The sequence below is a fragment of the Priestia taiwanensis genome, from assembly GCF_014638355.1.
GTDB classification, from domain to species: domain Bacteria; phylum Bacillota; class Bacilli; order Bacillales; family Bacillaceae_G; genus Priestia_D; species Priestia_D taiwanensis.
In genome coordinates this window covers 378,503-436,173 of record NZ_BMFK01000001.1, presented here as the reverse complement: position 1 = coordinate 436,173, position 57,671 = coordinate 378,503, and the positions used below count along the sequence as shown (strand labels likewise).

53 protein-coding genes and 1 pseudogene (2 of these 54 running past the window's edge) are annotated in these 57,671 nt (G+C 36.2%); 17 read left to right on the top strand and 37 right to left on the bottom strand.

What is annotated here, in order from left to right:
* The 3 genes in view from IEV41_RS02230 to IEV41_RS02220 are tightly spaced (at most 14 nt apart) and all read left to right on the top strand, a layout consistent with a single transcriptional unit that may run on beyond the window.
* A protein-coding gene (locus tag IEV41_RS02230; RefSeq protein ID WP_188386819.1) for a DUF1048 domain-containing protein crosses the window boundary here: on the top strand, positions 1 to 69 show its end. 246 nt of this gene lie to the left of the window's left edge; only the last 69 of its 315 coding nucleotides appear in the window; the start codon falls outside the window, past its left edge; its stop codon occupies positions 67 to 69.
* Between the two features lie 14 nt (positions 70 to 83).
* The gene (locus IEV41_RS02225; protein ID WP_188386818.1) at positions 84 to 1,004 is read left to right on the top strand and encodes an ABC transporter ATP-binding protein; all 921 of its coding nucleotides are present in this window, start codon (positions 84 to 86) and stop codon (positions 1,002 to 1,004) included.
* Positions 1,005 to 1,006: 2 nt separating this feature from the next.
* Positions 1,007 to 1,774 (top strand): ABC transporter permease, encoded by a 768-nt coding sequence (locus tag IEV41_RS02220; protein WP_188386817.1) that lies wholly within the window; start codon positions 1,007 to 1,009, stop codon positions 1,772 to 1,774.
* A gap of 96 nt (positions 1,775 to 1,870) precedes the next feature.
* On the opposite strand, the gene IEV41_RS02215 is transcribed toward IEV41_RS02220, so the two are convergent.
* Both IEV41_RS02215 and IEV41_RS02210 read right to left on the bottom strand, forming a co-directional pair.
* On the bottom strand, positions 1,871 to 2,962 hold the full coding sequence (locus IEV41_RS02215) for a helix-turn-helix transcriptional regulator (RefSeq protein ID WP_188386816.1): 1,092 nt from the start codon (positions 2,960 to 2,962) through the stop codon (positions 1,871 to 1,873).
* A 112-nt stretch (positions 2,963 to 3,074) separates the two neighbouring features.
* Positions 3,075 to 3,782: an SDR family oxidoreductase gene (locus tag IEV41_RS02210; protein ID WP_188386815.1), complete on the bottom strand. Its 708-nt coding sequence runs from the start codon at positions 3,780 to 3,782 to the stop codon at positions 3,075 to 3,077.
* Positions 3,783 to 3,891: 109 nt separating this feature from the next.
* Here IEV41_RS02210 and IEV41_RS02205 point away from each other — a divergent pair, with 109 nt between their 5' ends.
* Positions 3,892 to 4,455, top strand: coding sequence for a nucleotidyltransferase family protein (locus IEV41_RS02205; protein ID WP_188386814.1), 564 nt, complete (start codon positions 3,892 to 3,894; stop codon positions 4,453 to 4,455).
* A 27-nt stretch (positions 4,456 to 4,482) separates the two neighbouring features.
* Here the strand turns inward: IEV41_RS02205 and IEV41_RS02200 are convergent, their stop codons facing one another.
* From IEV41_RS02200 to rbsR, 7 genes are all read right to left on the bottom strand, one after another.
* A complete protein-coding gene (locus IEV41_RS02200; RefSeq protein ID WP_188386813.1) occupies positions 4,483 to 4,905 on the bottom strand; it encodes a VOC family protein in 423 nt (140 codons plus the stop codon).
* A 205-nt stretch (positions 4,906 to 5,110) separates the two neighbouring features.
* Positions 5,111 to 8,281 carry an ATP-binding cassette domain-containing protein gene (locus IEV41_RS02195; RefSeq protein WP_188386812.1) on the bottom strand — a complete coding sequence of 1,057 codons (3,171 nt, stop codon included), beginning with the start codon at positions 8,279 to 8,281 and terminating at the stop codon, positions 5,111 to 5,113.
* Between the two features lie 322 nt (positions 8,282 to 8,603).
* Positions 8,604 to 9,950 carry a PTS transporter subunit EIIC gene (locus IEV41_RS02190; RefSeq protein WP_188386811.1) on the bottom strand — a complete coding sequence of 449 codons (1,347 nt, stop codon included), beginning with the start codon at positions 9,948 to 9,950 and terminating at the stop codon, positions 8,604 to 8,606.
* Positions 9,951 to 9,977: 27 nt separating this feature from the next.
* Entirely contained in the window at positions 9,978 to 10,373 is a 396-nt protein-coding gene (gene rbsD, locus IEV41_RS02185) for a D-ribose pyranase (protein WP_188386810.1), read from the bottom strand.
* 17 nt (positions 10,374 to 10,390) lie between these two features.
* Positions 10,391 to 11,317 (bottom strand): ribokinase, encoded by a 927-nt coding sequence (gene rbsK, locus IEV41_RS02180; protein WP_188386809.1) that lies wholly within the window; start codon positions 11,315 to 11,317, stop codon positions 10,391 to 10,393.
* 369 nt (positions 11,318 to 11,686) lie between these two features.
* Positions 11,687 to 12,148 (bottom strand): DUF4306 domain-containing protein, encoded by a 462-nt coding sequence (locus IEV41_RS02175; RefSeq protein WP_188386808.1) that lies wholly within the window; start codon positions 12,146 to 12,148, stop codon positions 11,687 to 11,689.
* A 75-nt stretch (positions 12,149 to 12,223) separates the two neighbouring features.
* Positions 12,224 to 13,225 carry a ribose utilization transcriptional repressor RbsR gene (gene rbsR / locus IEV41_RS02170; RefSeq protein ID WP_188386807.1) on the bottom strand — a complete coding sequence of 334 codons (1,002 nt, stop codon included), beginning with the start codon at positions 13,223 to 13,225 and terminating at the stop codon, positions 12,224 to 12,226.
* Between the two features lie 170 nt (positions 13,226 to 13,395).
* Between rbsR and IEV41_RS02165 the strand changes: the two are divergent.
* Positions 13,396 to 13,524 (top strand): annotated as a pseudogene (locus IEV41_RS02165) (FMN-dependent NADH-azoreductase); the annotation flags it as partial.
* A 651-nt stretch (positions 13,525 to 14,175) separates the two neighbouring features.
* Entirely contained in the window at positions 14,176 to 14,517 is a 342-nt protein-coding gene (locus IEV41_RS20310) for an IS3 family transposase (RefSeq protein ID WP_188388648.1), read from the top strand.
* Between the two features lie 69 nt (positions 14,518 to 14,586).
* Here IEV41_RS20310 and IEV41_RS02150 read toward each other — a convergent pair whose 3' ends face one another.
* Genes IEV41_RS02150 through IEV41_RS02140 form a run of 3 tightly spaced genes read right to left on the bottom strand, consistent with a single transcriptional unit; the run spans position 14,587 to position 19,805 of the window.
* Positions 14,587 to 16,482 (bottom strand): hypothetical protein, encoded by a 1,896-nt coding sequence (locus IEV41_RS02150; RefSeq protein WP_188386806.1) that lies wholly within the window; start codon positions 16,480 to 16,482, stop codon positions 14,587 to 14,589.
* The gene (locus tag IEV41_RS02145; RefSeq protein WP_188386805.1) at positions 16,466 to 18,523 is read right to left on the bottom strand and encodes an McrB family protein; all 2,058 of its coding nucleotides are present in this window, start codon (positions 18,521 to 18,523) and stop codon (positions 16,466 to 16,468) included. Before IEV41_RS02145 ends, IEV41_RS02150 begins: the two co-directional genes overlap by 17 nt.
* Positions 18,507 to 19,805, bottom strand: coding sequence for a hypothetical protein (locus IEV41_RS02140; RefSeq protein WP_188386804.1), 1,299 nt, complete (start codon positions 19,803 to 19,805; stop codon positions 18,507 to 18,509). The genes IEV41_RS02145 and IEV41_RS02140 overlap by 17 nt, the downstream gene beginning before the upstream one ends.
* Before the next feature lie 662 nt (positions 19,806 to 20,467).
* Here IEV41_RS02140 and IEV41_RS20305 point away from each other — a divergent pair.
* Positions 20,468 to 20,770 carry an IS3 family transposase gene (locus IEV41_RS20305; protein ID WP_188386803.1) on the top strand — a complete coding sequence of 101 codons (303 nt, stop codon included), beginning with the start codon at positions 20,468 to 20,470 and terminating at the stop codon, positions 20,768 to 20,770.
* Positions 20,771 to 21,045: 275 nt separating this feature from the next.
* Here IEV41_RS20305 and IEV41_RS02130 read toward each other — a convergent pair whose 3' ends face one another.
* Positions 21,046 to 23,208 (bottom strand): DNA topoisomerase III, encoded by a 2,163-nt coding sequence (locus IEV41_RS02130; RefSeq protein ID WP_188386802.1) that lies wholly within the window; start codon positions 23,206 to 23,208, stop codon positions 21,046 to 21,048.
* A gap of 152 nt (positions 23,209 to 23,360) precedes the next feature.
* Here IEV41_RS02130 and IEV41_RS02125 point away from each other — a divergent pair, with 152 nt between their 5' ends.
* The gene (locus IEV41_RS02125; protein ID WP_188386801.1) at positions 23,361 to 24,329 is read left to right on the top strand and encodes a F510_1955 family glycosylhydrolase; all 969 of its coding nucleotides are present in this window, start codon (positions 23,361 to 23,363) and stop codon (positions 24,327 to 24,329) included.
* Positions 24,330 to 24,371: 42 nt separating this feature from the next.
* On the opposite strand, the gene IEV41_RS02120 is transcribed toward IEV41_RS02125, so the two are convergent.
* From IEV41_RS02120 to IEV41_RS02110, 3 genes are all read right to left on the bottom strand, one after another.
* Entirely contained in the window at positions 24,372 to 25,976 is a 1,605-nt protein-coding gene (locus IEV41_RS02120) for a multicopper oxidase family protein (protein WP_188388647.1), read from the bottom strand.
* A gap of 126 nt (positions 25,977 to 26,102) precedes the next feature.
* On the bottom strand, positions 26,103 to 27,311 hold the full coding sequence (locus tag IEV41_RS02115) for an aminotransferase class V-fold PLP-dependent enzyme (protein ID WP_188386800.1): 1,209 nt from the start codon (positions 27,309 to 27,311) through the stop codon (positions 26,103 to 26,105).
* Positions 27,312 to 27,396: 85 nt separating this feature from the next.
* On the bottom strand, positions 27,397 to 28,221 hold the full coding sequence (locus IEV41_RS02110; protein WP_188386799.1) for a GNAT family N-acetyltransferase: 825 nt from the start codon (positions 28,219 to 28,221) through the stop codon (positions 27,397 to 27,399).
* Positions 28,222 to 28,320: 99 nt separating this feature from the next.
* Between IEV41_RS02110 and IEV41_RS02105 the strand changes: the two genes are divergently transcribed.
* Positions 28,321 to 28,860 carry a hypothetical protein gene (locus IEV41_RS02105; RefSeq protein ID WP_373284139.1) on the top strand — a complete coding sequence of 180 codons (540 nt, stop codon included), beginning with the start codon at positions 28,321 to 28,323 and terminating at the stop codon, positions 28,858 to 28,860.
* Positions 28,861 to 28,893: 33 nt separating this feature from the next.
* Here the strand turns inward: IEV41_RS02105 and IEV41_RS02100 are convergent, their stop codons facing one another.
* The 4 genes from IEV41_RS02100 to IEV41_RS02085 form a co-directional block, all read right to left on the bottom strand.
* Positions 28,894 to 29,676, bottom strand: coding sequence for a class I SAM-dependent methyltransferase (locus IEV41_RS02100; RefSeq protein WP_188386797.1), 783 nt, complete (start codon positions 29,674 to 29,676; stop codon positions 28,894 to 28,896).
* A 97-nt stretch (positions 29,677 to 29,773) separates the two neighbouring features.
* A complete protein-coding gene (locus IEV41_RS02095; RefSeq protein WP_188386796.1) occupies positions 29,774 to 30,379 on the bottom strand; it encodes a nitroreductase family protein in 606 nt (201 codons plus the stop codon).
* Between the two features lie 187 nt (positions 30,380 to 30,566).
* Complete coding sequence (locus tag IEV41_RS02090; protein WP_229722114.1) at positions 30,567 to 31,412, bottom strand: permease prefix domain 1-containing protein; 846 nt, start codon at positions 31,410 to 31,412, stop codon at positions 30,567 to 30,569.
* Positions 31,396 to 31,746 carry a PadR family transcriptional regulator gene (locus tag IEV41_RS02085; RefSeq protein ID WP_188386795.1) on the bottom strand — a complete coding sequence of 117 codons (351 nt, stop codon included), beginning with the start codon at positions 31,744 to 31,746 and terminating at the stop codon, positions 31,396 to 31,398. Before IEV41_RS02085 ends, IEV41_RS02090 begins: the two co-directional genes overlap by 17 nt.
* Positions 31,747 to 31,909: 163 nt before the next feature.
* Here IEV41_RS02085 and IEV41_RS02080 point away from each other — a divergent pair, with 163 nt between their 5' ends.
* Entirely contained in the window at positions 31,910 to 32,533 is a 624-nt protein-coding gene (locus IEV41_RS02080) for a DUF1361 domain-containing protein (RefSeq protein ID WP_188386794.1), read from the top strand.
* Entirely contained in the window at positions 32,526 to 32,861 is a 336-nt protein-coding gene (locus tag IEV41_RS02075; protein WP_188386793.1) for a hypothetical protein, read from the top strand. The genes IEV41_RS02080 and IEV41_RS02075 overlap by 8 nt, the downstream gene beginning before the upstream one ends.
* Positions 32,862 to 32,897: 36 nt before the next feature.
* On the opposite strand, the gene IEV41_RS02070 is transcribed toward IEV41_RS02075, so the two are convergent.
* The 7 genes from IEV41_RS02070 to hflX all read right to left on the bottom strand — a co-directional run bounded on the left by IEV41_RS02070 (position 32,898) and on the right by hflX (position 40,331).
* Positions 32,898 to 33,458: a DEAD/DEAH box helicase family protein gene (locus tag IEV41_RS02070; protein ID WP_188386792.1), complete on the bottom strand. Its 561-nt coding sequence runs from the start codon at positions 33,456 to 33,458 to the stop codon at positions 32,898 to 32,900.
* Entirely contained in the window at positions 33,458 to 34,453 is a 996-nt protein-coding gene (locus IEV41_RS02065) for an ABC transporter ATP-binding protein (RefSeq protein WP_188386791.1), read from the bottom strand. The genes IEV41_RS02070 and IEV41_RS02065 overlap by 1 nt, the downstream gene beginning before the upstream one ends.
* 164 nt (positions 34,454 to 34,617) lie before the next feature.
* Positions 34,618 to 35,733 (bottom strand): RNA-guided endonuclease InsQ/TnpB family protein, encoded by a 1,116-nt coding sequence (locus IEV41_RS02060; protein WP_188386790.1) that lies wholly within the window; start codon positions 35,731 to 35,733, stop codon positions 34,618 to 34,620.
* A gap of 209 nt (positions 35,734 to 35,942) precedes the next feature.
* On the bottom strand, positions 35,943 to 36,743 hold the full coding sequence (locus IEV41_RS02055; RefSeq protein WP_188386789.1) for an ABC transporter permease: 801 nt from the start codon (positions 36,741 to 36,743) through the stop codon (positions 35,943 to 35,945).
* 4 nt (positions 36,744 to 36,747) lie between these two features.
* Entirely contained in the window at positions 36,748 to 37,542 is a 795-nt protein-coding gene (locus IEV41_RS02050) for an ABC transporter permease (RefSeq protein ID WP_188386788.1), read from the bottom strand.
* Positions 37,543 to 37,729: 187 nt separating this feature from the next.
* Entirely contained in the window at positions 37,730 to 38,878 is a 1,149-nt protein-coding gene (locus tag IEV41_RS02045) for a DUF418 domain-containing protein (RefSeq protein WP_188386787.1), read from the bottom strand.
* Between the two features lie 190 nt (positions 38,879 to 39,068).
* Positions 39,069 to 40,331: a GTPase HflX gene (hflX, locus tag IEV41_RS02040; protein WP_188386786.1), complete on the bottom strand. Its 1,263-nt coding sequence runs from the start codon at positions 40,329 to 40,331 to the stop codon at positions 39,069 to 39,071.
* 157 nt (positions 40,332 to 40,488) lie between these two features.
* Between hflX and IEV41_RS02035 the strand changes: the two genes are divergently transcribed.
* The 4 genes from IEV41_RS02035 to IEV41_RS02020 all read left to right on the top strand — a co-directional run bounded on the left by IEV41_RS02035 (position 40,489) and on the right by IEV41_RS02020 (position 44,652).
* Entirely contained in the window at positions 40,489 to 41,733 is a 1,245-nt protein-coding gene (locus IEV41_RS02035; protein ID WP_188386785.1) for a cell wall-binding repeat-containing protein, read from the top strand.
* A 96-nt stretch (positions 41,734 to 41,829) separates the two neighbouring features.
* Positions 41,830 to 42,561, top strand: a complete 732-nt coding sequence (locus tag IEV41_RS02030; protein ID WP_188386784.1) for an urease accessory protein UreH domain-containing protein — start codon at positions 41,830 to 41,832, stop codon at positions 42,559 to 42,561.
* Between the two features lie 37 nt (positions 42,562 to 42,598).
* On the top strand, positions 42,599 to 43,285 hold the full coding sequence (locus tag IEV41_RS02025; RefSeq protein ID WP_268235123.1) for a response regulator transcription factor: 687 nt from the start codon (positions 42,599 to 42,601) through the stop codon (positions 43,283 to 43,285).
* Positions 43,282 to 44,652 (top strand): sensor histidine kinase, encoded by a 1,371-nt coding sequence (locus IEV41_RS02020; protein WP_188386783.1) that lies wholly within the window; start codon positions 43,282 to 43,284, stop codon positions 44,650 to 44,652. The genes IEV41_RS02025 and IEV41_RS02020 overlap by 4 nt, the downstream gene beginning before the upstream one ends.
* A 59-nt stretch (positions 44,653 to 44,711) precedes the next feature.
* On the opposite strand, the gene IEV41_RS02015 is transcribed toward IEV41_RS02020, so the two are convergent.
* On the bottom strand, positions 44,712 to 45,410 hold the full coding sequence (locus IEV41_RS02015; RefSeq protein WP_188386782.1) for a metallophosphoesterase family protein: 699 nt from the start codon (positions 45,408 to 45,410) through the stop codon (positions 44,712 to 44,714).
* Positions 45,411 to 45,547: 137 nt separating this feature from the next.
* Positions 45,548 to 45,955 carry a hypothetical protein gene (locus IEV41_RS02010; protein WP_188386781.1) on the bottom strand — a complete coding sequence of 136 codons (408 nt, stop codon included), beginning with the start codon at positions 45,953 to 45,955 and terminating at the stop codon, positions 45,548 to 45,550.
* Positions 45,956 to 46,388: 433 nt separating this feature from the next.
* Between IEV41_RS02010 and IEV41_RS02005 the strand changes: the two genes are divergently transcribed.
* Positions 46,389 to 47,576: a NupC/NupG family nucleoside CNT transporter gene (locus tag IEV41_RS02005; protein ID WP_188386780.1), complete on the top strand. Its 1,188-nt coding sequence runs from the start codon at positions 46,389 to 46,391 to the stop codon at positions 47,574 to 47,576.
* 45 nt (positions 47,577 to 47,621) lie between these two features.
* On the opposite strand, the gene IEV41_RS02000 is transcribed toward IEV41_RS02005, so the two are convergent.
* Together IEV41_RS02000 and IEV41_RS01995 are read right to left on the bottom strand one after the other, a co-directional pair.
* Complete coding sequence (locus tag IEV41_RS02000) at positions 47,622 to 48,191, bottom strand: GNAT family N-acetyltransferase (protein WP_373284194.1); 570 nt, start codon at positions 48,189 to 48,191, stop codon at positions 47,622 to 47,624.
* Positions 48,192 to 48,335: 144 nt separating this feature from the next.
* Positions 48,336 to 48,839 (bottom strand): acyl-CoA thioesterase, encoded by a 504-nt coding sequence (locus tag IEV41_RS01995; RefSeq protein WP_188386779.1) that lies wholly within the window; start codon positions 48,837 to 48,839, stop codon positions 48,336 to 48,338.
* A 332-nt stretch (positions 48,840 to 49,171) separates the two neighbouring features.
* Between IEV41_RS01995 and IEV41_RS01990 the strand changes: the two genes are divergently transcribed.
* Positions 49,172 to 50,362: an MFS transporter gene (locus tag IEV41_RS01990; RefSeq protein ID WP_188386778.1), complete on the top strand. Its 1,191-nt coding sequence runs from the start codon at positions 49,172 to 49,174 to the stop codon at positions 50,360 to 50,362.
* A gap of 93 nt (positions 50,363 to 50,455) precedes the next feature.
* Here the strand turns inward: IEV41_RS01990 and opp4A are convergent, their stop codons facing one another.
* From opp4A to IEV41_RS01960, 6 genes are all read right to left on the bottom strand, one after another.
* The gene (gene opp4A, locus IEV41_RS01985; protein WP_188386777.1) at positions 50,456 to 52,243 is read right to left on the bottom strand and encodes an oligopeptide ABC transporter substrate-binding protein; all 1,788 of its coding nucleotides are present in this window, start codon (positions 52,241 to 52,243) and stop codon (positions 50,456 to 50,458) included.
* Positions 52,244 to 52,260: 17 nt separating this feature from the next.
* Positions 52,261 to 53,166 (bottom strand): ABC transporter permease, encoded by a 906-nt coding sequence (locus tag IEV41_RS01980; RefSeq protein ID WP_275583690.1) that lies wholly within the window; start codon positions 53,164 to 53,166, stop codon positions 52,261 to 52,263.
* Between the two features lie 15 nt (positions 53,167 to 53,181).
* Positions 53,182 to 54,150, bottom strand: coding sequence for an oligopeptide ABC transporter permease (opp4B, locus tag IEV41_RS01975; protein WP_188386776.1), 969 nt, complete (start codon positions 54,148 to 54,150; stop codon positions 53,182 to 53,184).
* 14 nt (positions 54,151 to 54,164) lie between these two features.
* The gene (locus IEV41_RS01970) at positions 54,165 to 55,091 is read right to left on the bottom strand and encodes an ABC transporter ATP-binding protein (protein WP_188386775.1); all 927 of its coding nucleotides are present in this window, start codon (positions 55,089 to 55,091) and stop codon (positions 54,165 to 54,167) included.
* Entirely contained in the window at positions 55,069 to 56,094 is a 1,026-nt protein-coding gene (locus IEV41_RS01965) for an ABC transporter ATP-binding protein (protein WP_188386774.1), read from the bottom strand. The genes IEV41_RS01970 and IEV41_RS01965 overlap by 23 nt, the downstream gene beginning before the upstream one ends.
* Before the next feature lie 307 nt (positions 56,095 to 56,401).
* A protein-coding gene (locus IEV41_RS01960; RefSeq protein WP_188386773.1) for a solute symporter family protein crosses the window boundary here: on the bottom strand, positions 56,402 to 57,671 show its 3' portion. The gene runs 281 nt beyond the window's last position; 1,270 of the gene's 1,551 nt are visible here — the last part of the coding sequence; its start codon lies off the right edge, out of view; the stop codon is at positions 56,402 to 56,404.

The window sequence follows — 57,671 nt, the reverse complement described above, 5'->3', positions numbered from 1 at the left end:
CTAGCTGAGTTTCCAGAAGAAACATGGATTGACAAACAAAGAAATACATTAAGGGATTCTATTGAATAAAGGAGGAGCGCGGCATGAATTCTTCTGTTATAGAAATCAAACATGTAAAAAAGAACTTTAAAGGGAATGAAGTTTTAAAAGATGTTAATATCAATGTGAAGCAAGGTTCCATTTATGCCTTATTAGGGGCAAATGGTGCTGGGAAAAGTACCTTATTAAAAATAATTACCGGCTTACTTAACAGTGACGGAGGAACAGTAACAATTAATACAATCAATGTAGCTAACAATCCTACTGCAGCCCAAGAACTTTTTAGTTTTAGTTCACAACATGCCACTGTTGACGGTGTACTCACTGGATACGAAAACCTAAAATTGATTGCAAAATTGAGACATGAGCGCAACCCAAGAATTGTTGCCGAGAATCTATTAGATAAATTTGAACTGACTGAAGCAAAAAATAAAGCTGTTTCAACATATTCAGGAGGAATGCGGCGGCGCCTTGACTTAGCCATGAGTTTAGTTGGGAATCCAGAAATCATTTTTTTAGATGAACCTACTACAGGACTAGATCCAAAAAGCAGGCAAGATCTTTGGGATTCAATTAAAGAAATGAAGTCACAGGGGAAAACAATTTTCTTAACCACCCAATACTTAGAGGAAGCAGATTATTTAGCTGATCAGATTGGCTTTTTACGTGATGGAAAAATTGTTGCTACTGGAACCCCGGATGAAATGAAGCGCATTGCAGGAGATGATAAGCTCTTACTTATATTTAATCGGAATCTAGATGCCGAGTTGGCTTTAAAACTTTTAGAATCATATTCACCTGTAAAAAAAGATCTTTGTGAGGTTTCCATTGATTTAACAGAAGATATCTCGACGACTTTAAACGTGTTGAATGCTTTAACAACCAAACAAATTGAACTCAAGACGTTCAAAATGATTACGCCAACCCTTGATGATGTATTTATGACACTGACGAAAGGAAGATAATCATGAAAATCAAACAACATGTTAGTGATACTCTCACCCTTGCCAATAGAATTATTAAACATAATACGCGAAGTATTGACACTCTTATCACCGTTATTGCTATGCCAATTATGATGCTGTTAGGGATAGTTTATATATTTGGAGGAGCTATCAAAATCCAAGGATTGTCCCAAGAGGAATATATTAATTATATCCTTCCAGGAATCTTATTAATGACAATCGCAACCAGTTCAGCCTATACATCGTTACGGATTAATATAGATAAATCATCAGGAATGTTTGACAGATTTAAGTCAATGCCTATCTCAAAATCATCTGTACTAGGTGGTCAGGTGTTCGCATCAGTTGTCTTCATGTTAGTTTCAACTATTTGTGTATTGTTAGTAGGAATTCTAGCTGGCTTTAGAAGTAATGCAACATTCTTCGAGTGGCTTCTTGTAGGGATAATGATTATTCTTTTTTCTTTTACAATAACATGGCTTTCCGTACCTTTTGGATTGGCTGCTGGAAGTATGGAAGGAGCAGGTTCCTTTTCCTACATCTTATTAATGATGCTTTTTGTCAGTTCTGCATTCGTTCCTGTAGATGGAATGCCAAAGATAGTTCGACTCTTCGCAGAAAATCAACCTATGACACCAATTATTCAAACCATCAGAAATCTATTTAATTCACAACCTACCGGAAATGATTTGTGGCTTTCAATTGGTTGGATGGTGTTAATCATGATAATTTCATATATATTTGGAATAAAGGTGTATAGGAAAGTATAAAAAGCTGAAATATCCATTATTTAGTACATAATGGATGTTTCAGCTTTTTGACAAATGTTTAAAACCTCATTAGTTCATTGCATCATACATATAGCTTTATAATACTTTTCTTTTTTCTTCCGTCTCTATTGCTTCAATCATCCATTCATACTGCAAATCTCCAAGTCCGTACTGTGGGAATAACGTAAGCAATTCTCTCACAAGATTCTCCTTATGAAGGTTCTTTTTGATATAACGGATAATCTCACTTTTTTCTTCTTGATAACTAAGATATAAGTTCATTGCTTGGTATGTAACAGGAAGCAATGCTCCATTATATGCTTTTTGCTGACAAATAATAGTATTATAAATATCGTTATATCCCTCTATCTTCATTTCCACTGCATCTGGTAACATACTATCTGTTTGCTCTCGTACCATACAAAAGAATACATCGCCTTCAAACTGAATTTGCTCCAAATACGCAAGAATGGTAATAAGGTTCATTTGGCAGAACATATCGTCACCGAACCATAGTACGATAATGCCAAACTGTTCCTCAAACAACGGCTTCAATGGCTCCATCACAATCTTTTTATACTCAGCCTCTGTCGATTTAAGGGAATCGGTTCTTGCTTGGATAAATTCAGGTGAGAAGATTACTTCGCTTACTTCTCCCCAACACATGGCCTCATTAAATGGAAGATACGTAGCTGTTTCGCTCATTAAGTGATGTTGTTGAAAAGACTCCAACATACACAAACCATTTAAAATATGTAATGTTTTTAGCGGATACTCCTTTTCAAGGTGACGGTGTATATTCGTAATTGTTTCGTTTTTCACTCCTACTTCCTCCTCCATTGGTTTATATTTCTCATATACAGCAAAAGGAAGCGGTTTGTCACGAAACCGTTTCGGAGACATACCAATCGTACGGGAAAATGCTCTTGAAAATGACTCTTGTGATGAATAACCATATTTCATTGCAATATCTATTATTCTGTTATTCGTCCCTTCCAATTCCTTCGTTGCACAAAGAATACGACGCCTCTGCACATAACTCTTCATCGTTTCACCAAAATAACGGTGGAACATAACAGAACAGTAATAAGGTGAGAAGTGAAGTTCTTTTGCCACCTTGCTTAATGACAAATCCTCTGTTATATGTGCCTCTACATAATCTAACATTCTCTTCATATTTGTATCCATTAGCCAATCAGCCTCCTCTACAAGAAAGTAACATATTTCCTACCTTTTCATTTGATCGTAATTGTGGAGTTCACCTTCTCTAGTTTGGACGGCTAATTATTTATCCCCAGCCTTATCTAACCTCCGGACACGTCAACGACTTCCCATTATATTCAGACGTTAGGCTCAACATATACGGCACCGCAACTTTTGACCATGATTCAGGATTTGGTGCCTCGCCTACATACTCAGGTGCAGATGACTGAAGCATTGCCGTATTAATTCCACCACCTGGATCGAGTGCGACAACTGTTATTTCTTTCGGTAACTCTAATGCTAACGATTGTGTCAATCCTTCTACCGCAAACTTCGAAGCGCAATACGGAGCCAACATTGCCTCCCCATTACGTCCCCAATCCGAGCTAATGTTAATAATTGTCCCTCGGTTCACTTTAATCATTGCTGGCACAAATGAACGAATCACATGTACAACTCCGTTCACGTTAATATTCATGACAGTTTCCCATTCTTTCGCTGTAACTTCCCATATTGGTGCATTTTTATTAATAATAGAAGCATTGTTAATAATTAAATCCGGAGCACCGTATCTTTGTAAAATTGTTTCACTCCAAGTATGTACAGACTGGTCATTCGATACGTCCACGACTTGGAAATCATGTTTATTAGAAAGTTCTCTTTTTATTTGTTCAATCTTCTCCACAGAACGACCACACCCAGCAACAATCCAACCTAATTCTGAGAATCTATCAACCATCGCACGACCTAATCCTTGCGTCACTCCAGTAATCACAACTAACTTTTGATTTTCTACATTCGACACATTATCACGTCCTTTCTTTACACTTTATTCTATGTAAATGTTCTGTAATCCTCTTTCTAGTATGTTAAACTAAAGAATATACGTTCCATTTAATTAAGGGGGATACAAAATGAGCATAAAAAATGAACAAGATATACTTCACTTAATTCAGGAAGACAAATGGATGATGGATGTTCTAACGACAGCGCAATCACTTCATTTACCCGACTGGTGGGTATGTGCTGGTTTTGTCCGTTCAAAGATTTGGGACACACTGCACGGTTTTACTGACAGAACATCTACGCCTGATGTAGATGTTATTTACTTTGATCCTACTAATATAGAAGAATCGATAGAAAAGCAATACGAAGAACAGTTACATACGCTACTTCCAGGTATTCCATGGTCTGTGAAGAATGAAGCTCGTATGCATCTTGTGAATGGACTACCTCCTTATACATCTTCTGTCGATGCGATTTCTCAATTTCCTGAGACAGCAACAGCACTAGGAGTAACGCTAGATGACAGTAATACGTTACATTTAAGCGCACCACACGGTATAAAAGACACCTTACATTTCATCATTAGACCCACTCCTACGTTCCTAGCTGACCCAGCACTACTCGCTCATTATGAAAAACGACTTATCCAAAAAAATTGGCAAGCAAAATGGCCTAAAGTACGACCACTATAAAAAAATAGAGCTTGGAATGTCCAAGCTCTATTTCTTCTCTTCTGGATAATCACAGTATTCAATAATTGTTCCTTCTGTATCAGCAGGATTTAAATAAATTAATCGTCTACCGTGTTTGTTCGTGCGTAACGTGTGCTCTAACGTACGAATACCTTGTTCTTTCAACTCTTCTAATGCTACATCTAAATCGTCAACACGATACGCAACGTGGTGCACACCTTTTCCTTTTTGCTTTAAAAATCTAGCAATTGGCGATGTCGTATTATTCGTCGGTGCCAGTAACTCAATGCGGTCACCATTTACCTCCATAATGGCAACTTCACTTTCCACGCCGGGTGCCTCACTTACATAATGTTCAATTAATGTCGCACCTAACACTTTTTCATAAAAGGCAATACTACTCTTTATATCGCGAACGGCAATGCCAAGATGATCAATTATCTTTTCCATTTCTACTCTCCTCATGATGTCGTGTCTTTACGATATCATCTCATTGTGGAAAGTTTCAAGCTTATATAGACAAAAAACTTCTAATTATCATTTTTCATTACTAGCTTTTAAGCTACATGAAGAAATACTAATTACTTTTCTTACATAAATATAAAAAAATCGAGTATAAAACGTAAAAGTTTCATACTCGATTTCCATTATGTTGTTATTTATTTTGCTCCAAGTATTGATACACTGCCATCATCTCTTGTTTATTCAGCTCACGAATACGATTAAAGATTGGTATATTTGCAACAGCTTCAAGGTTCATGCCTTCATTGACAACATCACTTACTTTTCCTATTAGCCATGTTTGCACGTCTACACCTTCAACAATTTCTTTGCGCCCTTCATCATTAATACCACTTGCATGACAACTCACGCACGGTACCGATAATTTATACACGCCATCATGCAATCCGTCTTCTGAAATGACTTTTTTCCCTTGGCAGAATGGACATTTGTTACTTGCTTTCACTTTATTAATTAGAGTGACAATTTTCTTGTAGCCAAATGCTTCATACACATATGTTAGCTTTTTGTATTTACCATTCGTGAAATACTTATCGATAATCGCTTCTCTCGTCTCCTCAATAGTTGCAAAGTCACAAATTGTTACTTGGTTTTTGCTACTCATTACTTCAATATTGTCTTTCATAATTCCCCAGAATGGTAACGCGTTTTGTAGAACTATTTCATAACCGACGAAGCTCGCCAGTTCTAATTCAAGCATTTTCAGCGCTACTTGTGTTTCTCTCGGAAGTAGAGATACCTCTTCTGTAAGTATCATATCCCCACCAACAATTGCTTTTAGCCTTTCCAATTGTGGCAAGTTCCCTACTGTTTGGATAACTTGATCAATCGGTTGTTGAATAATCTCACGAATATCCGTATCACCAAATTTCAGTTTTTTATGATGATTTAGTATAGATCCCTCACAGGTTGGACAAGTAACCTTCTTTTTTGATTCTTTCATTTGCTCTTTAATAATCGATTTCGAAATGAACATATAACGGCTAACGATAAGGTTAAAGCCTTCCCACGTTCTCGACGCCTTACCTGCTTTATCATAAAATGACTTTTCCCAATAGCCATATAAAAACGTATGCTTTTCTTCTTCTGTCATTTCACTGTAGCTTTTACTCATATCATGACCAAGTTCATTCTTAATCTCATCAAATAGGAATTGTAACTTTGGATATTGATAATATTTCAATACTTCCATTACGTCTGGATGTAATAAACCATCCCAGAATGGTACGTTTTTATCTTGTATAACTACGTCAAAATCAAACGTCTCAATTTCACGACGTCCAGAACAACTCGGACAATGATTTTCTTGCGTATAGAAGTCGAAACTTCTCGTATCTTTATTTGTCGGATGAGCAGCTACAATATGATTAATTAATCCACCAATCTCATATAAGAAACTATATTGGCTATACAAATGTCTCTCTAAATCAATAGCAACAACAGGTGCGATTGTATTAGATTCGTATTCCCCATAAATTAGGCGTGCCATGGATGATAAACTTTTTAAAATACCACCCTTATAGACATTTTCTGCTTGCTTAAAGTAGCCAATATGATTTTCTTGTAAGTAGTTAACTCCCTTCTTCACTTCTAATGTTGAAGAAATATGAGACGGTGTAACGCTTGTTGTATCATTATGCTGGCTAAAGTACTCCTCATGACTAACTACATCAAGATGACGAATAGGTTCTACTTGTCTTTTACCAAAGTCAACGATGAAGTCAGAGCTTTCTAACATATACGCATTATGCTCGATCATCATGATAGAAACTGACTCATCTTGCAGAATAACCCTCACACTATCAATAAATTGGTTTAATATATTTTGCGATAATCCTTTCGATGGTTCGTCAAAAATAAATAGCGTATGCGCTTTTTTCGTATTTGAAAACAGCTCAGAAACTAAATGCACACATTGGAATTCACCAGTTGATAACGACTGTGTCTTTCTTTCCAACGTCAAATAGCCAAGTCCTAGTTTAATAAGTAAACTTAAACGTTTATGAGTAATATCTCCATTTGGGATTTCCTCGATAATATCTTCAATGGAACGTCCAAAGATATCCTCAATTTCATCACTGTATTTATTGATTTTCTTTTTGATATCAAGGAACGTCGCAACTGTTGATCTGCTCGTAATCGATTGATTTCGGTCTTGCCCTACCATAACCAACTTATCTTTTGGATATCGCTTCACGAAATCCTTGGAGATACACTCATTTACAAGAGTCGATTTACCGCAGCCAGATTCACCAGTAAACGTTACAAGCCTATTTTTCGGAATGTGAATCTCATCCATTTGAATATTACGGCAGTGAAGATCATGGAATTGATGGTACGCTGTTGGTGTTTCTTTCTTTAGCTCTCCAAATACTGGTTTTGGACGAGGTGATTCTTCTACAATTTTACCACCATACTTACCACTACCTGGGCCAAAGAATAATTGCTCATCAGCTGTATTTAACACCGTATCAGAATGGTCAATCAACCAAATTTGATTCTTATAACCCAATTGTTTAATCTGTTCCAAGATTTGTAGTAATGTATTATGATCAAGACCAACAGAGATTTCATCAATAATAATAACCGTATTTTCACTCGTTGCCATGAACTCCGCTAAATAAAGCCTTGTTAATTCTCCTCCTGACAATGTACCCATGATCCGATTTAATGTTAAGTAACCAATATTCATATTGATAATGTTTTGCAGGATATGACGTTTTCCTTCGCTAATATGTAATTCATCTGCAAGGGAATAAATCATTTCAATGCTTAAATTGTTAATATCGGAAATACTATGAGGTTTCCCTACTAAGTCAATCTTCTTTTGCTCAACTTCTGGATTGTATCGCTTGCCCTCACACTTTTTACATTCAATATTTTTTGTCGTTCCACGCCCCTTACACGCTGTACACCACCCTAATGCATTATTAAAGGAGAATACTTCTGGTGAAACATGAAATTCATCCGCAAGTCTCTCACGAATCTCCGTGAAAACACCTGTATGCGTACCAATCGTTGAACGCGGATTAGAAGAAATCGATGATTTTCCTAAGAAAAGGACTAACGGCATTTCTTCCATCTTAATAGCACTGAAATTCGTTTCCATAATCTGAGGGAATAAATACTGATATTCCGCTTTTGGTAATAACGAAACGAGACGCTTCTTCGACTCTTCACCAATCGTTTGGCAAAAAGTCGTTTTTCCAGATCCAGATAATCCTGCAATCCCAAGCGACTTATCTTCTGGTAAGACTGCATCTAAACGATTAATATTGTTGGCAATTAATTGATTGATTTTCATTCGCTATCCTCTCCATTCTATCTATGTAGTATTGTCATGTTCATACCATTTCAACATATTTCTATCTCTGTTACTGACAAGAAAGAGCACAATTCTAGCTACGAATTGTGCTCTACTATTGATTTGTACGAAGCAGTTACAATTATTTGTATTGTAATCTTAAGAAATCCTATTTGCGAAAAGGTATCCCTTCAAACAAATGTTTCTCCTTATATTATAGAACATTTGTTTCTTTTTATCAAATATTCATCCTATTAATGAACAAAACCAAAATAAAAAGCAACGGAAATGTTTCTCCATTGCTTTTTCATTATTCATTCTATTATTTCTTCTCATCACCTATCAAACTATCATCAAATCCTAGACTGTATGTCGCAATTGCTGCTACAACAAAACTAACTGCTAGACCGATTAAGTAGTACGTAAATGTACTTGCGATAAATGCTGGAATTGTTGTTAAGCTACCAAATACAAAGGCAATAGCTTGTACTTTGAATGCCCCCATGATTGCTCCACCACATGCCGAACCAATAATCGCACCGATGAACGGACGTTTTAATGGAATTGCAAGACCGTATACGATTGGCTCTGTGACACCTGCTAGTAACACTGATACAATCGATGATCCAGCTAATGATTTTGTCTTTTTATTTTTCGTGCGTAAGAATACACCTAGTGCCGCCCCAGCCATACCAAAGTTCGCGGCAGCCGTTAATGGTACGATACGGTCGAATCCAACAGTTGAAATGTTGTTAATCATCATCGGATTCACTGCCCACTGAATACCAAAGACTACTAAGACACTCCAAATACCTGCAACGATTGCACCACTAATCATGCCATTTGCATTCATCATCCAATCAATCGCCATTGCTAACCATTCACCAATGTATACACCTAATGGTCCGAATGTCATTAACGTAAATGGCACAACAATTAATAAAGATAGTAACGGTACGAATACGAGTTGGAGATTTGCTTTAATGCCTTTCTTCAACACTCGTTCTACATATGAATAGAACCAAATTGCTAGAATAGCAGGAATAACCGTCGATGAATACGTCATAAGCACAACAGGTATGCCAAGGAAGTCTGTAACAGTACTGCTCTCATTGCCTAGCAATTTGAAGATATGTGGATCAATCAATGACGCCCCAATTACTGCGGCCATAAATGGATTGACACCGAATGTTTTCGCAGACGAGAATGCTAGAAAAATTGGCAAGAAGTAGAATACCGCATTCGCTCCTGCTGAAAGAATGTTATACGTTCCACTTGCACTATCTAACCAATTCATGTTCGAGAATAATACTAATAATCCTTTTAAAATACCAGCTCCAGCAAACAACGGGATGATTGGCGTAAAGATTTCTGCAATCGTCCGGAAAGCACGTTCCACAATTGTTGCTTTTTTCTTCTTTTGTTCTAGTAAGCTACTCATTTCTTCATGTAATGCTTGTACATGTACAGGCGCGATAAGTTCCACTTGATTATTAATGCTAACGCAATAATCAATACCATCTATTTGAGCTAGCTCTTCCCTTGCTTCTTGAGAGATTGGCTTTGTTACCGTTATTCTTATACGCGTAGCACAGTATGTAAACGATGCAACATTTTCTTTGCCACCTAATAGATGAATTGCTTCTTGTGCAGACTGCCTTGGGTTCATAACATTCGCTCCTTCTTCTATGATGACTTAAAATACAACACCAGAACATAAAATAATGTTCGCATATGGCGTCATTTCGCCTGTTCGGATAAATGCTTTACAATTCTTTAAATCTTCCTTCATCTCTTCATGATCAACGAATGAAATTGGCGTATCTCCCATAACTTCTTTAATTGCTTCAAGAACAGCCGGATTTTTCTCTTTTATCTCATGCGCCAAAATAACGCGCTCTACACATAATTCTGTTAACACATTTTCTAATACTGCCATAAATCTTGGAATATCTTTTGTGAGAGCTAAATCGATTTTCGGTGTTTCATTTGGCACAGGCATCCCTGCATCACCGATACTTAATTTATCGTTATGAGCCATATTTGCGATTACTGCTGATACGTGTGAATTGATAACTGCTGATTTTTTCATCTTTGTCAACTCTCCCTTTACATCACTGCATCGATTTGTTGTTTGTGTGGAATAGATGGTTGTGCTCCTTCGCCTTGTACCGTAATAGATGATGCTTTATTTGCGAATAAAATGGCTTCTTCCATGTTTGTAATCTTGCCTTCCACAACGTTTAATTGAGAGGCTAATGCACCAATAAATGTATCGCCCGCCGCTGTTGTATCCACTGCTTTTACTTTAAACGCAGAAACAAATCCAAACTCACTGTCCGCACTATAGTAGAAGGCACCCTTGCTTCCAAGTGTGATGATGACATAACGAACACCCATTTCGACGAAACGTTTCGCTGCTTCAAGCATTGACGCCTCCGAATCAACAATAACCCCTGTTAAACTTGCTGCTTCTGTTTCATTTGGAATAATGATATCTGTGTGTGCCAACAACGGTGAATCTAGCTTCGCAATTGCTGGCGCTGGGTTTAAGATAGTACATACATGGTGTTCCTTCGCATATTTAAATGCTTCTTCAATTGCGTGTACCGGCACTTCGAATTGTGATACGACGAAGTCAGATTCACGAATAACCGCTTGTGCATCCGCTACATCCTTGTCTTCAATGGTCATATTTGCACCAGAGTGCACCATAATGGAATTTTCGCCGTTACGATTCACCATAATAAACGCACGACCTGTCGCATATTGCTCATCTACTTTCACATGTGAGATATCGATGTTATCTTCTTTTAATAATGAACAAAGCGTTGAGCCGTCTTCATCTTTTCCTACTTTGCCGATGAAATTGGTCTTTCCACCAGCTCGACTAGCGGCAACGGCTTGGTTCGCACCTTTTCCACCACCGATATGAAGTACGTCTTGCACACTAATCGTTTCCCCTTTTAGCGGCATTTCTTCTACTTTCATCACAATATCCATGTTAATGCTTCCTAAAACAGTAATCTTCTTCATCTTCGTTTCTCCTCTCGTAAACTTTTAGTAAAACGTTTTACTAAAAGGATAAAAAAATAACCGAACACTTATAAAACGCTTTCAGCTCATTAATGATGTATAAATCCAAACAAGTAAAACCTTTTACCTGTTTACACCCATAGTATAATATAACTCTTTTATCTTTACAATATTTTTATGTTACTTTTTATTTTATCCTACAAATAATGACTAACATTTCCATAATCGTATAACCTTAACCACCTTTCTCCTCCAAATTCAATCTATCTACTTATTAGTTTTAGTACACAACACTCACGAGTTCCCATACCATCTTAGTAACAAAAAACTGCCTCCAATCGTTAAACAATTGGAAGCAGTTCAAGTAAATTATTTATCCTTTTTTAAAACAACATACAGTACTCCTACTGCAACGAAACATAAAAGAGATACTAGTGAAAATAGTTTAAATGCATGTGTTGATGAAAGTAAAAATACAATACCAATCAATAATAAACAAATCATTAATACTACTAATACAGTGAATGAAATTTTTACTGAAACAAAATTGAATTTGATATTGATTAAACTAAGTAAGCTAATAATATACACTACACTCATTAAAGCAATACATAAATAAATCGGATTCATTTTAAGAGAATAATACAAATAATCTATGTAAAAAATCTCTTTTCCTGTACTAATATGGACATTAAAAAATTGGGTAAAAGGTGTTGAATACTTCCATTCTATTGAATTCTCAATAATTACACTACCTTCATACCAAGACATAAGCATAACAGCTACAAGCAAAATTATTCCTGAAAATAATTGAATTGAATATTTAATCATAATTACATAACCCCCCAAACGTTATAACAAAAAACAATTCCTAAAAGACCCCCACTGCTTTTAGGAATTTCTTATTCACAATACTTTTGTACTGCTTCTCACAACTAAACGTGTCTTCACTAAATGATTCTTCGCTGCTTCTTCCGGATTCATGATGCGATGTATTAGTGTCTCCGCAGCTAATTTCCCAATTTCATAAATCGGCTGATGAATCGTTGTTAGCGGTGGACTCATATAACTCGCTAACTCAATATCATCATATCCGATAAGTGACAACTGTTCTGGAATGCATACACCTACTTCACTAGCCGCTCGGTACACACCAATCGCAAGTTGATCACTCGTCGCAAAGATGGCGCTCACATCTGCTTGTAACAACTTCTTCGCAGCCTCGTATCCTCCACTCATGGATAATGTTTCTCGCATAATCCATTCTTCCTTCATTAACAGCCCGTAATCTTCCATACATTTCTTATAACCTACGAAACGATTATGAACGTTCACATCAGAAGAACTGGATGTAATAACACCAATATTACGATGACCAAGGGTAATCAAATGTTCCGTTGCCACATAGCCACCTTCCGTATCATCAACAATAATATTGTCACTTTCATGTTCTTCTCGTTTACGATCCAGTAAAATATATGGCTTATCGTTCTTCTTCAATAAGTCAAAAATCATCTCATCCGAAATCGTGGAACTAGCGATAATGAACCCATCAACGGAACGATGAACAAGCTGATTCAAATACAGATTTTCTCGTTCTTCATTATCTGTCGAATTACAAAGCAAGACCATAAAGCCATTTTCGTACAAATAATCTTCTATCCCTTTAATCATATCGCTATAAAACGTATTTGTAATATCAGGGATAATAACCCCAATTGTTTGTGTTTGTTTCGTCACCATATTTTGTGCGAAATAATTCGCTTTGTAGTTTAACTCTTCAGCTGCGCTCCATACTTTCTCCCTTGTTTTCTCACTAAAGCGTTGCCCTTTTCCGTTCAAAATTTGCGAGACAGTCGTAATCGATACACCTGTCTTCTTCGCTACATCTTTAATTGTAATACTCATTTGTTATCACTTTCCTCATGAATCGAATATGTATACATCTATTTTATCATTCCTATCCTTTCTTCACTATCTTTAATCCGCTGATTAATCCCATTCTACTTCGATTGTATCATGAGGATTAAAAAAGAGCTGTATACAAAATGAAATTCGAAGATACAGTAATATAAAAATACGACGAATCATATCCAAATGATACAGTGGTAGTACTTGATTTATACAAGCAAGAGTTACCGTATATGGGTGTAGATATGATTAACGGTACATTTAAAGCTGTTAAAGGGTTTGATTTAACAACAGAGTAAGCAAAATCAGTAACTGTTGCTGATAGATATTTAGAAGCGTGGCTGCTTGAACATTGAGCAAGCATTTAAAATAGTAATAAAAAAGAACGCCTAGAGCTTTCCATTAATCAAGAAAATCTAACTTAGACCATACATATATAAGTTTTCCGAAACATAGAAAAGAAAATTCATAGTAAATATATTATTCGCAATTTTAAATGTGTGCAAAGTAAGCTTTCATAAAATAGTTTCAGATATAGAGTCACTTATTCAAAAAACGAAACTTGTCCATAACTTGATATTATCCCCTTTAGGTAGACAGTGTAAAAAGGCCATGTATTTTACATGGATGATACACTACTACTTGGAAGGGATTTTTTATGGCGAAAAAGGGATCGAATTTCAACTCATATTCAGCGGAATTAAAATTAGAAGTTGTACAAAGTTATTTAAACAATGAGGGCGGCTATTAAGCTTTCGCCCAAAAGTATAATATTAAAAGCCCAACACAGGTAAAAAATCGGGTAAAAAAATATCAAAAAAACCGTGAAGTACTAGATAATCGTGGAAAACATGGTGGTGCAAAAGGAATTCCCATCCATTAAAAGGACGTCGTATTCACTTTAAAAGTGTGGAAGAAGAACGAGATTACTACAAAGCGCAGGTTGAATACATAAAAAAGCGTTACCCAAATCTGTAAACGGAGGTGTACAGACCCTTCTCCATTCGAATCAGAGATTCCAGTACACATCTCATGCCTATAACAAACGACTTTCTAAGCTAAGCATCATAGGCAGCCACTCTCGCAAAGGAAACTGTCATGATAATGCCTGTATTGAATCGTTTTTCTCCCATTTTAAGTCGGAGATGTTATATCTATCTCATTTTAAAACAGAAGAAGAATTGATACAAGCAGTTGAAGAATATATCTATTTCTACAACTACAAAAGATTCCAAAAACGATTCAACCACCAGGCTCCGATAAAATATCGAATCTCGATGGCTGCATAGTCTTTTTATAACTGTCTACTTGACAGGGGTAAGTCCAAACTTAAGATAGGTTTCGATTTTTTAAATATTTTATTTATTCATCAAGCTGCTTTCTTCTTCTTCAATATTCGATGCACCTATCCATGAATAAATTTCTTCTAATACTTCTTTCTCTCCTCTAGTCTCTATTTCTCCATTATCAAGTACATTTGGAAAAAGATTTATATAGGTAAGTGGAAATACCTCTTTTTTCACCTGACCTTTACTCTCACTCCCATATAAACAAATCACTTTCTCAACTACCGGCCTTGTAGGACGATTTTCTCCTAAGTAGAAGAACATAGTATAATTTGTTAGCTGATGAGAAGTAGAAGTTGCATAATTATCACTATGCATATTAGAAAATTTACGGAACCTTGCATCAAAAATTATACAACTTTCAAATAATAAAGTGCCATCTTCTTGCTTTTTATATAAATCTAGCTTTATATCTGGCCTCTTTTTTTCCTGTGGTGTAAAGAAAAGTTCCCCTTCCCTCTCAGCAGAAAATTTATCACTGTGATACTTATCATACCAACAGTGGATAATAACCTTAGAATTTTCTAACGAGAAAAAAGAACCTGCGGGAATCGTATTTTGATGGTAAGACTCAATCAAATTTGTTTCTAAATTGTTAGTAAGTTTAAAACCTCCTTTTCTCAATCCATCGAGTACTATAAATAGACAATAATATTCATAAATCTGCCAAAATGGCTTGTAGATTTTAATATATCGCTCTTTATCTCCTTGATTTTTTTGAATAAGTTTTGACTTTTCATAAATAAAGTTAAGTTGATAATAACGGTTATCAGTTAACAACGGTTTTATATTACCTCGATCAACCCCAGAAAAAAACGAGTTGTTTAACAAATGTACAATCCGACTATGAATGGCCCTTAAATGCTCTAGCCACTTTGCTTGTTGTAGATATCTTTCGTTATATTTTTTCAGCTCTTTTTCAAAAATAATTTTTTTTGCCTTTAAATCTACCTTTTCTGTTCTTGCAACTTCTGTTTTAGAATTAATGTATTCACTTCTATATTCTAGTTTTTTGAATTCTACCTTTAAAAGTGCTATTTTTTTCTTTACAGAATCATAATCTTTTGATATCACATCTATGACCAGATGAATATCTCCATTCCATTTAGATAAGATAGTTTTCATCCATTGATTTATTTTATGATTGAAATCTTCTTTTTTTACATGGTTATAAAAGAAGATTTTATTGTTTCCACCCGAATTTCTTGATAATCCTCTATTAGTATACTCCCAATGTATGGACTTTCTATTAACCTTTTCTTGTTTTCGACTTTCTTCGTAATCTCCTCTCAAATGTGAGATTGGATCTTTTTCTAATGATAATAAAAAGTAATTGATAGATTCTCTATGAGCCATCATATACCTTGCGTAATCATAATACCAACTGCTTAATACTTCATCTTGATATTTAGTTAAGCTTTTATTACTATAAATTAAATCATAAACTATTCCTTCAACTTTCTCTTCTAAATATCTATGAATTGTATGAACTTGTTCATCGTTTAAGTACAAAGGTTTCACAAAGAAACTAGTAGTATAAAAATTCCCTTTATAGTAAACTTTCAATAGATATGTCCCCATTCGCCAGGGGAACGTTTCATTACTTTTATTTTTGTATATCCAATTAGTAATAGACCCTTCCGTTAAACGGTATACAATAGATTTTTGTGTATCCTCATCATTGTACAAAGAAGTCTGAATTTCAATTGTAGAGTTCTCATCCATATTTTCGTTGTTTTCTACAAAAAATTGAATTCCAGTTTGCAAGCCCTCCTTAAGCTCAATAACTTGTTCTGTATTTATGTGTCCACTGCTAGGATACACCTTCAAAATTTTTTTCTCTTGAGTATATCCATGAGTTACAATTATATTAAACGGCAATTCCTTAGTATTACAAAGTGTACCCATTTCGAATCAACTCTTTCGATTTTTGTTCAAGATACCTTAATGATTTTTCAAAATTCTTTTCTTCATATTTCGTCAAAATCATACTAATAGTACCTTCTTTGATTTTACCTTCTCCATCAATTTTAAAAATTAAATTTTCAATTTGATCACGATAACCTCTGATTTTAGGAAGGATACGCTGTTTAATTTGATAATCAAATGCCACATCCCTAGACAACAGTTCATTACCATCCTCATCTTTAGGAATATTCCCTAGATATTTAGCAACTGATTTTGCAATTCTAAAAGATACCCCTGTTTGGGAATCATAACTGCTAATTTGCTCATGAATCTCATCTAAGATTTTTAATTCATCGTCCTCTAAGCTGGATAAACTATCTGAATTCGAAATCCAGTATTGAAAATTTTCAGCCTTAATAACAGTTGACATATCTACAATTGTCTTTTCTTCCTCAGTTTGTTCGAGTTGTTGCTCCTCATAAATTTTAGCTTCCAAAAAACCTTTTTTCTCCAATATAAGAAAATTAGATCTGTCCAGGATTCGATTGGTAGGCATTTTTACGGACTCATCTATATTCATTGTTCCAACAAATAAAACATTGTTACCAATTTCAATCCCTTCTCTATAATCAGGCTGATGACAAATGGAATTTCCACTAAAAAGATTTAATGTCCTATTATCTCTTGGTCCCTCTAAAACAGATATAAAATCACTAAAATAATGTTCAATTTGCCCTAAGTTCATTTCATCGAATACCACCATGAACATCTTGTCTTTTTTCTTGCTAGCTTTAATCAAAAAGCTTGTTAAGCCGGTATCACTTTCCATATAAATACCAGTCTGTTGATTTAAAAAACCAAGAATATCCGATGGTTCGGTAAATGAAGGACTAACGGGTAGAAATAAAAGGTTATCTCCCTCACTTAATCCAAGGGCCTCTGCATATAATCTTGCTAATTCTGATTTACCAGTTCCGCTCATTCCACCTAATATAGTTAAATTGCCAGTCTTTAAAGAGATGTGTAAGTTTTTCAAATCATTTTGATCATAAATTAATTCTTTTTGCTCTGCTAAAGCTGAAAGCCTATCTAAAAATTCGTACTCTTCAACCACATTATCTTTATCACTATTTTCTATTAGATTGTTCTCTTCGCCTAGATAATTCTTTGATTCCTTTTTCTCTTTAGGTTCCTCTTTTAAACTGTTCGTTTCACTTTCTACTTCTTTATAAGAATCCACAATTAATTTCCCCGATTCTTCAAACAAGTCAATTAAACTACCTCGAGTAACTGTAGAAATAAAACATAAATCTTTATAAGGTATTCTCGCCATTGAAAAATACCAATCTTTTGGTAATGGGATTTTTTTAATCTCTTCTGGCTTTTGACAAATATACGTTGTTGTTCTTGTTTTATACTTTTCGAAACTATCTGAATCCGGAATTTGATATATAAAACTATCACAAACAATAAATTCTGGAGTATCAAAGCTATGATTATGTTGTTCTAATTCTATTGGTTTTTGGTCTAATAGAAGTTTTTCAAAGCGCTTATGGGAAATGCCTTTTTTAATATGAGGAACGGGAACATAATGAGTTGACGTTTCTCCTTCTTCTTCTACCAAAATAACATCAAAATTATAATGATATCTCTTTTTAGCATAATCATAGTTTAATTTAGGCTTAAATAAAATTAACTTATCTTTAAAATGCTCACGTATGAATCTTACTTTATCATCTGCATATTGATAGTTTTCTCTATCTAAGTACAATTTGTTACGATTATCAAACGTAATATATACTTCATCAGGAGATTTATTAACAAGATTTTTTAATAAAAGAGGCTCATCAGAGCAAACTTTAATATAAAAAACTACATTATCTCCAGCACCAACATGGGTATAACTAACTGCTTTTCCTGCTTCAACTCCAAGACCAGGTAAAGCAGAATCATCTTCAGCAAGTTTTCCTAACAAAAAACACTCCTCTATATAACGTTTTTCTGTATCTTTAATTTCAAGTAGCTCATACCTCATCTGCATATACTAATATCTCCTTTCGGTTCAGGTATTCAACAATCTCTTTAATATAATAATAAATTTCGTAATGTCCTATTTCTTCGAATACTAACTGGTTATCGTTCAATGTTTGTTTAAAATTGAACCAATCTCTTCCTGTTCTAAAAGAAACCCTTGTTACAAAAATAATCTGCTCCTTGAACTTATGATTCTGATTATTAAGCAATTGTTTCTTAAAATTCAAAGGCGAAATTGTAACCGCTTCAAAAGGTGTATGAATAAATTCTTCATAATCTTTTGTAATAATAATGAATTGATTCTCCGTAACTAGACGTAAAAAAAACATCTGTAAAGGTTCATTTTGGCGAATTATCTCCTCTAATTGATTATGTTTTTGTTGTAGCTCTTTACCTATATTGACGGCAACCGAAAGTTTCTCTTCAATACACGTATTATACTTCTCTTTTTCTTCGTACTGACTATTTAACGTCTCTATTTGTCTATTCAAAGAAATATTCTTCCTCTCATAGTCTAGCTTCTCTCCTTGCATCTTAACTATTTTGTGTTTACATCTTTCCAAATAATATTCTTGAATTTTCTTTATACAAAACTCTAAAAGGAATTTATATTTATCTTCTTTATAATTATTACCGTGTAGTAAAAATACTGTTATCACCACATATTGATTAGGTTTATCTATTTCTGTTAGCAGTTTAAAAGTCTGTTCCTCTGTTTTAACTTTCCCATGAATTTTCTTGTACAGATTATTCTGTTGACTACTCAAATTATCTCTTTCAAATTTCTTTAAGAGAGTATAACATTCGCTTTCAAGATTGACTTCTTCAACAAGGAAGTTAATTTTCTCTATGACAGGCCTAGATAATTCTTCTGATAAACCATTAAATATATACATTTTATTACGGAAATTCTCAATCATTTTTTCTTTATTATTTTGATATTCATGAGGATAATCAAAAATTGCAACTGCGATAGTTTCATAATTTAATATATTTGAATCCACTTCTACTCGGACTATAAATTCTTCAAATCTAAGTTTATCTAAATAAGGACATTTTTCTCTAACCTCTTTCACAATTTTTTTTAACATTTCTTCAAAAACTAGAGCATTGTTCTTTTTTCTCTTTATCCCGTTATTTAAGGCCTCTCTCATTGCAGCTTTTAACAAATTAACTGGTGCATTATTTAAACTTCGTTGAAATCCCTGTACCCGTACTTTAAAGTCATTACATAAAATGGCAAGATCTTTCCTAGTTAAAACTTGGATAAACCATTCTTGATCTAACACACATGTTTCACCTCTTTAATTATTCTAATTATATTTTACCTTTTTTTTCATAAAAAACACTACTATATCACTTTGAACTACTTATATTTTTAATAGATTTGTATTCATAAAGGAGCATATACTTCGTGGAATAGACGTTGAAACAGGTTTGTCACTTTATTTAGTACTAGCTCTTATTACTTTCATAGTGACTACTACTGATTGTTCAAGACTGTAGTATAGAAGCTCCTGATAATCAAAGAAGTCAGAAGAAATAGGATTTGATAGCTTTTAGTATACTCTTTGTCGCAACACTCCTAATAACGTTCTTTATGTTACAGACATTGGAAAAACAGAAGAAGGGAGTAACCTTGAAGATATGCTTGCTTATATAACTGTTGGATATTTTCACTATTCTATAATGATTAGAATAAAAACGGTTAGAAACAACGAGGGAGGTTATGTAGCTGTCGCTAAAAAATAAAATATTAAAAGTCCAACACAAGTGAAAAAATTTGAGGAGAGCGGTGAGTAGTAGACAATTTGGGAAAAAGAAGTAGTTCACCAGTCCATAAGGTCTATACCCTATCACTGAAATATTTAAAGAGAGCTATTCAATTACATGGTTAACCGAAATAGCTGGTGTAAACCATACCAGCTTCTATAAATGGACACATACTAGATTGGCTAGAAACGTAAAATTTAATAAGGAAATACCACTAAAGGCAATAATAAAATCTATTCATCTTAAGCATAAACAATATGGTTATCCACGTATAAAAATTGCTTTGAGGGAGAAAGGTCTCTTGTTCAACCACAAAAAGGTGTATCGCTTAATGAGAGAATTAAGCAATCAATTATTCGAAAGAGGCGATGCTTCTTTCAAGGTAAGTACTCAAATGTTTTCCAAAACGTTCCAAACCACAATTTCAGTAATTGAAAACATAACGAGGCTCTCGTTACAAATATTACCTACTTACCGTTAAACGATGGTTTCAGTTTCCGTTCTGTTGTATAAGATCTATATAACAATGAAATTGTTTCTTAGAAAATTTCTAAGCGTAATGACAATCTGCTTGTATTAGATACACTTGAGGATTTAACGAAAAAAGAGATGTGTACAAAATCATTCTCCATTTGGATCAAGAATTCTAGTACACATCTCATACCTATAACAAACGACTTTCTAAGCTAAATATAATCGACAACCACTCTCGCAAAAGAAACTGCCTCCATAAGGCCTGTATTCTTTTCTTATTCTTCACTTCTCAAATATGAAGTTCATCTTCCCATCTTTCCACTCTAACTTCGCATCGAATGTGTTGTCGTTTTTCTTGAAACCTTTAATGATATCTGTCTGTTCGTCGTTTAATAGTTTCTTCATATTCTTTTGGCTAATCGTTTTACCTAGTATTTTCTTTGACATCGTAAAATCACACTTCGTCGTTTGATAGTTTGTACACCCGTAGAAAGTAGACTTATCAACGACATCACCGTCACACTTTTTACATTTGCCAACTTTTGAACCGATTATGGACTTCTTCTTTGCTCCTGGTTTTCCTTGGAACTGTGATAAGTCAAATTGACCGAAGTCCCACTTCTCACTCTGATCCTGTGCATCTTCAATGAGCTTTAATGTTAACTTTTTCGTTTGTTCCATGAAAACGCTCGGCGATGCTTTTCCGTCTCCGATTTCGTCTAGACGTTGCTCCCATTTCGCCGTCATTTCTGGTGAAGCCAAAATACTGTCACCAATCGCTTCAATTAATAGCTTTCCTTTATCTGTCGCCGATACTTGGTTTTTCGATACGGCAATATACTGACGGTCTTTTAACACACCGATAATACCAGCACGCGTTGCTTCTGTACCAAGTCCCTCTGTTTTGTTTAACACTTTCGTTAATTCTTCATTCTCTAAATGCTTACCAGCTGTTTTCATTAACGTAATGAGCTGACCTTCTGTGTATCGTTTCGGCGGCTGTGTTTTACCGTCCTTTACTGTAATATCTTGTACGATACCTTTTTCTCCTTCGTGTAAAGAAGGCAAGTCTTGTTCATCATCGTCCTTTTCTTTTTTCTTTCCGTATATAACGATGCGCCACCCTGCTTGAATTTGTTCTTTTCCTTTGGAAATAAACGCGGCTCGTCCATCAACTAACGTATGAACTGTCGTATAATCGAAAATTGCTTTTTCATAATGAGCCGCAAGTAAACGACGAACAACTAAATCATAAATTTTCTGCTCATCTCCTGATAACTTAGCTGGATCTACTACTTGTTCCGTCGGGATAATTGCATAGTGATCCGTTACTTTCTTCTCGTTCACATAACGCTTATTATCAAGGATAGATGATACCGGCAGCGGGAAGAACGCTTTGTATGATTCCGTATTACTTAACTTTTGTAAAATATCCGGGAACATCGCCGCTTCTTCTTTCGTCACGAAGCTCGAATCCGAACGTGGATATGAAATAATCCCCTTTATGTATAATTTCTGTGCCACTTCTAATGTCTTCTGCGGTGAGAACTTAAAACGTTTATTTGCCTCTGCCTGCAAAGAAGATAAATTATAAAGAAACGGTGGTAAAAACTCTTTGCGCTCCTTCTCTAGTTCATGTACCTCTGCCTCTTTCTCATGACAAAACTGCGCAATCTTATACGCCATTCCCTCTTCCTTCAAACGAAAATCATTGTCTTTATGCCACTTTCCTGTATACGTCTTACCGTCCATATTAAACGTCGCAATAACTTCCCAAAACGGCTCTGACTTAAAATTCTCGATTTCCTTTTCCCGCTTCACAATTAGCGCAAGCGTTGGTGTTTGTACACGTCCTGTCGAGAATACATCAGAAATGCCTTTTTTCTGTAATAACAGTGTATACGCACGAGATGCATTCATTCCAACGAGCCAATCCGCACATGAACGACTGTATGCTTCGTAATAAAGATTACGCGTTTCTTTCTCATCTAATAAATTTTTAAAACCGTTCATCACCGCATTTTGTGTTAACGACGAAATCCATAATCGCTTCATTGGCTTCGCGTTACGAGCAAGCATTAACGTTAGACGAATAATCGCTTCCCCTTCACGCTCGGCATCACCTGCGATAATGATTTCGCCCACTTCACTACGATGCACTAATTCTTTTACAACGTTAAATTGTTTCCACTTTGACTTTGTTACTCTATGGTTAAATTTCTCTGGAATAATTGGTAGTGTCGTCATGCTCCACTTCTTCCACTTTGGATCATATTCTTCGGGTGGTACAAGTTCACATAAATGACCGACCGCCCAACTTAAATACGCTCCTCTTGGAAACACATCATTAGGAGCGATTTCAATATATCCATTTTTCTTCTTATGTGAATAAGGTGCAGCTAACTTCGCCCCTTGATCTGGTTTCTCCGCGATTATTAATTTCATCTTCGTATCATTCCATTCTTATCTTTCATACGTACCATTTTACCACTTCAGAGCGTTAGATGAAATGTTTCACAACATAAAGGCCTGCATAATTTCTCCACAATTCATCCTTATACTTACCTTATCTATATGTTCAGAAGGGGAGAAAACAATTGAAAAAAACATTACTTGCACTGACGACTGTTATCGCACTTACAGCTTGTTCAAACGACAAGGAAGCATCACAACCACAAGAAAAGGCTACTTCCTCTAATGTCGAAGAAACGAATTCTGTGCCACAAGACTTCTACAAAGAAAGTTCTAAGGAAAAAATCCAGCATATTCACGGTATTGGATACGTTGGCAATCTAGAGGGGGTTTCAGTTGCCACTCACCACGGGTTAAAAATATATCAAAATGGAAACTGGTTGGCGTCCGACAAGGAACAACATGATTATATGGGATTCCAAGCGACAAAAAATGGCTTCTTCGCAAGTGGTCATCCTGAGACAGGTTCTAGCTTAAAGAACCCACTCGGTTTAGTAAAAAGCACAAATGGAGGCGCTAGTTTCGAGAAATTGGCTTTTTACGGAGAATCTGATTTCCACAACATGGCGGCAGGATATAACAGTGAAGCTGTTTACGTATATAACGAACGTCCGAACTCAAAACTACAACAAGGCTTTTATGTAAGTACAGATAGTGGACAAACATGGAAGCAAAGTAACCTAAGTGGGATTTCAGGTGAAATTCGTTCGTTTGCTATACATCCTGATAAATCTAGTGTAGTCGCTATGAGTACAAAAAAAGGTGTATTTTTCTCTACAGACTCGGGAAATACATTTGAATTATTTTCTAAACCGAAAGAAACAATCGCAATAACCGTTGGAAAGGAAGATATTTTCTACTCATACATAACAGAAAACAAACAACAAGCACTAGCTCGTCTGTCTATTTCTACGAATGAAGAAGTTAATATTCCTACTCCATCTGTAGATAGTAACGATCCAATCATGTACATCGCACAACACCCACAAAATCCAACTGAAATGACATTCGCTACCGCAAAAGCCAATGTATACTTTACAACTAATGGTGGAGAAAAATGGGAACAAATTGTGAAGGATGGAAATATACAGTAAAAAAAGAACCATGTGATACTAGCATCACATGGTTCTTTTTTATTATTCTGGTTTATTAGGAATCTTCGGATTTGGAACATAATTAGATTTGTAATCTGTATAGTGCACTTCTGATACCATTCCTGCCGAAGCGTGATGTAAGTCGTGACAGTGGAACATCCAGTTACCAGGATTATCTGCAACAAAGGCTACTTCATACTCTTCTCCTGGCTTTAAGTTCAACGTATCTTTAATAATTGGAGAACCTTCTACTGGCTTACCATTCCTACTTAACACTTGGAAGAAGTGACCGTGTAAGTGCATTGGATGGTCATCCATCATCGAACGATTTACCATCTTCACTTTAATTAAGTCACCTTTTTTCACTTTCAACGGCTCTACATCAGGAAATACCTTACCATTAATCGTGTATACCATTTCATTCCCATTCATTTCTGTATTTAAGTCCATGTTATACGTCATATCATATTTCTGGTCTAATGTGAACGTTCCTAACCTTTTTGTACCATACTTAGTCATATCTACTGCTGGAAGCTTTTCTGTTTCATTTGCTTTATCTGTCATCTCTTTAACACCGTCATACTCGATAACAGCTTTCATTCCCTTTACACCTTTCTTATCTCCATGATCTTCGATATACCATTTACCAGGATTATTTGCTGTAAATTCAACGTCATAACGCTCTCCTGGTGCAATCGAAATAATTTGGTCTTTTATCGCTTTTGGTTCATGAATTGGCTGACCATCTGTCGCAATTATTTTGACATCGTGGCCATGGACGTGAATATTATGTGATACATAACCAGCATTCACAAGTCGAAGTCGAACTTTCTCTCCTTCTTTCACTTTCAGTGACTCTACTAATTCCCCACTCTTTCCGTTAATCGTCAACAAGTCATACATATCCATGCTGTGACCTTCCATCGACATACCTCCGTGGTTCATGCCACCCATATTACTAGATTCCTTCTTCTCTCCATCCCCCTTCATATCTGAATGGTCCATACTAGATTCCTTCGCTTCTGTTACGCCTTTTGTCATTGCTTCTATTTGCTTATCAATTTCCTTCTTATCCGTTACCCATTCGTCTAATACTAACGTATAGTCTTTGTCATACTGTTCATTCGCATCCTCTACAACAAGAGTGCCATACATTCCTCTATCTAATTGATTAACACCGTCTTGATGTGAATGATACCAGTACGTTCCAGATACATTTGCTTCAAATTCATACGTGAAACTCTTTCCAGGTTCAATGGCATCTTGCGTCACTCCTGGAATTCCGTCCATATTATTCGGAACAGGGTACCCGTGCCAATGAATCGATGTTGGTACAGGTAATTCATTTTTCAATGTCACTTTCACCTTTTCCCCTTGCTTCACACGAATTTCTGGCCCTGGGGCAGAGCCATTAAACGTCCATACTGGTACAACGACACCATCACTTAATCGTTGTGCTTCCTCTTTTGCGACTAACATAACTTCAGGACCTCTTATCGCTTCTAATGGCTTTGTTGCGGTTTCCGTTAATATTATCTCTTCATCGTTCATATTATCATGTTCATTTGTTGTCTTTGATGTATCAGAACATGCAGCAATGACGAATATCATCAATGCTGTAACTGCTGATAACAAAAAACGTTTCATCCAAAAACTTTTCATTCAGATTCCTCCTCTTCATTACTTGCAACCATTGTATGAAATGATTATCAAGAAATTATGAAGATACAAAAACATCCAATTTCCATTAACATGCAGGAAATTGGATGTTCTCTATTCATGTAGCAAATATGAATCCGTATTTAACTGAACAAAAGGATGTTTCCGCAATTTCCTTATCCCTTTTTCTAAAACAGAGATAAAAGTAGTTAACTCCTCTTCCGTATTAAACGCATGAACAGAAATACGTAATCCCTTTGGTCTTGTGATAGACCTAGTAAAAATATTCTTCTTGGCTAGAAATTCTACTAAATCATGATAGTCGATTTTATCTATTGTACAACTAATTAATCCGTGCACTATTTGCGAATTCATATCATTCACCTTCACTCCTTGCAATAACTCTAAATTTGTTCGTAATTGTTCCGATAGTATGTGAATCCGTTTCTCTATGTTATGTATTCCTATCTCTTGTATGAAAACGATACTACGTGCAAGACCGACAAACGGGGCCACATTCCGAGTGGACGATTCAAATTTTTGACCTGACTGCTTCCACTTTAACGTACCATCCCATTTGAATCCTTCAATTGAATAATAACCAGGATTGATAGGAGAAATAGCTTGGATGATTTCTCCCCTCATATACAAACTCCCTGTTCCTAAAGGACCCAACAGCCATTTATGTCCTGGGAATGCATATACATCACAACCAATTTGCACAGGATTAACATTCATTTGTCCAACTGCTTGCGCTCCGTCAATTAACGAATACACATTAGCAGCGCGAGCTAGTGCACATAATTTTTCTATCGGTAATACCCGCCCAGTATTCCACGTAATATGGCTTACAAGTAATAGTTTTGTTTTATCGTTTACTACATGTGAAATTTCATCCACTATTTCATCATCCGTCTTATTTAAAATATCAATAATCCGCACCTTCACTCCGTAACGCTGTGCAATAGAAAAACAAGGTGCAAGACTACTTACATGTTCCCCGTTCGTCGTAATAATCTCATCGTCCGTTCTCCAATGAAGACCGTGCAAAAACATATTAAGGCCTTGTGTCGTATTTTCCGTTACCACAATCTGGTCATGATGTACATCAAGTAAGTCGGCTAACCGTTGGCGAACAGAATCAAAAGCTTGCTCTGCTTCTATCCACGGATACAATTGGAGCTTTTCTTGTTTCTTGTACGTTTCTATGATCGATTCCGTTACGAAATTAATTGATGGAGCACATGTACCTGTATTTAAGTAAATCTCGTCGGACAACGTATGATTCAATTGATGAAAACTTGGTATGATTTGTTCGTTCAATCGTCACAACTCTTTTCTCTGTTGTTTGTTACGGTCAATACCGAATCTATAGTATGCCTCGTTCAAATACAATCATGCTTTTTCCTCAAAATTCAAATTCATACGTCTTTAACTTATTCACAAACTCAAATCCAAGTTTTTCTGCTAGATGAATAGACTCTCCGTTCGTCGCAAGTGTGGACCAGCGAGGGATTACTCCTTGTACAATACACTGTTCTAAATATGCAGCACATACTAACGTTGCCAGTCCTTTGTTCATTTCTGCTAAATCATACGTTGCAACACTTATTTCGTGTATATTCTCATGTACACAACACGATATACATATGCTAATTACTCTATCTGCTTTCATAATGCAATAACCAAGTCCATACGTTAGAAAATCCTCTACTGTGTACCAACATTCCTCGATCATTTCAGCAACATCCTCTTGTTGCTCAATAAGAATCCCGTCAACTTTTTGCACATAATACCCGTTCAGTAATGGTTTATATGACTCCTTTACACTGTTGAATATCCCTTCATTAAATCGATAATATTGTTCAAAATCTGTTTCGTACTCACGGTAAGAGATTGCTTGTTCTAGCGCTTCTTCCCATGCACAATCATTTACTACTGCGAGAAAATACGTCCCACCACACTCTTCATACGTTGCCTGTTTTAATTCGTTCTCAATAAAATGTGGAAGCGTTTGAAGGAATTTCTGATTTTTTGCATCTCCAATAAAAAGGCTAATAATCCCCGTTTCATCTACTAATGCAGTAGTAGGATGGGTTTCATTATCCACATAAATGCTTCCTCTATTCCTTCCATTCATCACACCATATAACGTCGAAAGGTTATGTTGTGACTTCACCTGTAACAAAGGCTTAATTTTATCGTAGTCTTTTCTATCAAGCTTATAAATCATGTTCCATCTCCCCTTTCTTCTATTGAATTATGCAGACATTTTGCAGGTATAAATATTCCCTACCTTCACATATAGATGAAGGGACAAGGAGGGATTTATATGTCCACATACACAATCGGTATTATTACGGTTTGCTTTCTTTCTGTTTTGTTTGTTGCTTATGCTTCAAGGCGACATGGCACACTAATGGAACAAATGGTTTTCATTATGGCATTTAGTATGAGCATCGGACTCAGTATTGGATTTTATGTAGGAGTGCTATTAAAAGGAGACTTGTTGTATTCGGCGCTGTTAGCTATCGCCGGAAGTGGATTGATTGGCTTTCTCATCGGAATTTGTTTCCACTTGTATACAGGCTTAGAAGGATTATTTTCTGGAATTATGGCGGGGATGATGGGAGCAATGACAGCTGAAATGTTAACGAATCAGCAAGCACATAGTATCTTACTCATTAGCCTATTGCTTACTATTGTAATAGCAACTTCTTGTATCATACAATTTTTATCGCATACGTTCTCAACATTTATCGAACGACGTTTTTTCTTGTTACTTTCTATTAGTATGTTGATTGTCGTCGGAGTCTTTTTCATGTTTCCCGAAAATCACATAGCAGAAGTCCCACCTTCACATCATCATTAAAGATAGCGAGGTAGCTCTCTCCTCGCTATTTCTTTATACCGTTGCTCGTACAATATAACGCGAGAACGTTACACATAACCCTCGTTCTGTTCGATATTTCTCAAATACATTCGTTACTTCTTCGAGATTCTCCTCTACTAGCATGTTATAAATGCTAGGATGTTGTCCAAAACAACGCAACTTTAAAACATCCACTGGCGCACGTAACCATTCTTCACTATTCACTACTTCTATTTCAACATGTTCAAACTTACTTCTTGCTAGCCTTTCTTTCAATCTATCTAATACAAGCGCTCCCTCTGGATGCGGGTCATACAAATTCGGAAATAAAGAAGGTAATTCGATACCACCTTTGTCACCAGGATGAAGCCCCAGGACACTCCCACCTTTCTTAACCACACCTGATAACAACAAGTAAGCAGATGTTGGGCCTTTGCGTACATACGCCATATCAAATATTTCCGGAGCAAACGGCAACACCTTTTTACTATCCCCTTGCACGAAGCGAACATTTTTCTTTCTACTTGCGTTACCAGTAAGAACGAATCCATCTGTCACATCAAAACCAACAACTTCTTTCGCAACCGTACCACACTGAAGCGTAAAAGCACCGTGTCCGCATCCCATATCTAACACAACCTTATCTGATGCAGCATTGAAGACTTCCTCATCAAATATCGTTTCGCCGTTTGGCTCTGTTAAGGTCGAAGCCCATGTGTATGAATACTCTCCATATAATGTACCAAGCTGTGCGTACCATTCCTTTGAATGAGGTAATAGCCAATCTTTATGTACTGTTGGATTTAATAAATTCATTTATTTTTATTACCTCCCATTTTATTTCTTTTATATGCAAAAAAGCACCCTCCATGCCATATATACGACATGCTGGATGCTTTTCCCTTGTCTCCCTTTATTTATATACTTTCACTCGTGCTTCAAGTGATTGGAATTCTTTTTCGTTAGGCACAGCTGTCGGTTTCCCAAAAGGCATCTGCGCCGTTAGTTTCCATGTAGCTGGAACACCCCATTCTTTTTTCACTTCTTCATCAATCAATGGATTATAATGTTGCAACGTTGCACCATATCCTTCAAGTTCTAACGAAGTCCAAACAACAAGTTGTAGCATCCCTGTCGATTGTTCTGACCAAACTTTAAAGTTCTCTTTATATAATGCAAACTTCTGCTCTAGCTGTTCAATCACCTCTTGATCTTCGAAGAACAAGACTGTACCATAACCTACTTGAAATGCATTCATCTTTTCTTCTGTCGATGAAAAAGCACCCTTCGGCACGATTTTCCGTAATGTTTCTTTTGTAATATTCCATAATTTATCGTGCTGTTCTCCTAGAAGTACCACTACACGAGCACTTTGAGAATTAAATGCAGATGGCGTGTACTTCACCGCATGTTCAACAGCCTCTTGTATTTTCTCATCGGATATCACTGTCTCTTTGCTAATCCCATAAATAGAACGTCTACCCTCTATAGCTTCATAAAAATTCTTCACCACATGCATTAGGCTCCCTTTCACTTAGATTACACCATTATTTACTAAATGAATCTACTTACAAAGAAACCTACTCTTTATGTTATTCAAGAACATATACAAGTAGTATACATGGGATAAATATTCTTATTAAACAAACTGTATAACAAAGTATTAGTAATATCTATTCATGAAATATACCTAGTAATGTTTTGTATTATGTTGCTTCCGCTCCGATTAATATTTTTCTTCTCCCTAATAAATAATAAGCGAAATACCCTACTATATTAAAGAAAGTAAACGCAAGAATCCAACCAACATTTAATCGTTTATGATGATATGCATTAATCGTTGCCCAAATAGCGAATAAAACCATATAAAGGGCAATACCTACAAATAATGCAATCCACATCGATTTATTAACATCCCTCACCACTAATTTGACATACCATTTCGCATTCCCACTCCCATAATTACGAAATTCAGCAAACATCCATGTAGGAGCTGATACCGTTCGTTCATATTCATAGTATGGATTGGCTCTTTTTGCATAGTCAAATAGATGGTCGAAATTCGTAGCTTGTTCCTCATAGTCTTTTACCCTATAGATTTTAACAATCGGAACATGATCTGTATCATCTACACGTCTCATTATTTCCTTTTTATCCTCTTCAGAAATTGTATCTTTATCGTATAGTATAGATGTTATTTTCCAAGCAAGTGTGTCATTTTCTGATGCGTTTTTTTCCTCTATGTACCAAACAAACCCAAATACAACGAAACCTAATCCTAGACACGCTACCGCTAAATAAAGTACCCACTTTGAAAAAAGATTTTGAGGCTGGAATAATTGTTCAAGGTCTGGGCGCATCTCATGCTCTCCACCAAATCTCTCGATTGCAATTTCAATCGCATCTTCCTCTTCTTTTCCTTCCTCTATTAGTTCGTAAACCGCCTCTATTAAATGACTTTTCATTTCTGCTTTTAATTCTTGTATCTCTTCGTTCTTGCCATCCATATCTTCATAAACAGTATCTACAAACACATCAATTTGCTTCATCATTTTCTCCCCCCTCTAAAAATGAATCAATCATATTTTTAACAAAACGCCACTCAAGGCGCTTTTCTTCAAACCCATCTTTCCCCAACGGCGTAATTTTGTAATACTTTCTTCTTCCGCCAGGTCCTTGCTCATCTCCCCAGTACGATTGAATCCATTCATTCTTTTCAAGTCTTTTTAAAGATAAATACAATGTTCCTTCTTTTAATTCAAATTGTTCATCACTTTTTTCGCGTACTAATTTTGCTAATTCGTATCCGTACATATCTCGCTTCTCTAGTAAAGAAAGAATTATCGTATCAATGTGACCTTTCAACACTTCCTTATTTACTTCCATAATATTCAAAACACCACCTTGCTTTTACTATAATTCACATTACCTAATAATGCAAGGTATTATCTTTTATAAATTACCTTTCATAAAAAAACTTAACGGTAGCTGAAATATACATTCTATGTTTTAATAGAAAATGCATCCTAATAACAAAGGAGTATTTTCTATGATAGAACGCACAAAAGTACGAATAAGCTTCTTCGCATACATATTGCTATTACTTACATTTGATACGAGCTATCCGTTCATGATTTTTAATCTCTTTCTAGCCTTTGCAGCATTAGAGTTATCGTTCTTACTGCCCCTGTTCAAAATAAAAGATAGAAAAGAAATACCCGCAAGCATCCTCTTCTATCTTGTATTCTTATTAATGTCACCAAACATCTTTTATGTTGTGACAGATTTGATTCACTTAAAAATTTTCACGTTTGATTTCAAACAAGGATTAGTGCTAGAAGAATGGTGGAACTTCTCGATTTTAACTGCTGGTGTCATACTAGCTATCTATTACTTCACCTTAATGATGAAGCAATTGCATCTTCTGTTAGTAGCAGTAAAATGGAGAACATTTATTATCTTTGGATTTATGATATTAGGTAGTATTGGAATCTACATTGGAAGGTTTCTTCGCTTCCATTCGGTTCACTTGTTTACAGAACCACTGTCTTTAATCACGCAAGTACTTGCATCTATTAACGTTCCTTCCCTTCTCTTTGTGACTTGGATGAGCGTACTACAATTTCTTATATACTGGTTATTTGTAGAGAAGAAAGGAGAACAGCATGTTTGATTTCTATGTATTTGTTGTTACGATCCCGCTACTTTTACTAGCCATCTTATTCTCGCAAATTCACATATGTAACGTATTCTACAATATAGAAAAGTCTACCTTATGGGGCACACTTGGTTTACTTCTCCCATTTGGATTAAATTTATATGTGTATCAACTAGTGAAGCTAGAGAAAGCTGCTGGTTCATCTTTTGAACATGTAACAGCACAAGAACGAATAACATGGCGACGCCTTTATATGCTTGTACTTATTCAGTATTTACTTATGTTTGTTATAATTGGAGTTCTCCTTTCTCCAGGGGCGACATTCATTTCTGGTTACTATTAAAAAAGCAAGAATCGCATCCGATTCCTGCTTTTTCCTTTATAACTGAAACTTTTCTTTCACGATTTCTGCTGCTTCCTCCGCACTTAAATTCGTATTGTTAATCCTCATATAATTAGCAAATGTGATTTCACCCTCATATGAATTCAATCTATATTTCTCGTACGTTCGCTTCAAATTTGCTTCAGACTTTTCAATGTTTCGCTTTGTTGGTTTCTGTTCTAATCGATTAGGTGTTTTATTACGCTCTATTCTCTCATCTAACTCTGCTTCTAATTCGACGAAATATACGTTACCACCGTTCAACTCAAATAGGTTCGTTAGTTTCCGAACATACTCCCAATCTGCCTCTACATCAAATGCCCATACGTATGTAAAAATAATGCCGGGCAACTCACTTTTCGCAACCGCTTCAAATATTTCTTGACGAAACAACTGAACTAATCGATTTCCTTCCTTGGTCCCATACTCAAAAAAAGGGTGAACCAATTCAATCGTCATATGATTATGAAACAACTTCAATTCCGTTATTTTCTCTAATTCTTGTCCTACTGTCATTTTCCCAACCGCTTGTGGTCCGAATATAAGTACAAAATTCATTAGCCTACTTTCACCTTCTCTTGTAATGAATGAAATAACTTCGCTATTACTCTCTCAATACCCTCTTCTTCAATCCCCATTTCTTGTACAACATTACAGGTGAAAAATGGAACTAAAATATCAGACACGTTCGTTTCTTTCGAATAAAAAATCTCAATTTGATGTTTTGATTTCATTTGTATTTCAATTCCATCAAGTACTGAGGATGGAATAACAGTTGGATTTTCCGTTGTTAATTTAATAGACTTCACTCCGCCATACAAACTTTTTAACTGTTGTTGTGTACCATCGAAGAAGATTTGTCCATCATCAATGAACATAATGCGGCTACATAACTTCTCAATATCAGACATATCGTGTGTTGTCAGTAATACTGTCACCTTCTTATCCTCATTCATCATTTTAATAAACTGACGGATGCGTTCCTTTGCTTCAATATCTAAACCAATTGTTGGTTCGTCTAAAAATAATAGCTTTGGTTCATGTAGGAGACTTGCCGCAATATCACTACGCATTCGTTGTCCTAAACTCATTAGCCGTACGGGCTTTTGTAAAAGTGACTGCAAATCGAGAATATCATCAAATAAGGCTAATCGTCTAGTAAACTCCTGTTCTTGAATACCGTACACGTCTCTTAATAGTTTGAAAGAATCAAGAAGTGGAAGGTCCCACCATAGCTGTGTACGTTGTCCAAATACGACACCGAGATTCGTTGCCACTTTCTTTCGCTCTGTATATGGATTGTTACCGTTTATCATAATGGATCCGTGTGTCGGCATTAAGACACCTGTTAACATTTTGATTGTCGTAGATTTCCCTGCACCGTTCTTACCGATGTAGCCGACCATTTCCCCTTGTTCAATATGAAAACTAATATTTTTAACTGCTTCAATGTCCGTATATTTCCGATGAAATAAGCTCATTGCTTTTTCCATTTTCGTCGTTGCTTGCACTGGTAGTCGATAACTTTTCACAACGTTATGTACATCAATCATTCTCTCTCCGTTGCCAAAACCTTATAAAAATCTATAAAGAGTTGTTTGTTTCCTGCTTCTTCGTATCTGATTTTGCCGAAGCTACTCTCATTTGGTACGACACTCCACAGGCGTAAATTCGGATACAACGAATCCTACACATTAGCCATAACGTTTTTGTGTTATCAGGCTAATTGATAACGTGACAAATTGATTGCCGCATTCAAATCCCTATCTATCTCATGACCACATATACATCTATATACTCGATTAGATAGCTTCAAATCCTTTTTTATTTTCCCACATGTTGAACACATTTTAGAAGATGGGTACCATTTATCTGCTTCTATGAATTCAATTCCGTATTTTTCGCATTTATATTGGATTTGTTTTTTAAATTCATATAATTTTTGCTCGTTGATTGCTTTAGATAAATGTTTATTTTTCATCATCCCTTTACTATTCAACGTTTCCATAACAATACGATATGGCTTGGTTTTCACAATATCGTTTGTTGCTTGGTGGAGATGGTTTGTGCGGATATTTGTCAACTTTCTGTGCAGGTGTCGTATTCTCTTTTCTATTTTTATAATGTTGCTCGTTTTGACAAAACGGTTTCCCTCCTTGTTCATTTCATATTTACGAGAAACTTGACGCTGCAACATCCGAAGGCGTTTCTCTACCTGTTTTACTTTTTTCTTTTTGTTGATATTTTTGATTCTTTTTCCGCTTGAACATACAGCTAACTCTTTGATACCAACATCAATCCCAAGACTTACATCTGTTGCCGTTTGGTTTGGAAGGATTTGTTCAAATCCAACAGCTATATACCAGTACTTCCCATCAAAACTGACTCGAGGATTCGTGTATTTCACACCAATAGGTAACTGTTCAACTGTTTTGACCCATCCAACTTTTTCAATGAGAACCAATTTTTCTTTTACTTTGAGTTTGTCTGTATCGTTGTAGAAAGATGGTTTGGAACGTCTGCGGCTTTTGAATCTTGGCTTATCAGCTAATCCTTTAAAAAAGTTAGCATACGCACTACATAAATCTTTCATTGCTTGTTTGGCGACATTATTTGAAACGTCGTATAACCAAGCGTATTCCGGTACTTGTTTCAGCTTCGTAAATATTTTTCGAAGAACAGTATGTGGGATAAATTTGCCACCTTGTTTATAGTTCTCTTGTTGCTTCGCTAGTGCCCAATTATAGGTAAAGCGAGCTGTTCCTGCTGATTTCCAAAGCTGTATTTCTTGTTCTTTCGTTGGAACTATCCTAATTTTTTTAGCGAGAATCATCGTAACACCTCCTTAACAAAAGTATATATTCAATTAACTTTCATTGGAACATACATTCTGTTAAAGTGTGTTACATATTTGTGAAAATAATGTAGAAAAGCTTGTTCAAGAAAAAGATAATGATAGTTAACCCACAACACTTTAGTAAAAAATAATAGGGTTTTATAAAGTTTTATCATCTTTTCTGAACACTTAATTAGCCTCCTTTATTACGAACCTGTCACATCATATTTTTTCATCATGTAATTCCACACATAACATGTACATCCGAGATAAACAAAGCCGATCAACGGTGCCAAACCAATCATAAACGCAGGGAAATCTATTATTTCTTTTTTCAAAATGAAATGAATGGGGATATATCCTACTAATCCGTACGGAACGATTGCAACGAGAATCCATTTTAAATACGGGGGATATATGAATAGTGGTAGACGGCTCATCTCACGTGAAACGTTTAATACATTTTCAAATGTCATAATCGTATCTACTTGTCTGAATGCCATACTAGAGTTTAAGATAAATGTCCCTATAATAATTGCAGTACCCCCAAGAATACTATAAATGAGAAAGAAAATCGTGCTCCACGTATACTCAATTGGTAACAATGTATTCGCCCATATGAACATACCAATAGATGACAACAACATTCCAATCGTATGAATTGGTAACGTATTAGCGATATAGTAGAACAACGGAGGCAATGGCCGAACCATATACTGCACGAAATTCCCTGTTCTCACATCCGTAATAAGTGAGTACAAGTGGAGGCATAGTATACTCGCCAAGGCCCAAGCTATGTAAAATAACGAGATTAATAATAAGATTTCAGGAAACTCCCACCCTCCAATTGCCCCGTACTTTTTCATCGCAAACATAATCCCAGCTAGCCATACACCCGCTGATGCAAATACGCCAATAATCTCTACAATAAAATTAAAATGAAATGAAAATCTACCTTTTAAATAAGCACCCTTTAAGGTAAAAAACATGTTCAAGTAGTACTTCATATTATCATCCCCCTTGTATCATTAGATTCCGAAGCATCACTCGCCATAACACCACATTCATTCCAGCAAGAATGATAACCCACACCATTCCCGTCGCTAGTTGCATCGCAATTGCCCCTTCTGGAATGACACCGTTAAAAATACTCGTCGGTACGTAATACATAAACTTGAACGGAAGGATACCAATAATGGATTGAATACTCTCTGGATAAATCCAAATTGGAAACGGCATACCTCCTAAGAAAAACACTACCGCATTCAACAACCACCACATCCCATTCACTTCTATGTACTTCATCATAAGTAAACAAAAATTCATATTAATAAGAAAGCCAATTGAAAGACTAATAAATACTGATAAGAAAAATGATAAGATAACTTTCCCACTCGGAAGATACCCCGTACTTATAACAATAATCCCACCGTAAATCGGTAAGACGATGATAAAAAAGAACAAACACATCGTTCCAATACGTTCAAAGAAAATACGCCATATGAAATGAACTGGCTTCATTAAATCAAAAATAATATCCCCGCTCCGAACTTTCTCCGTCACAGCATAACGAATACGCATCGTATGCAATTGTGGAATAAGTACCGCATATGAAATCGCCATATACGCAATAATTTGCTTCATCGAAATACCGTCTACTTCCTCTCTCCCTTGGTACAACGCTTTCCAAAAGAAAATCCAAAGTACAAAGACGATAAGCATCCCGAACACATTCAACCACAAATCGCCTTTATAAACGAGCTGTTGCTTTAAGCCTATTTTGGAATAAGCAATGTACTTTCTCATGCGACGTCCTCCTTTTCTATTCCTCTTTGTTTTAAGAGTAGCAGGCCATTACATCTACAAGAACAATACAAAGAGGGAGAAGATCACGAAAATAGTATAAAAAAAGACTCATACTTTTGTATGAATCTAAATTAAATAAAACAGCACCCTACTAGAGTGCTGTTTCTCTCATTTATCTTTCCACATATTAAGCTCCTTTCGCTAAAAGTCCGACAGCGCGCTTTCGCATCTCTTCCATCGGTCCCATCCTAAACAAGCGAAGCCAAATAATAGCGAAGAGAATCTGTATGATACTAAGTCCAATCCATACGCCGATGATCGAAATAGAGTTTAACTTATTACCAAGCCCCATACCCCAGCCATAAAAAATGACTGAAGACAAAACATTTTGCACAACATAACAGCTAAGCGACATTTTACCTGTTTGTTCTAACCAACTCCAAATTCTTAAATCTGGTCTTGATTCGACAAGGCGAGCAATAATCGCTACATACCCCATTGCTAGTAAAGGAGCAAATAAATAGCGAACCGGGATATCAAACAAGTGACCAGGAACAAGCAGTAGCAAATTAAGCGGAAGTCCAATTAGGATTCCATATTTGAATAGACGGACACGAATGTTTCTACCAACCTCGTTATCCCCAAATGCTCCTTTACGCATAAGCATGACACCAATAAGAAATAGAACAATATTAAGCGGAAGGGCAAATATTACTTCAAATCGTAGTATCACAAAGTTTGATAACCTGTATTGTACTTGATCTAGCCAGCTACCTGTTTGATAGAGAGCAACTATATCGGTACCGCCATCCCCTGTTATGTCTCCTCCTGTTGCAATAAACGAAAACAACAAGGCTGATAAAGTCAATACAAGTACGGTATAGATACCTCCAAGCCATTTAATGGTACGCCAAATCGCTTTATCACCTCTCTTGACAATAAACGATACAATGATTGCGGCTGCTGCATAGCCCATCAAAATATCATATTCCATCACAAGGGTGAAATGGATGAAGCCCTCTAACATAAGAATCATCGACACCCATAAGTATGTACCAGGCCAAGGATTCCCTTTACGAAGGGACTGTTGATACTTCATTTCCAACCCAATTCCAAACATAACGGACAGCAAGCCTAAAAACTTCCCATTAACAAGCACAAGGCATATAGTCTGAATAATCCTATCTGCTGAGGTCCACCATTGACTATCCCCCATAAATATTTGGGCTGTATCACCCCAATATCCAAAAATCCAAATATTTGTTCCTAGCGTCCCTAAAATAGCAAATCCTCTTAAGATATCCAAGATACGAATACGTTTTACTCTATTTTCCATGCACGTTCCTCCACATCACGATCTTTTCATCCATAACTTAAAAATAACTATTGGGATTATTAACCATTTATATTTCCTTCTAAGATTAATATGTAGGATGACTTTTGTTGATGAATTTTGGAAACGCTCTCTTGATTTTTTAACAAAATAAAAAACAGCCGTTCTTCACGAACAAGCTGTTTCTTCTTCCTTACTTCACTACATAGCGCTCATACTTCTTAAAGTCACTCATCTTACATTCGACTTTAATTTTTGTACCGTTCTCTTCATATTCTGTCGCATGGATTTTCGCATGTGTACTAAAGTGCGATACGATTTGACCTTGGTCATATGGAATAAGCATTTCACACATGATGTAATCTTTGAATACTTCACGTCGAATAAGCTGAACTAATTCTGAAATACCGATTTGTTCTTTTGCAGATAAATAAATACGGTCGTTCTGAATCGTTGGGATGTTCATATCCATTAAATCCGATTTATTGTATGCATAGATAACCGGGATATCTTTCACACCAATTTTCTTTAATGTTTCATTCGTCACATCCATTAAGTGTTCATAGTTTGGATTTGAATAATCAACAACGTGAATAAGTAAGTCTGATTCTGCTACTTCTTCTAATGTTGAGCGGAATGCTTTCACAAGATGATGCGGTAACTTGCTGACAAAACCAACAGTATCAGTTAATAAGAATGACTTGTTGTCATCCATCGCAATATCACGTACAGACGTTTCAAGCGTTGCGAACAACATATCTTTTTCAAAAACGTGTTTATCCTCTGATAAGTTATGTACGTCTAACATCGCATTCATAACCGTAGATTTCCCTGCATTCGTATAACCAACTAATGATACAACAGGTACTTCGTTCTTTTTACGTTGTTTACGTTGTGTTTTGCGATGTGCTACTAGTTCCTCTAACTCTTTATTTAACATTGAAACTTTTTCTTCAATACGACGACGATCTAGCTCGATTTGCTTCTCACCAGCACCTTTGTTCTTCGTACCAACACCACCACTTTGTCTTCCTAACGAAGCACGCAGTCCAATTAGACGTGGCATCATATATTGTAAGTGCGCTACTTCAACTTGAAGTTGGGCTTCTTTCGTCTTTGCACGCTCTGCAAAAATATGTAAGATTAAGATTGTACGATCAATTACTTTACACGCTAATTCTTCTTCTAGATTACGGATTTGTGACGGTGACAACTCATCATTAAAAATAACAACATTCGCATCATTATCTTTTACCGCGTCAGCTACTTCTTCTACTTTTCCTGTTCCGATATAAAGCCCTGCATGTACACGAGGTAAATTTTGAATAATTTCTCCTACTACCTCTACATCACACGCCTCTGCTAAGTTCACTAATTCTTTCATTGAATAGTCAAAGTTCGGTTCGTTATTTATATTCACACCAACTAAAATGGCTCTTTGTTGTTCTTCCATCATATTGATTTCCCCCTTACGATCTTTGTCGGGATGTATTCTTTCTTTCCACATAATAACACACTTTATTCCTTAGTCAATGAAACTTTCCATTTCTAACAAATATGCATAATATCTGCACATTTGTTAGATATTCTTTCTTCTTAAAGGGGGCTATGCAATGACAGTAAAAAAGTGGGGGATTGCTCTTTCATCTGCATCGATTCTATTATTAGCTGCATGCACAAATGAAACAAGCGATCACAGTAAGCATCAACCAACAACTAAAGAAACAACAGAGCAAGAAGCGACAACAAAAGTACATAAAGAAATGCCAAAATCATTTAATGAGAATGCGACAAACGGATTACTTACAATGAATATGAAAAACAGTACTCGTTTAAATGAACAAGATCCAGTCAAAATGGCTGTTCTTACTTCACAAATGATTTGGCCAGCTACACACACCGATAACCAACCGAATGCGGTTATTTTGGCACCAAAAGGTAATTGGCAACTAGCATTAGCAAGCGCGGACCTTATCCATCACCCAAGTAACGGACCAATTTTATTCTTAGAAGATAAAAAGATTCCAGAGACAACGTTACAAGAAATCAAACGATTAAGTCCTACAGGTATTAAAGATGGTACAAACATTATCGTTATTGGGGAACTTGATGAATCAGCAAAAACACAACTTGCTTCATATAAAGTAAAACAATTAAAAGAAACAGATGCAGCTAAACTTGCAAAAGAAGTTGATGCATTATACGCAGAGATTACGGGTGACTATCCAACGAGCGTTATTATCGGCTCGTCTGATAACGACGCTCAACTATTCTCAGTACCAGCTGCTAATTGGATTGCACACATGCCAGAACCAATCTTATACGTATCAAAAGATACGGTACCAGAAGCAACGATTGATGCGTTAAAAGAACGAAAAGGCAAAGCTATCATTTACGTACTAGGTCCAGAAAAAATCATCTCAAAAGAAGTTGAAAACCAACTTGGTGAGCACGGTAAAGTCGTTCGTATTAGCGGCGAAACACCTACTGCCAATTCAGTTGCATTTGCAACATTTAAGGATAAAGACACTGGATTTGGTTGGGGAATGACAGAGCCTGGACACGGGGTTTCCTTTACTTCTTCTACAACACCGTCGCTCGCAATTGCAGGAGCACCGTTCTCTCATATGGGTAAACACGCGCCTGTCATTATCCTTGATAAAGGTGAAGTAACGAAAGATGCATTTGATTTCTTAGTAAAAATCAAACCAACATTTAAAGACGATCCAACAACAGGTCCATACAATCACGCCTTCATCTTAGGCGCAGATGCTTCTATTTCATATAAATCACAAGGCATACTAGATGATGCACTTGAAATTGTACAAGAAGATGGAAAAGGCCACGAAGGACATTAATAGTTAGTAGGTTCTCCGACATATAGGAGAACCTTCTTCTATATACCGAAACGATGCATATGATACACTAATGTTAAGAATCGAAGGAGTTATACTATGTTAAATGAATTAACGAATTGGTTATATACCGTCATGCAACCAGTAATTGAACTTAGTTTTGCACTTGAATCATCGCCTCTTCTCTTCGCATTCCTACTTGGCATTGTCGGTTCACTTGTCCCATGCCAATTGACAAGCAATTTAGGGGCAATTGCGATTTATACAAATCAATCTGTACAACAAGGAACAAAATGGACAAGTGTACTATCTTTTATTATGGGTAAAGTCGTTGTCTTTTCTTTACTTGGCCTATTCGCCATCTTAATTGGAAAAGACTTCTTCCAAAGCTTACCTACACTATTTAGCATCGTTCGAAAGTCATTAGGACCTTTGTTTATTCTAATAGGCTTACTATTATTAGGTGTATTCAAACTACGTATCTTTGATAAATTGGGAACACTACCTTATATTCTCCCGAAAAATGAACGTTATCGCTCGTTTCTTATGGGCGTTTATTTCTCTATTGCATTCTGCCCGACGATGTTCTCTCTATTCTTCTTCACATTAATACCAAGTGCTATAAATAGCTCTGTTGGAATCATGATGCCTATTATCTTTGTAGTTGGAACTAGTTTGCCATTGATTATCATTGTCTACCTTCTTTCTACATTACAAAACCGCCGGATGATTATGAAGAATAGTAGAAAACTCGGGATTATCGTACAACGCACTTCTGGTGTGATTTTCATCCTTTGGGGCGTATTAGATACAACCACATATTGGTTGTAGGCCCCTTAAACAAATAAAAAAGAAAGGAATTAGACACGTGAATCTATTATTAGTAGACGACGAGCCGCGGATGTTACAGCTACTAGAATTATACTTAGCTCCGCAAGGCTATACATGTACAAAAATGAATAATGGAAAAGATGCACTTGATGCACTTTCTAAGAACGAATTTGATTTAGTATTGCTTGATGTGATGATGCCAGATATGGATGGCTGGACAGTATGCAAACAAATACGAACCTTCAGTACCATTCCAATTATTATGCTAACTGCAAGAGACGGGAATACAGATATCGTGAAAGGACTAACGACAGGCGCTGACGATTATATTTCAAAGCCCTTCGACGAAACTATTTTACTAGCTCGTATTCAAGCAATCTTACGCCGAACAAAAATAAATCAATCCATTCAATTTGAATCAATCTACTGGAATCGTCATCAATATATTGTAACCGTTCATAATGAACCCATTTCAATGACTCCAATTGAGTTTGACATCTTAGGATTATTTTTACATAACCAAAACCAAGTGTTAAGCAGAGAACAACTTATTCAAAAAATATGGGGCTATGATTCCGAAGTAGAAGATCGTACAGTCGACTCGCACATTCGAAATGTACGAGATAAACTACGGAAAAGCGGCTTCTCCGTAGACGACTATTTAAAAACGGTGTATGGAATGGGGTACCGCTGGATAAAGAAAAAAACGGAGAATAACGAATGAAGAAAATCTCCTTTAAACTAGCTTTTTACTTTTTACTCGTAACCGTACTTATTGAATCCATTTTATTCATATCGTTATATACAACAATCGTTCATTCTCGCGTACAAGAAGAACTTGATGCACTGCTAGCACGAGGAAATAGTCATCGAGATGTTCTCCAAAAGCACTTTGATGATACAACAATTTCTCACGTCGCACTGATGGAATCAGAAGCAGAAACAAAAGTAATTATTACAGATGCGAATCGAAACATATTGGCACAGTCAAAGAACATTAATAAAGAAATGAAAATCCATCTACATACGGACTTATCAGCCGTTCCTTCAACAGGAATGGTGCTCGATGATCATTGGCGCTCTTCTGACTATATTTGTTCAATAAGTCCCATTATCTCGAACGAAGAAGTCCAAGGATATGTATATATGTTTCTCGAAACAGAATCAATTAAAGCGCTAGTAGAAAAAATCACCTTCAAGTTTACTATCACAGCTCTCTTAACAGTATGCGTATCTATTTGTACTGCTTTCTTCTTTTCACGAATAATTACGAAACCTCTTGTTCGTATGAAAAAAGCAACAGAAAAACTAAGCAACGGTGATTTCACTGTTGTACTTCAAACAACAAGTAACGATGAATTAGGAGAACTTGCCGCATCCATTCAAAAGCTTGCCAATGACTTACACTACATGCGTCAAGAAAGAAGCGAATTTCTTGCAAGTGTTGCACACGAACTACGTACACCACTAACATTCGTGAAAGGATATGCTGACATTGCGAAGCGATCACACATTAGTGATGACGAACGTACAGAATACTTATCCATTATCAAAGAAGAAGTCGAACACTTAACGAGGCTTATTCAAGACTTATTTACACTTGCACAAATGGAACAACATACATTAACAATTGAGAAAGAACATGTTCATTTATACGACTATCTCGAAAAAATCACAGCAAAACTAAAACCGACACTTGCCAGTAAAAACATGCATATACATATACACTGTTCTTCCCTTCTTACTGCTTCTTTAGATAAAGTAAGGTTTGAACAAGTGTTGCTGAACTTACTATTGAACGCATACAAGTATTCAAATACAGATGCTTCTATCTCCATTATTCTTACTCAACATCACGGACAAACAGTATGGAGGATAGAAGATCAAGGTGTAGGTATACCTGAACAAGATTTACCACACCTATATGACAAATTTTACCGTGTAGACAAATCACGGACGAGATCAACTGGCGGTACTGGTCTAGGACTCTCCATTGTTAAAGAAATAGTGGAACTACACGGCGGTACCATTTCTATCGAAAGTCAATTACATGTAGGTACAACTGTAACCATCGCATTGCCTACAAATTAGACAAGCAGCGAGGACCTCCCTCACTGCTTTTCTTATAAAAAATATAAAATAATAGCAACTTACTCTACATACTGAACAGTCTTACTAGGTAGCTCTAAACAATTCAAGCGTCCCCCGTACACAAGTCCACCATCAATACCAATAATATTATTCGTTCCAAAATACACTTCATAGCTACTATGCAGATTTTTCGTTGGCGTATGACCGAAGATGACAGGCTTTACCCCTGTATATCCTTGATGAAACACTTCACGAATCCACACTAATGTATGTAAATCCGTTTCGGCAAGAGGTGTTGTAGGATGAACACCTGCATGAACAAATATGTAATCCTCCGTTTCATAATATGGAAGTAACTCTTCCATAAAAGCTATGGCCTCTTGTACAGAAAGGTCATTCTTCCACTCACCATCTACACTTCCTTTTAGAACACCCTTCTCTTCTTTATATATAACCGTATATCCATACGTACGAAGCGTCTCTGAGGCACCATTCCGTAACCATCTTGGTAAGTATGTTTCTTCATCATAGAATGCCTCTAGCATCATCTTCTCATGATTCCCCATTAACGCAATAGCTCCTTCAGCCACTAGTGCTTGTACTTTCTCCACTACAGCTTTCGAATTAGGACCACGGTCAACGTAATCTCCCGCAAGAAGAAGTTGATCCTCTTCTGGCTTATATTGAACTTTCTCTAATAATTGTTCAAATTTATCGAATTCCCCATGAATATCACTAATGACTAATATTCTCTTCATCTTCCCACCCCCTTCAATAAAAAGAATATTCTATTTATTTTAATGGATGAAGAAAAATTTGTAAAATAAGAATGAGAGATATTGTCTTTGTCGACTAGACAACATCTCCCTACTTAACCACTCATGCTCCCCACCTACTAACCAAATAATAATATTCTTCGCATTTGAAACAATAGTGACAACGGCTTCAGACGAATATACAATAATCCCGTGCGTGGCTCTAATAATTTATCAATCAAGTCAATATCACGTAGTTTGTTCGATGCACGCTCCAATTGCGATGGATTCAACCGAACGTCAGTCCACCAAACTACTGGTGTCTTACCAATCCACACTTTTCCTAAATTATCAACGAAAACTCCTTCATATACCGTTGACGTTTGTACGAGTGTTGGATACTTCGTAACAACATATACACTCGTGATATACCATAGCAATATCGACGTCTCAATATCTCCTTCGCAAATATCAATATATTCTTTTTGAAATTGTAATAAGTTAGGTGGCTGATTCAACCGGGCAATCATTTCCTCAAAAGTCTCCATTTCTCACACTCCTACAAATAGAGGCTAGTACATATCCATTCTTCATCTATGTTCTATACATATTCAATGGTGACGTAATTCATGTAGCTACGTTACACAAAAATGGTTCATCACAAAAAAAGGGCAGAAGATATAGTATTCATTTCCACCAAATTCACTACATGACTTGGAGGGAAAACATAAAAAAACAATTCCTCCACTCTTTTGAAAGCGCTAAAATAATCTATTAATTTTCTAAATTAGCTCTTGTATTTTTGAAGAAAGCGTTGTATTATCGAGATGTACATAAGACGTCAGACGTCTTATGTACAAAAATAAAAACGTTTTCATTTTCTTTTAGCACATACTACAAGAAGAAACATTGTAGTAGAACTATTTACTTATACGAATAAAATAATGCAAAAAACTTACACACGCCTTAGGGGGAAATCTCATGAAGTTTCTAATGTTTTTCGTAGGATTACTTGTTGTATTCGGACTAGCTTATCTTGCCAGTAACAACCGTTCAAAAGTAAAGTACAAACCAATCGCTATTATGATTGCACTGCAATTAGTTCTTTCATACATCTTGTTAAATACACAAGCTGGGCTAATCTTGATTTCAGGAATTGCAGACGTCTTTAATCTATTATTAAAATATGCTGCCGAAGGTATTAACTTCGTATTCGGCGGATTAGTGAACGAAACAGAAGGAACTTACTCATTCTTCATTAGTGTATTACTACCAATCGTATTTATCTCTGCTTTAATCGGTATTCTACAATACTTCAAAATCCTACCGATGATTATTCGTGGAATCGGATTCTTATTAAGTAAAGTAAACGGATTAGGTCAATTAGAATCATACAATGCAGTAGCTTCTGCAATCGTCGGTCAATCAGAAGTATTTATTACACTTAAGAAACAATTAGGTAACATTCCTGCAAATCGCATGTACACATTATGTGCATCAGCAATGTCAACTGTTTCAATGAGTATCGTCGGTGCTTACATGACAATGGTTGAACCAAAATACGTTGTAACAGCTATCGTATTAAACTTATTTGGTGGATTCATTATTGCATCAGTAATCAACCCTTATGATGTATCAAAAGAAGAAGATTTACTTGAAGTTCAAGACGAAAAGAAACAATCATTCTTCGAAATGCTTGGCGAATACATTTTAGATGGATTTAAAGTAGCAGTAATCGTTGGTGCAATGTTAATCGGTTTCATCGCTTTAATTGGCATGATTAACGGACTCTTCGAAATGGCATTTGGCGTTTCATTCCAACACATTCTTGGTTATGCATTTGCACCTATCGCATTTATTATGGGGATTCCAGCTTCTGAAATGGTACAAGCTGGTAGCATTATGGCGACGAAGCTTGTGTCAAATGAATTCGTTGCGATGCAATTCTTACAACAATCTGTAAGCGACTTCTCAGCTCGTACAACAGGTATCATCTCTGTATTCTTAGTATCATTCGCGAACTTCTCATCTATCGGTATTATCGCTGGTGCGGTGAAAGGATTACACGAAGAACAAGGAAACGTAGTGGCACGCTTTGGTCTACGCTTAGTATACGGTGCTACATTAGTAAGTATCTTATCAGCGATTATCGTTGGTATCATGATTTAATCTCATATTAGTCAGCGTCCTACTGTTTTTAGTAGGACGCTTTTTTCATCTTGCCATATACCCTTCTAATCTTTCTTTCACACTCCCCCACTCTTCGCTGATAATACTAAATAACGCAGCGTCACGTACATAACCATTAGGTAATACGCGCTCTTTACGAATCGTTCCTTCATACACTGCACCTAATCGTGCGATTGCTTTTTGTGAACGCTCATTGCGACCATCTGTTTTGAACTGAACACGATTATATTGTAATGTTTCAAAACAATACTTTAATAATAAATACTTACACTCTGTATTTACATACGTACGCCATACACTCGGATGGTACCATGTCCACCCAATTTCCGCTTTCTTATCTGCATGCGAAATATCGAGTAAACGAGTCGTTCCAACAATTCGATTCGTCTTCTTATCAATGACAACGAATGGATCCTGGCTTCCCTCTTCTTTCATCTTAAGCGCAGCAGTAACAATATCCTTCATATCATCAATTGTATAAACTTTCGTCGTTAAAAACTCCCATATCGCAGGCTCTTGAGAAATCTCAAACAATGCTTCTACATGCTCTTCTTGTAAAGACGCTACAATAACATTTTCTCCAACAAGTTCAATATGTTCTATTACCTTCATCATTTCCCCATTCCCTTCCTATATAAAAACCACCTTACATTATTCGTCCTTTCATAGAAAAATCCTGCACAAAATAAAAAAAAAGCCTCGATAGCTGTTTATTCACAAACTACCAAGGCTCTCTTCTTATAAACGATCTAATGAAATAAATTCAGCAACTTTTTTGCTGATTTCTTTTCGCTCTTGACGACGCTTTGCACGTTCAAGCGCAATTTCGTGTAATTGTTGCTCTTCTTCTGTCTCCGGAATAACTTGCGGAACTTTCACTGGCTTACCATTTTCTAGTGCGATGAATGTCGCAAAGGACGTTGCAGCAATACGGCGCTCTCCCGTTTGCATGTCTTCCGCCGTCACTTTGACGAATACTTCCATTGAACTTGTTCCTGTCCATATCACAAATGATTCGAAACATACATAATCAGTCATTCGTATAGGTACGAGAAATTCGACCGAATCCATCGAAGCCGTAACACAACCCGCTCGTGCATGGCGCGCAGCTGAAATGGAAGCAACCATATCCATTTCAGACATAATACTTCCTCCAAATAGTGTGCCATGATTGTTCGTATCTCCTGGGAATACGCGATTTGCTCGAATAACACGCGATTCACTCGCTCGTTTCTCTTGCATACTCTCACTTCCTTACTCATGATGTTGTTCATAATGATGAATTTATTTTTCTTGTATACTGTTTGTATTATACACGATTATGTAAGTCCTTGCTGTCTGACTTTTTATCCTTCCCTCTCCCTTTTTTGTATGGTAAAATTTACAAAAGTATACATTCATCACGTATCCTTATATATCTAATTTATCCTAACAACTCAGTTTCCAAAATGGTTATAAACTGTTTTCTAGTATTCCTTTTCCTTACTATTAAGTGGAGGTGTCTTAGACGAATGTAAAATTCCCTTTTGTTACACAAATTTATTTCTAATTTGAACCAAAAGGGGATACGTGATATGAACAATAAATCATTTCGTTTTTTATGGATTGGACAGTCGCTTGCCAATAGTGGCGATGTTTTTTATATCGTAGGTTTGTTAACACTTATTTATAGTTGGACGTCATCAGCTATTTACATGTCAATTGTGCCCTTTACCATAACACTAGCGTCATTTTGTAGTAGCTTACTAGCACCGCTCATTATCGATCGTTTTTCTTTAAAACAAATTCTTTCCTATTCACAACTCATAAAAGTACTCTTACTTGGCTGCTTACTTCTACTCTTACCAATGCAGTCACTTGTTGTAACGTTCGTACTCATTATGCTTATTTCCTTCTTAGATGGGATGGCATACCCGGCTTCAAGTGCACTCGTTCCCCATTATGTTGGACATGATACGCTTCCAAAAGCAAATAGCCTTCTATCGACAACATATCAGACGATACAATTAGGCGGATGGGCTTCTGGTGGGATCATCGTTTCCCTTATCGGCTCCAAGCATACAATGTGGCTAACCTGTGTTCTTTATATAATTGCAGCTGTGATGATGTTCGTCATGGATAACGAACAAAAAGAAGAAAAACAAGAAACTGAAGAACAACTTTCTACAAAACAATCACTTATCGAAGGATGGCAATTCATTAGAAAAAATAAACTCATTAAACTACTTGTTACAGTTCGCTGCTTCCAATCGATGGCTGCTGTAGTCTGGATCGCTGCAATTTTGTATATATACGTCGAACAAGTGCTACAAGTAAGCGAATCATGGTGGGGATATATAAATGCTAGTTTCATGGTCGGGCTCCTATTAGGTGGGATTTATATGTTCAAAACGAGTGATACATTCACTTGTTTTGCAAAGCAATACGTTCTATACGGATTACTCATTGCTTCTATTATTACAATTGGGTTTGGCTTTACATCATTTCCATTTCTTGCATTGCTACTCGTCTTCATACATGGGATTATAGAAGAAATTATTGGAACAACAGTATACACGATGACACAACAAGCAACACCACTGGACGTACTTCCAAAAGTATCTGCAGCAGAGAATGCTGTTATGTTGGTCACGTTTAGCATTAGTTCGTTATTCGTCGGAGTACTTGCACATTATTTTGGCGTAACAGTTGTATTTACAATTTCAGGTTTGATTCTCTTTGGAGCTTTTTTGCTTGTATGGTGGCAACGAGAGACATTGCAATAAATAAAAAAACGATGGACAAATGTTCATCGTTTTTTTATTTATATGAAGAAAGCGGGAGTAAATTACTCCCGCTTAATAAGAAGATATACCTTCTTATTTTACTGGTTCTTTTTCTGTTACAGCAATATCATGATACCCTACTTTTGTGCCATATGTTTTATCAAAGTTTTTAACACGAGTGTTTACACCGTAAATATCATAACGGTAGTCAATTGGAACAAGAGGAGCTTCGTCATGAATTAATTTTTGCCATTCGTTATATACATCTATACGGAATTTCGTATCTGCCGCTTCTGGAGAAGTACCTTTCGTTAACAACTCATCATTTTTAGCATTTACCCAACGAGGGAAGTTAAAGCCTACTTCTTTCGCCCAAATACCAGATGGATCTGGATCTGAACCTGTATTCCAACCAGCTGCGAACACATCAATTGCAGGGTTATCTGCTTCAACCATGTCATAGAACTTACTTGACTCATGTAGCTTGCCATCTAGGAATTCTACTTTTAAGCCAACTTTTTCCCATGATTGTAGCAAGAACTTCGCATATGCCTCTGCTAATGCATTATTGTTTCGCGCAGCAAATGTAATCTTAAATTCTTTTCCATCTTTCTCACGGATATTATCACCAGTCGTATCTTTATATCCTGCATCATCTAATAGTTTCTTCGCTTTTTCTACATCAAATTCATAGCCTTTTAATGTCTTGTCATGATAAGGCTTACCAGCCGGTGGAATTACAGATGTTGCTGGAATACGTAATCCTTTGTACAATTTCTCAGCGATAGATTTCTTATCAATTGCATATGCCATTGCTTGACGAAGATTCTTGTCTGCCATCTTAGCATTAGGGTCCATTACAGAAGTTTTCTTTGCTGTATCATACTTACCTAATTTAAATCCAATATAATTATAAGATAATGCTGATCTTCCAATTAATTGAAGGTTTTTTGACTCTTTCGATTGCTCATATTGATCTTCTGTTAACATTGCAATATCCACTTCACCATTTTTTAATGATGCTGCGGCAACAGCTGGAGCAATTACCTTTAATTCTACTTGCTTTAATTGTGGTGTTCCTAGGAAGTAGTCATCAACACGTACTAAGCTAAGTGCCTCACCTGGAACAATTTTCTCCACTTTAAATGGACCAAATCCAATTGGCTTTTCACGAACTTGTTTCGATTCAGCCATCTTATCAATTGATACTCCTTTGAAATACTCTCTATGCATTGGATAATCCCATATACCAGATACGATACCAGGATCTGGTTCTGTAAATGTGATAGAAATTGTTTTCGGATCAGTAATTTTGATACCTTCAATCTTATCTGTTTCCCCTTTATGATACTTTTCAATACCTACAATTTTTCGGTTAATCCCGGCAAAACGTACACCTTTATAATCTGGATGAGCAATTACCTCATAAGAATATAATAAGTCGTCTGCTGTTACGTCTTTCCCATCATGCCATTTAACTTTATCTTTAATTTTCAATGTTATTGTTTTTCTATCTTGAGAGATTTCATATTCTGCTGCACCATCATTCGTATACTGGAAATTATCATCCGCAGATAGTAAGCCTGGATAGAACCAATCCATTGCTTCCGCATCAGTAGAAATACCATAAAAGTTAGGATGGAAAATACCTTCTAATGGCCCTCCAGACACGATACCATATGTAAGTTTCCCATCTTTAACCGCTTCTTTATCATTCTTTACAACTGAAGGAAAAGGTGCACTACCTTGCTCCTGAGCCTTATCGCCACCTTCAGCTGGCTTTGATGCTGGTTTTGTTTCTCCACCGCCACCGCACGCGCTTAATAACAATGTTGAAATTGCCACTGCACTTAATACTTTGCTAATTTTCTTTAATTCCATACCCTTCACTCTCCCTTTTATCCTTTTCTTTGTCTTGCGTCAGTCGCACGCTGAAGCGCTTGACCGATGAAATTTATACTCAACATCAGAATGAGAATCATCACTGATGCAGGTAACCATACCCACCATTTATTTTGTAATACATCCGGGCTAGAAGCATAATTTATTAGTGTTCCTAAGCTAGGTGACGTCATTGGCAGACCGAACCCTAAATAAGATAGACCTGATTCAAGCCCTATGTTACCAGCTAAACTTAATGTAAATGAAACAACGATAATGGAACTTAGATTTGGCAATACTTCTCGGAAAATAATTTTATAGTGCGGTGTTCCAAATGTTTTTGAAGCTTGCACATAATCTAATTCCCGCTCAGCTAGTACTTTTGAACGAATTAACCTGGCTTTTCCCATCCAGAGAAAAGCAGACATAATGAAAACAAATGTCGTCACACTATAATTTGGAATGATTGTTACGAATACAATAACGATCATAAGAAACGGAAGAATCATCATAAAATCAACGAAACGCATGATGATATTATCAATAGAACCACCGAAATAACCTGCTATTAATCCTAGCCCCATTCCAAATATGCTTATAATTAATGTAACTGAAAGACCAATCGTGAATGAGTTTCGTGTGCCAATAATTAGTTGGCCAAAGATATCTCGTCCACCTACATCCGTCCCTAACCAATATTGCGCAGATGGTGGTTGGTGTATAGCAAATAAGTCCACTTCTGTTACTCGATCTTGTTGCAACACAAATGACCATATATATACGGTACTTAATAGAAGAATTAAAAATATTAACGAACCTAAAGCTAATTTATCTTTTCGAAATTCACGCCAAGCAACTGAAAGGCCAGAAGGCGTCTTCTCTACTTTCATTGTTGTATGAACTGTTTCAACTTGAGCTGCCATGTCTCCCTCTCCTTCCTATTGAATTCGTATACGTGGATCAACTGTACTTAAAATGATATCAGACAGTAACGTTCCAAAAAGAGACGCTAATCCACCGACCATAATAAATGCTACCATTACGGGATAATCACGAGACATAATTGAGTTAATAAATAAATCTCCTAACCCTGGATAACTATATATACGTTCTAAAATAATTTGACCACCAATTAATCCAGTAATCTCATATCCTAAGAATGCAGCAATTGGGATAAAAGAATTTCGTAGAATATGGCGTGAATATATTTTTGATTCCGGCACACCCTTTGCTCGTGCTGTACGAACAAAGTCTTTAATTTTGGAATCAACGATTTCACTTCTTAAATATTGAATTGTTGCAGTAGTAGCAATCAATGCACCCGATAATGTCGGTAAGACAAGATGCTTCGCCTTACTTATATAATATTCAAGTGTCCCTGCTTCTGCATATATGTCAACACTTCCTCCTGTTGGGAACCAATTTAAAATAAATCCAAATACGAATAAAACTATTAAAGCAAAAATAAATGTTGGTGTTGCAAATGCTAGATAACTGTAGCCCGTTATAATCCGATCCGGCCATTTCTCATGCCATCTTCCACTTACAATCCCTAATGGTATTGCAAGAATATAGGTTGTAATAAGAATGCATATTGATAACAGAAGTGTTTTGTCGACACGCTCAGCAAATAAATCTTCAATCGGCATCTTATATTTAAAGGAATATCCGAAATCCCCTTGTGCCAAACCTTTCGCCCAATTCGCATATTGTACATACCATGAATCATTTAAACCCATTTTCTCCCTTAATTCCGCAGCGTGCTCCGCTGTAATATCCGGATTCATGTCTATTTGCTCAGAAAGTACATCCCCTGGCATTGCTTTTGCCAATGCAAAAGCAAGTGCACTTAGCAAAACTAATTGCGGTATCATAATTAAAATTCTTCGTAAAATAAACTTCCACATCTCCTATTCCTCCTTTACGGTAACGCAACACGATGCGTGTTCGATATATTTTTCAAATCGTAAACTCTTCCTTGTGCATCAAAGAAATCAACAGAATGTTCTGTGTATTCTTGTTGCACTTGTTTACGAAATGCCACCTTCTGCTCACGATTAGCAGGTGATATATCAGGAATAGCAGCAATCAGCCTCTTTGTATATATATGCTGTGGTTGTTCATATATTTCTTCACTTGTACCTTCTTCTACTAATCGACCACGATACATAACGCCAATACGATCACACATGTGACGAATAACTCCTAAATCATGACCAATAAATAAATACGTTAAATTAAATTCCTCTTGTAAGTCTTGTAAGAAGTTCAATACTTGTGCCTGAACAGATACATCTAGCGCTGAAACAGGCTCATCTGCAATAATCAACTTCGGTTTTAATGTTAAAGCTCGCGCAATACCAATCCGTTGTCTTTGTCCACCAGAGAATTCATGTGGATATTTTAAAATAGACTCAGGTGATAAGCCAACCTTCTCTAAATACATCTCTACTGTTTTTCTTTCCTCTGTTGGTGACATACGTTCGAAGTTGCGAAGTGGTTCTGCAATCAGATCGATTACACGCTTCTTCGGATTAAGAGAAGAATATGGATCTTGGAAAATCATCTGAACATTTTTACGCTCCTGGCGTAATTCTTGGCGACTCAATTTCATAAAATCTTTGTCATTATATACAATTTGGCCGTCTGTCGGATGAATAAGATTCATAATTGCTTTTCCGGTTGTTGATTTCCCACTACCAGATTCCCCTACTAAACCGTATGTTTCTCCTTGATTTAATTCAAATGACACGTCATCAACTGCACGTACATGGTCAACTACTCGTTGAAAAAATCCGCCACGAATTGGGAAATATACTTTTAAATTATTTACTTTGAGTAATGTCATGACTATCACCTTCTATACTATTTTCGAAATAAAAATTCTTGTAACATGTACAGCGAACCCAATGCCCGTCCTCTGCTTCATGTAAAGTCGGATTTTCTTCGTGTTGATCTGAACTAACCCAAGGAATTCGTGGATGGAAACGACATCCTTTACGATCTAATTTCAATATCGATGGTACAGTACCTTGAATTACATGTAGACGTTCTTGATCATCTAATACTGTCGGAATCGATTGGAATAATGAACGTGTATACGGATGAAGCGGTTGCCTAAACACTTTCTCTACCAGACCATGCTCCACTACTTGCCCAGCGTACATAACGATAACGCGGTCTGCCATTTCTGCTACAACACTCAAGTCATGAGTGATAAGCACAACACTCATCTTTGTTTCACTTTGAATTTCTTTCAACAAGTCCAAAATTTGCGCTTGAATCGTTACATCCAACGCTGTAGTCGGCTCATCTGCAATTAACACCGATGGATTACAAGCAATCGCAATTGCAATAACAATACGCTGTCTCATTCCACCAGATAACTCGTGTGGGTATTGTTTATAGGTCAATTCTGGACGCGGAATCCCTACTTGATCTAATAACTGCAATGTTCTTTCTTTCTTGTCTGCTTTTGACAATGTTGTGTGGTAATCAAGGTTCTCCTCAATTTGTTGTCCAACTGTCATTAATGGATTAAGGGCTGTTAACGGCTCTTGGAATACCATTCCAATATGGTTACCACGTACTTTATTTAATTCTTTCTCACCGACCTTAATTAAATTCTTATCTTTATATAAAATCTCTCCTTCTAACTTCGTACGCTCCTTATTATGCAATCCCATAATTGAAAGAGCTAGTGCACTTTTACCGCAACCTGATTCTCCTACTATAGCAACAATTTCATTTTCATATAACGTAATCGATACGTTATCAACAGCGGCATAATAGTCATCTTTAATTCGGAAAGAAGTTTTGAGATCTTTGATTTCTAGTAACTTTTCTGCCATTATTATCTCCCCCTCCACTAAGTTGAACATTATAAATTTTCTGAATAATTAATGTTATTGTAATAGACCTTTTACAAAAAAACAAGTATTTTTACAAATTAATTCAAAATATTTATTTTTATTACAATTTTCTTATTTTTATTCCTATATTTGTTATACTTCTGAAATATTTATAATGACAAGCAGCTGGAGAATTATTACCTTCATTTCTATTAGACCTTTGTCTTATTTATGCTACTTATTTTATCTATACAAGAGAAAAGGAAGGAAACACTGCGCTCCTCCTTTTCTCTATCTGTTCATTTAATTAATGGTCCGATGCCTTGTGTACTCCATATCCAGTATTCGACTTAACAAGTATTTCATTATATTTTTCTTTATCTGCTTTTTTGTTTCCAATTACTGTTCCAATATATGCTGCTAAGAACCCTAGTGGAATTGACACGATCCCCGGAGTTGTTAGTGGAAAGATTGGATCTCCAATCAAAATTGCTTTTCCTGCAACTGGATTCCACACGTTCGGGCTTAGTGCTACTAGAAGAAGAGAACTAAATAGTCCGGTTAACATTCCTGTAACCGCACCAGTCGTGTTGAACTTTTTCCAGTAGATTGTGAATAAAATAACAGGTAAGTTTGCACTCGCTCCTACTGCAAATGCTAGTGATACAAGGAATGCTACGTTTAACTTTTGTGCAAATAGTGCCAGTGCAATTGAGATAACCGATACACCAACCGCTGCAAATCTTGCCATCTTCATTTGTTCTTGTTGTGTCGCTTTTCCTTTACGTAAGATTTCATTATAGAAATCATGCGCAAAGGCACCTGCCCCAGTTAATACAAGCCCTGCTACTACTGCTAAAATCGTTGCAAAGGCAACCGCAGAAATGAATGCAAATAAGAAGTTACCTCCCAACACTTCCGCCAACAATGGTGCTGCCATATTACCAGCTGGGTCAGCTTTCAAAATAGCTTCCTTTCCTACGAAAGCAGCCGCACCGAAACCTAAGAACACCGTCATAATGTAGAATGCTCCAATAATCCATGTTGCCGTTACAACTGATTTCCGTGCTGTCTTTGCATCACGAACAGTAAAGAACCGAACGAGAATATGTGGCAATCCCGCTGTTCCTAATACAAGCCCAAGCGTCAAAGAAATCGTATCTAAACCGTTCGTATATTTCACTCCTGGATTTAAGAACGCATCTTTCAGCGGTGTTGAATTTTTCACTTCTTCAAACATATTCAATAAATTAAAGCCGAACTTTCCAAATACAATCATCGAAATAATAAACGTACCGATCATAAGAAGAACTGCTTTAATAATTTGTACCCAACTTGTAGCCGTCATACCACCGAAGATAACGTATATTGTCATTAACGCTCCAACAATTAGTACAGATGTCGTATATTCAATGCCCATTAATAATTTAATAAGTGCTCCTGCTCCTACAAGCTGTGCAATCATGTAAAAGATTGAAATCGTAATTGTATTCATCGCCGCAACACCACGTACTTTTTTCGTATCAAATCGTGCAGAAATCATATCTGCTAACGTGTATTTCCCTAAGTTACGAAGC

Bases quoted from the DNA above. Each gene is read 5' to 3' on its own strand.
- IEV41_RS02060 (WP_188386790.1), bottom strand. From the start codon at position 35,733: ATGATTCTCGCTAAAAAAATTAGGATAGTTCCAACGAAAGAACAAGAA.
- IEV41_RS02070 (WP_188386792.1), bottom strand. From the start codon at position 33,458: ATGAATTTTGTACTTATATTCGGACCACAAGCGGTTGGGAAAATGACA.
- IEV41_RS02055 (WP_188386789.1), bottom strand. From the start codon at position 36,743: ATGAAGTACTACTTGAACATGTTTTTTACCTTAAAGGGTGCTTATTTA.
- opp4A (WP_188386777.1), bottom strand. From the start codon at position 52,243: ATGGAATTAAAGAAAATTAGCAAAGTATTAAGTGCAGTGGCAATTTCA.
- IEV41_RS02085 (WP_188386795.1), bottom strand. From the start codon at position 31,746: ATGGAAGTAAATAAGGAAGTGTTGAAAGGTCACATTGATACGATAATT.
- IEV41_RS01965 (WP_188386774.1), bottom strand. From the start codon at position 56,094: ATGGCAGAAAAGTTACTAGAAATCAAAGATCTCAAAACTTCTTTCCGA.
- IEV41_RS02020 (WP_188386783.1), top strand. From the start codon at position 43,282: ATGAAGAAAATCTCCTTTAAACTAGCTTTTTACTTTTTACTCGTAACC.
- IEV41_RS02225 (WP_188386818.1), top strand. From the start codon at position 84: ATGAATTCTTCTGTTATAGAAATCAAACATGTAAAAAAGAACTTTAAA.
- IEV41_RS02075 (WP_188386793.1), top strand. From the start codon at position 32,526: ATGTTTGATTTCTATGTATTTGTTGTTACGATCCCGCTACTTTTACTA.
- IEV41_RS02145 (WP_188386805.1), bottom strand. From the start codon at position 18,523: ATGCAGATGAGGTATGAGCTACTTGAAATTAAAGATACAGAAAAACGT.
- opp4B (WP_188386776.1), bottom strand. From the start codon at position 54,150: ATGTGGAAGTTTATTTTACGAAGAATTTTAATTATGATACCGCAATTA.
- rbsR (WP_188386807.1), bottom strand. From the start codon at position 13,225: ATGAGTATTACAATTAAAGATGTAGCGAAGAAGACAGGTGTATCGATT.
- IEV41_RS02195 (WP_188386812.1), bottom strand. From the start codon at position 8,281: ATGAAAATCAATCAATTAATTGCCAACAATATTAATCGTTTAGATGCA.
- IEV41_RS02065 (WP_188386791.1), bottom strand. From the start codon at position 34,453: ATGATTGATGTACATAACGTTGTGAAAAGTTATCGACTACCAGTGCAA.
- IEV41_RS02110 (WP_188386799.1), bottom strand. From the start codon at position 28,221: ATGATTTATAAGCTTGATAGAAAAGACTACGATAAAATTAAGCCTTTG.
- IEV41_RS02130 (WP_188386802.1), bottom strand. From the start codon at position 23,208: ATGAAATTAATAATCGCGGAGAAACCAGATCAAGGGGCGAAGTTAGCT.
- IEV41_RS02050 (WP_188386788.1), bottom strand. From the start codon at position 37,542: ATGAGAAAGTACATTGCTTATTCCAAAATAGGCTTAAAGCAACAGCTC.
- IEV41_RS02010 (WP_188386781.1), bottom strand. From the start codon at position 45,955: ATGGAGACTTTTGAGGAAATGATTGCCCGGTTGAATCAGCCACCTAAC.
- IEV41_RS02190 (WP_188386811.1), bottom strand. From the start codon at position 9,950: ATGAACCCAAGGCAGTCTGCACAAGAAGCAATTCATCTATTAGGTGGC.
- IEV41_RS02220 (WP_188386817.1), top strand. From the start codon at position 1,007: ATGAAAATCAAACAACATGTTAGTGATACTCTCACCCTTGCCAATAGA.
- IEV41_RS02045 (WP_188386787.1), bottom strand. From the start codon at position 38,878: ATGGAAAATAGAGTAAAACGTATTCGTATCTTGGATATCTTAAGAGGA.
- IEV41_RS02205 (WP_188386814.1), top strand. From the start codon at position 3,892: ATGAGCATAAAAAATGAACAAGATATACTTCACTTAATTCAGGAAGAC.
- IEV41_RS01970 (WP_188386775.1), bottom strand. From the start codon at position 55,091: ATGACATTACTCAAAGTAAATAATTTAAAAGTATATTTCCCAATTCGT.
- IEV41_RS02090 (WP_229722114.1), bottom strand. From the start codon at position 31,412: ATGATGAAGCAAATTGATGTGTTTGTAGATACTGTTTATGAAGATATG.
- rbsD (WP_188386810.1), bottom strand. From the start codon at position 10,373: ATGAAAAAATCAGCAGTTATCAATTCACACGTATCAGCAGTAATCGCA.
- IEV41_RS02150 (WP_188386806.1), bottom strand. From the start codon at position 16,482: ATGGGTACACTTTGTAATACTAAGGAATTGCCGTTTAATATAATTGTA.
- rbsK (WP_188386809.1), bottom strand. From the start codon at position 11,317: ATGAAGAAGATTACTGTTTTAGGAAGCATTAACATGGATATTGTGATG.
- IEV41_RS02105 (WP_373284139.1), top strand. From the start codon at position 28,321: ATGTCCACATACACAATCGGTATTATTACGGTTTGCTTTCTTTCTGTT.
- IEV41_RS02175 (WP_188386808.1), bottom strand. From the start codon at position 12,148: ATGATTAAATATTCAATTCAATTATTTTCAGGAATAATTTTGCTTGTA.
- IEV41_RS02015 (WP_188386782.1), bottom strand. From the start codon at position 45,410: ATGAAGAGAATATTAGTCATTAGTGATATTCATGGGGAATTCGATAAA.
- IEV41_RS02100 (WP_188386797.1), bottom strand. From the start codon at position 29,676: ATGAATTTATTAAATCCAACAGTACATAAAGATTGGCTATTACCTCAT.
- IEV41_RS01980 (WP_275583690.1), bottom strand. From the start codon at position 53,166: ATGGCAGCTCAAGTTGAAACAGTTCATACAACAATGAAAGTAGAGAAG.
- IEV41_RS02080 (WP_188386794.1), top strand. From the start codon at position 31,910: ATGATAGAACGCACAAAAGTACGAATAAGCTTCTTCGCATACATATTG.
- IEV41_RS01995 (WP_188386779.1), bottom strand. From the start codon at position 48,839: ATGCAAGAGAAACGAGCGAGTGAATCGCGTGTTATTCGAGCAAATCGC.
- IEV41_RS01990 (WP_188386778.1), top strand. From the start codon at position 49,172: ATGAACAATAAATCATTTCGTTTTTTATGGATTGGACAGTCGCTTGCC.
- IEV41_RS02120 (WP_188388647.1), bottom strand. From the start codon at position 25,976: ATGAAACGTTTTTTGTTATCAGCAGTTACAGCATTGATGATATTCGTC.
- IEV41_RS02035 (WP_188386785.1), top strand. From the start codon at position 40,489: ATGACAGTAAAAAAGTGGGGGATTGCTCTTTCATCTGCATCGATTCTA.
- IEV41_RS02030 (WP_188386784.1), top strand. From the start codon at position 41,830: ATGTTAAATGAATTAACGAATTGGTTATATACCGTCATGCAACCAGTA.
- IEV41_RS02005 (WP_188386780.1), top strand. From the start codon at position 46,389: ATGAAGTTTCTAATGTTTTTCGTAGGATTACTTGTTGTATTCGGACTA.
- hflX (WP_188386786.1), bottom strand. From the start codon at position 40,331: ATGATGGAAGAACAACAAAGAGCCATTTTAGTTGGTGTGAATATAAAT.
- IEV41_RS02095 (WP_188386796.1), bottom strand. From the start codon at position 30,379: ATGCATGTGGTGAAGAATTTTTATGAAGCTATAGAGGGTAGACGTTCT.
- IEV41_RS02200 (WP_188386813.1), bottom strand. From the start codon at position 4,905: ATGGAAAAGATAATTGATCATCTTGGCATTGCCGTTCGCGATATAAAG.
- IEV41_RS02215 (WP_188386816.1), bottom strand. From the start codon at position 2,962: ATGGATACAAATATGAAGAGAATGTTAGATTATGTAGAGGCACATATA.